This window comes from Flavobacterium sp. (genome assembly GCF_004211145.1).
In the GTDB taxonomy this organism is placed as follows: domain Bacteria; phylum Bacteroidota; class Bacteroidia; order Flavobacteriales; family Flavobacteriaceae; genus Flavobacterium.
On sequence record NZ_SEBS01000002.1, the window covers coordinates 57,672 to 115,342 of the forward strand.

A 57,671-nucleotide genomic window follows, 5' to 3' on the forward strand; every position below is an offset into this window, starting at 1 on the left:
TATCGTCGAATGTCGTTACGATTTCGAAGATTTAAGCAGTAAGATCTTCCAATCCAAAAAACTCCAAATCAACTAACAACCGCAATCCGGACCGCAACCATCCTTTTTCTTCTTCTTGAAAAAGAACTTTCGCGCCAGGAAAAACACGGCGGCGGCAAGCAAGGCGAAAGCGATTATATTCTGTATCATTTCAAGATTTGATAAGCCGCAAGTGCCGACAAATAGGCCACGGCGCTCATGACCACGAATTGGATCGCGGGCCATTTCCACGAATTGGTTTCCTTTTTCACGATGGCGAGCGTACTGGCGCATTGCATGGCGAACGCGTAAAACAACAACAGCGAGATTCCCGTTGGCAAGTCGAACAGTTTGCTGCCGTCGACACGTGTTTCACGAGCCATTTTCTCGCGTACGGGCTCGTCGTTGTCATCAGATTGTCCGACGCTGTAGATCGTAGCCAACGTTCCCACGAAAACTTCTCTCGCGGCAAACGACGTCAGGATCGCAATCCCGATCTTCCAATCGTAACCCAACGGTTTCAGTACGGGCTCGATGGCTTGTCCTAAAATTCCCATGTAGGAATTCTCGAGTTTATAGGAATCGACTTCGGCCGCGAGTTCGTCTGATGTAAAGGTTTTGCCGTTTTTAGTTAGGTTTTGGGAAACGACCTGTTCGGCATTTTCGAAATTTTCGCCAGGACCGAAAGATCCCAGAAACCACAACACGATGGAAACCGCCAGGATGATTTTCCCCGCGCCAAGCACGAATGCTTTCGTTTTTTCGATCACATTGATGCCGACGTTTCTAAGCAAAGGCATTTTATAATTCGGCATTTCGACCACAAAATAACTCTTGCTTTTGAGTTTCAATATTTTGTTCAAGACCCAAGCGCCGATGATTGCCATGCTGAAACCCGCGATGTACAAAAGCATGAGCGTCAAACCTTGTAAGTTCAGGACTCCGAATATGCGTTCGTTCGGAATCACAAGAGAAATCACGATCGCGTAAACAGGCAAACGCGCCGAGCAGGTCGTGAACGGCGTGACCAAAATCGTGATCAATCGCTCCTTCCAATTTTCGATGTTGCGCGTCGACATGATCGCAGGAATCGCACACGCATTTCCTGAAATCAACGGCACGACACTTTTGCCCGACAACCCGAATCGGCGCATGATCTTGTCCATCAGGAACACGACGCGGCTCATGTAACCGCTTTCTTCGAGCAACGAAATAAACAGGAACAAAAACGCGATCGGCGGAATGAAAACCGCGATGCCGCCCAATCCGGGAATAATTCCCTGAGAAAGCAGATCGGTTAGGATTCCCGGGGCGAAATTATCGGCGACGGCGCCCGCGAGCCATCCGAAACCGGCATCGATCCAATCACTCGGAATCGTAGACCAACTGAATATTGACTGGAAAATCGCGAAAAGAATCGCCACGAAAATCACGTATCCCCAAACTTTGTGCGTGAGCACGCGGTCGAGTCGGCTGCCGAAATCCTTGGCCGAAGCCGAATCGATGGTCTGACCCAAACGCAACACATCGTTTATGAATTGGTATCGTTTTATGGTTTCCTTTTGCTGCATGCGTTTCAAATCGGAATTCGATTTGGTGAACGCGGTGACGACCTGTTTTTTCTCGAATTCAAGGAAATTTACGTCCTGCGTGATCACGAGCCAAAGCTTGTACAGCAGTTGTTTCGGGAACATTTTTCGAAGTCCGTCGAAATAGTCGGGATCGATCGCCGACGCGTTCAAACACGGTTCGGTCGACAACGTCTTATACGAAACGATGAGGTTTTTGATCTCGTCGATTCCCGTTTTCTTGCGCGAACTCACGAGCGCGATTTTCGTGTTTAATCGCTCTTCGAGGTATGGGATGTCAAGCGAAATTCCTTTGTAGCTCATTCGGTCGGCCATGTTGATGACCAAAATCGTCGGGATTTCGAGATCTTTTATTTGGGTGAAAAGTAACAGGTTCCGCTTGAGGTTTTCCACGTCGGTGACGACAACGGCCACGTCGGGAAACAATTTGTCGTTCCTATTCAACAGCAATTCGATTACGACATTTTCGTCCATCGAACTCGCATTCAAACTGTACGTTCCGGGCAAATCCAGGATGTTCGCCTTGGCGTTGTTCGGCAGTTTGCAGAACCCGACCTTTTTCTCGACCGTGATTCCCGGGTAATTCCCGACCTGCTGGTTCAAGCCGGTCAGCGCGTTGAATACGGAAGTCTTACCCGTATTTGGGTTACCGATCAGCGCGACATTGATGTTTTCGTTACTCATTATGCGGTAATTTCAATCTGGATGTATTGGGCGGTTTCCTTGCGGATAGCCAGTCGCGAGCCGTTGATGTCCAAATACAACGGGTCGCCCAAAGGCGCGATTTGGATCAACTCGATGCTGTTTCCGGGAAGGCAGCCCATTTCGAGCAACTTTAGCGGGAGCAAATCCGAATCGATTTCAGTGATAATCGCCTTGTCGCCTTTCTTGAGATGGTTTACGGTAGTGTGCAAATCCTTATTTAGATTGAATAAGGCAAAAGTACGGGTTTTGGTTGAATCGTTGATTTGTTTATTCGTTTATTCGAAGCCAAAGTAGCGTTAACGTTTTTGGTTGAATTTGACGATGATTTCTGTTGGGAGCTATTCCGGCTGTCCGCTTTTAGCTTTTGCCCCAACCGCCGTTTTTGCAACTCGCGCCAAGAGCTTCCTTTGGTCGCTTCGGCGCTTCGGCAAAATCAGGCGCTTGCGGTAAAAGGCTAACCGCTTCCATCCGGGCTAGTTGGAGTGCCTGAGTGCCTGAGATCCTGAGTGCCTGAGCGATCCTAAGTCTTAACGGATTATAGTATAATGATGTTCGAGAAACCTGTTCCAACCTTTTTTGCTCTTCGATTCGACGGCAAAGTAGAATCCTTCCTTTTCGTCGGGCCAATAAATCATGCGCGCCAAACCTGCGGGCATTTGGGCTTCGAAACTTATGGCTTGGGCGTGGACGTCGGAACCATCGGAGAGTTTCCCGAATGAATTTTTTCCATCCGAGGTAAACGACCAAAACGAGATTTCCCCGTCTTTCATCCCAAACATTGCGGTTTCCTGATACGTTTTGCTTGCGAATTCCCAGGTCGCGTTCAATTGGATATACGTCGAGCCAAGGACTTTTTGGAACGATCGCGTGCATTTGACTTTTCCCATCGCAGAGTCGGCGGTCGCTTCCCAATTGCCCAACAACGGTTCGAGAATACCTAATTTACCTTTTCCTTTTTTCCAGGTTGTCATCGTTTGTAATTAATCGTTTCCTTGGGTCGATAGCCAATTGATATCGGCGATCAACTTCTTCACGTCTTCAGGATTCGTGCCGTCGTAGAATCCGCGCACGCGGCGTTTGGCGTCGACCAACACGAAATTTTCAGTGTGAACCATATCGTATAGTTCGCTTGGTTTGCCCAATTTTACGGCGAGATAGGATTTTCGCGCCATTTCGTAGATGTCTTTTTTATCGCCGGTCACCAAATTCCATTTCGAATCGACGACGCCTTTTTCGAGGGCATATTTCTTTAGGACCGGAACGCTGTCCACGTCGGGCATGACCGTGTGCGAAAGAATCATGACTTTCGGGTTGTCGAGAATCGCCTTTTGCACATCGACCATGTTCGAGGTCATGATCGGGCAAATGGATTTGCAGGTCGTGAAAAAAAAATCGGCGACGTAAATCTTGCCTTCATAGTCTTTTTGAGTGATGGTTTTTCCGTTTTGGTTCGTGAACGAGAAGTCGGCGATCGTGTGGTATTTCCCAACGTGTTGGACCGTGCTGTCGACGAGTTCGGGATTCACGTCACTCGGATTGTAAACCTTGAGCATTTTTTTAGGCTTGAGCACGACATAAAAAGCCCCAATAGAAATGGCCGAAATAATCGCCATGACGATAAAAAAGATGCGGTATCTTTTGAAGAAGGAAAGCATTTGAAAAATTTGTCGCAAAAGTACGAATTGATTCTCCGATTGCTGAAACAACTTGAACGTTAATGCGACAAACATTTCAAATCCTTACCTTTACTAAAAACCCGAATTTCATGAAATACCGCAAATCGCTGCTCTTGTTGCTCCCGCTTATCGCAACGGTCAAAACGAGCGCCCAAACAACTCCCGCCAATCCGGGAATCAACCTTTCGCTCATGGACAAAAACGTAAAACCCGGAGACGATTTCTTCAGGTTCGTCAACGGAACCTGGTTCGACAATACTGAGATTCCCGCCGACCGCACGCGTTGGGGAAGTTTCGACGAGCTTCGTCAAAACACCGACACCGACGCGATGGCAATCCTAAAAGCCGCCACGACGAACTCGAAATACACCTCGACTACTGATCAGGGCAAAGCCGTAAATTATTATAAAACCATTATGGATACGGTCGCGCGCAACAAGGCCGGCATCAAGCCCATCAAACCATATCTCGATAAGATCGATAAAATAAAAACGGTTGCCGACCTGCAAAAGTTGCTCATCGAGATGGAACCGTACGGCGGGATCGGATTCTTCGGTGTCGGCGTCGGTCCCGATGCGAAGAACAGCAACCGCAACATGGTAAGCGTCGGTCCGGGAAGCGTCGGTTTGCCTGACCGCGATTATTATTTGTCTGACGATAAAGATTCGAAGGAAAAGCGAGAGAAATACGTGGCCCACGTAACGAGAATGTTGCAATATCTGGGTGAAAAGCCTGCCGAAGCCAAAGCCAACGCCGACAAAATCCTCGCACTCGAAATCGCGATGAGCAAACCGCGACTCGACCGCGTGGAACGTCGCGACCGCCGCAAAACCTACAATCCGATGACGGTTGCCGACTTGCAAAAACTTACTCCCGAAATCAATTGGGAAGCCTATCTTTCAGGCGTCGGACTGCCAAAAACCGATACGTTGAGCGTGTCGCAACCGCGCTACATGACCGCGCTTAACGATTTGTTCAAGGAAAATAAAGTCGCCGACTGGAAAGCCTACATGCGTTGGACAGTGTTGAACCGTTATGCGGGCGTTCTTTCAACCGAACTTGAGAACGCGAACTGGGAATTCTTCGGGAAAACGTTGGCGGGCGGCGTCAAACAACGTCCACGTGACGAAAGAGCGTTGCAAAGCATAAACGGTTCCGTGGGAGAAGCGCTCGGAAAGTTATACGTCGAACAAAAATTCCCGCCCGAAGCGAAAGCGAAAGCCGAGAAACTCATCCAATACTTATTCCGAGCCTACGAAAAACGAATCAACGAATTGCCGTGGATGGACGAGCAAACACGCGCCATGGCGATCGCAAAACTCAAAAAATACCGCGTCAAGATCGGTTATCCTGACAAATGGCGCGACTATTCGGCGTTGACGCTGAAAGGTCCGCAAGAAGGCGGAAGTTATTTTTCGAACTCGCAAGCGCTTTCAAAATGGCGTTATGACGAAGGTCTGAAAGATTTGAAAAAGCCCGTCGACAAAGAACGTTGGGGAATGTCGCCACAAACCGTGAACGCGTATTACAATTCGACGAATAACGAAATTGTGTTTCCGGCCGCGATCCTTCAGCCACCATTCTACGATTATCGCGCCGACGATGCCGTGAATTTCGGTGGCATTGGAGCCGTGATCGGGCACGAAATCTCGCACGGTTTCGACGATTCGGGTTCACGTTTCAACGCCGACGGAAACCTCGTGAACTGGTGGTCTGAAAAAGATCTCGCGCAATTCACCGAACTCGGAACGGCTTTGTCGGCCCAATACAGCGCGCTCGAACCGCTGCCCGGGATTTTTGTCGACGGCAAGTTTACGCTTGGCGAAAATATTGGCGACCTTGGCGGAGTCAACGCGGCTTACGACGGCCTTCAACTTTCGTTGCAGGAAAACGGACGCCCGGGACTGATCGACGGTTTCACGCCCGAACAGCGTTTCTTCATTTCCTGGGCGACGGTTTGGCGTACCAAAATCCGGGACGAGGCGATCAAGAATTTGGTCAAGACCGACACGCACACACCGGGAATGTATCGCGCATACGTGCCGTTGCAAAATGTCGAAGCGTTCTATAAAGCGTTCAACATTCAGCCCGGCGAAAAATTATATGTCGCGCCTGAGAAGCGAGTCAAGATATGGTAAACAAAATCCCGGTTCACGCCGGGATTTTTTATTTTAGGAAGTGGCCAAATGATGCGGCTCGACATGGATCAAAACGTCGGCGATTGCTGGAATTTCGCGTTGTAAGGTGTCTTTGAGATCGTGCGCGATTTCGTGTCCTTCGGTTACTGAGATGTCGCCGTTCACCGTTAGGTGCAAATCGACGAGATAGTTCATGCCGGCTTTTCGGACGTGGCATTTTTCTGTATCGATGACGCCGGGAACCGTTTGTGATATCGTGCGGATTTGTTCGACGAGTTCGTGGTGCAGATGTTCGTCGAGGATTTCGCCTAGCGCCGGGCGAAAGATCAAATAGGCATTGTAGATTATGAAACCTGACGCGAGTAAAGCGGCCCAATCGTCGGCGGTTTCATAACCCGGACCCATGAACAAGGCGATTGAAATCCCAATGAACGCCATGGCCGACGTGATCGCGTCGCTGCGATGGTGCCAAGCGTCGGCTTTGAGCGACGAGCTGTTCGTGTCGTCGCTCTTCTTGGAAACGATGCGATAGAAAACCTCCTTGATAATGACGATCGCGCCAAGAATGATAAGCGTGTACGACGCCGGAGTTTTATGTGGCGTCCTGATGTGCTCGATGCTTTCGTAGGCGATGACCGTTGCCGAGATCACCAAAAATCCGACTACCGCGAACGTGACGAGCGCTTCGGCTTTTCCATGTCCGTATGGATGGTTTTCGTCGGCGGGACGAGAGGAATACTTTAGTCCGATGAGCACTAAAAACGACGCGAACACATCGGAAGTCGATTCGATGGCGTCGGCGATCAATGCGTACGAATTCCCGAAATAACCCGCCGCGCCTTTTATAATCGCAAGTGCGAGATTGCCCACAATGCTCAAATAGGTGGTTTTTACGGCTTGTTCTGTGCGAGTGTCCATGTTGCAAAGATAGGTTTTGCGGTCGTGTCGCGGGGAACGGGTATTAAATTTTTATGAAATGCGGTTGCGGGATGAGTTTGCGCGAGGGATAGAAGCGGTTATCCTTTTTGTGGAACCCTTAAAGAGTTTTAAACTCTTTAAGGGTTGGCAAAAAGATAAAAGCGGATAGCCCGACCGCGTTGCCAACCAAACTTGCTATGTAAAAGGATAGTTCCGCAACGGGGTCGCGCCAAAATCTACAATTCGGGATGTAGGAAATTGTAATGCACGATCCTTCCCAGTTTTCCCGAATTGACTTGTTTCCCCTGTGACTGATTCTTGCGCGAAAAAGACGGCAACGGCAATTGCAAAGCGCGCGCTTTTTGCGTGTAATATTCTTCACGCGTCGGGTGAAAAGGCGCGACGGCATTGAAGATTTCGCCCCAGATCTTGTTTTCGATGATCCGGATGATGATGCTCAAACAATCCTCGCGATGGATCAAATTGATCGGCGCGTCAGGGTTTTCGATGTTTTCCCGGCCAGCAAGAAATTTCACGGGATGGCGATCATCGGCCACGAGCCCGCCGAATCTAAGAACGGTTGTCTGGAAATATTCGTTTTCGAGTAAAAGTTTTTCGCTTTCGAGTAATTGTTCACCGTTTTTGGTTTGAGGTTGAGGTTCGGTTTCTTCAGTCGCGACACCGGCGCCGTTCCCGTAAACCGACGTGGAACTAATGAACAATACGTTCTTGACACCCGCCTTTTCAATGTAAGGCATCAATTTCCTGATCTTGTCGCTGTAGTCTTCCGATTCTTCCGATCGCTGTTTCGGCGGCACATCGATGATCAGCGTAGCGGAACTGTGAAGAAAATCCGCTATATCGCCCAAAATTTCTTTCGCCGAAAGCGTCACCAGAAAAGGCTCGATTCCGGCTGCGGCCAACACATCAATCTTTTCGTGTGAAGTCGTCGAACCCTTGATATGAAAGCCGTGAGCGGCAAGCGTCTTGGCAAGCGGAAGCCCGAGCCAGCCGCAACCAAGTATGCTTATATTATTTTTTGTAGCCAATGCGTTCTTTTTCGTTTTTCAATAATCATTTGCACGGAGCGTAACAGTAAAACGCAAGTGTTTGCCGTATCGTATAGACTTTTAGACCGTTTTAACTATTGTTCGGTCGGAGTCGCTTCAATGGTTTCGTCGAGGTCGGGAATCGTATCGTTCATTCTCGCCGACGGCGGTGCATAATAACGTCGCACGGGAATCGGAATAATTGTCTTAGGCGTCGGAGCGATTTTCTTATGCAAAACAATCGCATCGTTAAGCACGAATGGCGTCGGCATCATCCAATCTTCACGTTGTTTCATATTGAATAACGGATTGGTCATCAAGTCGAACGAGGCTTCGAGCATTTCCATGTCGAGCGCCGTATTTTTCGGGATGCTGAACTGTAGCACGAGCGGCTCGTTGTCGACCACATAATAACTCATGATTTTCTTGCCGTTACGCGGATAACGCGAACCTTTTTGCCCGATGAGTTTCGCCCCGTTTCCTTTCAGGTTGTGGAAAACCATGTTCTCATTGGCAAAAATATCGTAACGGTTCACCTTGCGGTTCGGCGTGATTTTTATCGTGAGGTAACGTTGCGTCCCGATGACCGTATCCATTTGGAAATCGACGTAAGGCTCGGGCAGATCACGGTTTATCGCTTCAAAAGTATGCGTAAAGGTCGAACCGTATTTACTGAAAAGCGGTAGTTTGTTCAGCGATTCGGCGCCTTTTGGTTTGTCGGTCAAATAGATTTGGGTCCATTCGTCGAGATTCTTGTCGTAAGTCGCCCAGTTTGCGACGTCGTTGTCGGCATCATAAACATAGAGCAGGCTGTTCGGTTTCGCCTTTCCGGGTTCGTATCCCGAATTTAGATGAGCATAAACAAAACATCCGACGGAACATGCGATGAAAACCGCCGACCACAGTCCTTTTTTAGGGAACGATGCGAATATTGGAAGCAATAATCCGAAGACGAGCACCGTAAGCGCGGCACTTCCGAAAAGGATTTTGAGCCCGAGTCCGATCGGAAACATCGCGATAAAAGGAACGAAAATAAACATCGCAGGAATCGCGAAGATCGAATTGAGTACCGGACTGGAATGTTGCGTCGCGATGAAAACACCGAACATGAGCAAACTGAAAAACACGGGAATTATGAAGAATCCCGCTCCGGGCAAAAACGCGGCAATCCCTATGTTTATGAGTAGCCACAATAAAATCGGCGCGACCGTATAATTTCCGATGGCCGTTTCAGAACCTGTCCGCACATACCATAAGAACCCGATTCCGAAACTTAACAGCACGAACGCCAAGATATACGCGTGGCCGTTATAAGTAAATCCTTGCAAAATATCGGAATATTGCGGATAGATCGACAACAGCAGTTTCCATCCGAAGAAGCCGACGACTCCGGCCGTGACCACCGCGCACAGGAACAAAATGAATCCTTTTCCCATTTCGGCGGGCGACAATAGCCGTTTTCCCATGCCGACAAAAACCAGGAACAAGAAAAGAACGACGCAAATCGTCAACAGTCCAAAGTTCCATGAAAACGGATAGTGGATGAATCCGATCGGCGTGTTGAAATATACTTGGTCCACGTCCGAATCCAGGTTGCGCAGGTCGAGGTTCGCGAAATATCCGAGCAAAGGCACGAGATAACTTCCCTGATGCGACAGGGTTTCAGGACTTAAATGTTCGTAATCGTCCTGTTGCGTATGGTAGTTGTAATGGCCGTCGATGAATGCGAAGTTGAACCCTTGGATTTTGCCCTGTTCGCGAAAAACCGTCAAGTCGGTATCGTTGGGAAGCATTTTGTAAATGCTGTACATGAGCGAGTTCGAGACAGGGTAATCGGGATCGGCTTTTGAAAACGAGTCGACCATTTCAGAATTTCCGTTGTTCACTTCCATAAGCATGTAGCCCGGACCTTGCGAACCTCTCGCTTCGAAATTGAGCGCCAAACCTATTTGTTTTGCCCATTTGCTTTCTGAAACGAACAACGCGGCTCCGTTCAGGCCGAGTTCTTCGGCGTCGGTAAACACGATGAAAATATCGTTTTGGTGAGCGGTCTTGTTGTGCAGATACGCACGGATACCTTCCAAAATAACCGCGACTCCTGACGCATCGTCACTCGCCCCATGCGAATAGGAGTGAGGCGCGCTGTCGTAATGCGAGAGCAATAAAAGCGCCTTACCGCCGGTCGTTCCTTTGATGCGTGCGATGATGTTGCGCGATTTGACGAGATTTCCCCAATCGGTAAAACTCGTGCCTTCCTCGATTTCGGGTTCGAGACCCAATTGTTGTAATTCTTTTACGATGTATGCCTCGACTTTCTTGTGTGCGTCCGAACCAATATAATGCGGTTCTTTCGAGATTTCCTTGACATGAGTTAAGGCGCGGGCCGTCGAAAAGTCGGACAGCGCTTGCGTGTCGCTCGAGACGTACCGCGGCATTTGGTCGAAATACATCCAGCACAAAATCCCGAACAGGAAAAGGATGGATAGAAGTGAGGCATAACTTTTTTTCATCGTGGTAGTTGGTTTGGTGGGACGTGTTCGATTGGCTTCCTCACAATCTTGCACGCGTTGTCATTTGCAATTTTATAACCTTGGTCGTATAGAAAATAGTAATATTTGCCTTTCTTGGAAACATCCATGCTTGTGAAATATCCGAAATCAAAACCTTTTTCAAGTAGTTCGAGGCGTGAAGTTTTTGTTTTGCCCCCGGTGTTGAGTTCAGAAAGGATCCGATAGTTCCGACGCAGCCTGTTGTTGATATTGCGCATGAAGTTGCTGCTATCCTTGTTAATCTTGTTGTTGTAGCTACTGCGGCATTGATCTCCGCAAAACTTTTTGTCGTCGCGGCCCAGAAGGTTTTCTCCGCATTCAAAACAGGTTTTCATGGTCTTTCTTTTTAGAATGGTGTGGATTCGATGTGCGGCATTTCACTGAGGTTCTGCTCATTGAAAAGCCAAAATAATATGGCGTATAGTTTTCTAAAACTCTCTCAAATATAGGAATTTAATCCCATTTGCAAACGGCCGTAAGCGTTTACAAACGTTTACAAACGGAAGTAAACGATTAACAAACGACTATTATCGAAGTGATTTCTGAAGTTTGCGATGTTGTTTGCGGCATTGAGACCGCTTGAATTATAAACCATTTAAATTTTTACACGCCATGAATGCACTACGCAACAGAGTACAATTGATCGGCCATGCAGGCCAGGATCCCGAGATCAAGAATTTCGAAAAAGGAAAGCTCGCAAGCTTCAGCATCGCCACGAATGAAATCTATAAGAACGACAAGGGCGAAAAGGTCGAGGAAACCCAATGGCATCGGGCCGTCGCTTGGGGAAAAAATGCCGAATTCGTCGAGAAATACGTAACCAAAGGCAAAGAGCTCGCCGTAGAAGGGAAGCTCGTACATCGGAACTACGACGATAAAAACGGTGAGAAACGTTATATCACTGAAGTCGTTATCAACGAATTCATGCTGTTAAGCAAGTAGAAACGGTTGCTGTTTCAGCGCACATTATTTGATGATTGGTTCGGCAGGAAAGCCATCGGCGAACTTGCGAAGTTTGATCTCGCGTAATTTCGAATCGTAATAACTGAGCACGAAATAATCGCTGAACGGGCTCAGGTAATACAATGCGACGTTTTGATTTTTGGCTAAAAACTCCGAGAGGAAATCAACGGCCAAAGGCAATTGTTCTTTTGGCAAATGTTTGAAATTCTTGTCGAAAAGCGACTCGAAGAAGAACTGTTGGAAAGGAGCGTCGCCAAACACATCGTCGTAAACGCCGACCGATCCACCGCCAACGGCAATGCCCATCCCTAACGTTGCGCCAAGGATAATCGTTCCAGTGTCATGTCGACGGCGAACTCCGCCTGAAGTAACCAAGAGTTCGCCGTTGACCTGATATACCGAAATCGCCAAATCGCAACCCGAAACGCGATTCAGGAATTTCTTGAATGTCTTGACCGTCGACGGTTTTTGATTGGCGTGCTGGAACAGGAAAGGGGAGTTTTTTTCGACGACGGTATCTTGTTCGGCGAAGCGATATACGATCGCGGCATTGTCGGCATTTGCGCCCAACGCCTTTGATGAAAGCGTCAATTCGTTTTCGCTCGCACGCAGTTGATACAGCATTCCATTTTTGTAGAATGAGTTTGAGGAAGTGCTTTTCTTTACTTCGGGTTGCGGAACGTTGAATTCGGTTACGGAATAGTCCGACAAGGAGATCCTGAAAACCTGCGTGGCGTTTTCCATGTGATCCAACGTCAGCCAAAGCGCATCCTTGTCAGCATACAATTTTGATTTTGCAGCCGTTAAGAACAATGGATTCGTCGCCGATGAATCCATTTTTTCAGGCGGAAACCTAGTCAGGAATTCGGCGAGTTTATATGCTTTTCCCGATTCTGATTTGAACGAGAAACTTGAAAAGTCCATAACGTGAATCCCGGGAATGCCATTCGTAAACGAATATATTTTGAGTTTTTGTTCGTCGTCAAAAACGGTCAGGATGTAAAAGTATCCGTTATAGCTGAACGCGTTCAGGAATGTTTCCTTGTCATAGGAAATGGCGTATTGTTTCTCAATGCCGATATGTTGTCCAAAGTCAAATCCTGTGGCCGCGATCTTCGAAAAGTCATCCGACGCCCAATAGACATAAGGCGAACCTTCAGGGCCGACGCTATAGCCGGAAACATTTGAAAATCCTTCGGGACGTTTCGTCGAAATGCTGTCCCGGACGAACAAAGCCGAATTGTATTTCACGGCGGTCGTTTTTTCCTTGTCTGACGCCACAACGTAAAAATTTCTGTCCGATTCGTCTCCAAACGAAATCAGCTGTTGTCTGTCAAAAGGTTTCTTGAGTTCGAGTTTGCGTGACGACAACAACGTCTGTGAATGTGTCGGTGACGCAATGGCCAACAGGAAAACGAATAGCAATATCTTTTTCATACGGTAATTTACAAAATAAAACCCTCCGAGTTGGAGGGCTAATTTTTACAAGCTAGACGCTTGTCTATCAAATCGAACATCGGGCAGCGGCCGCAGCGTTTGTCCTCGCTCTTTTTATATTTTTCACAACAACTCGATTTGCAATTGTCGGCGACCTTGAGCTTTTTAAGGAGTTTTTTGTACTCCTTTTTCTTCTTGCCCTTTTCTTTCTCCTTCTTGCCCAAAACAATCACAATTTGAAACAAATATAAATTGTTTCGAAACATTCCAGATGAACTTTAACTATTTGGCATTGTAGTTCAAAGCGTTCAGGACCGGAATCTGTTGGATGTCGCGATCGAACAGATATAAGCCGCCGCGATCGTCCCCGATCATGTAGATTTTATCGAGAATAGTTTTAGCCTGGGCTTCTTCCTCGATCTGTTCCGCCACGTACCATTGCAGGAAGTTGTGGGTCGCATAATCTTTTTCGCCAAGGGTTTCATGCACCAGATTATTGATCGATTCCGACACGAAAACCTCATGTTTGTACAATTCTTCAAACATCTCCACGAAGTTCGTGAACATGGTTTTCGGAGCTTTCAATTCGGTGATTTGCGCATGTCCGCCGCGTTCGTTCACATAACGGACCAGCTTCAACATATGTGTGCGTTCCTCGTCTGATTGCGTATACATAAATTGCGCGATTCCATCCAAACCGTGAGTGTCGGCCCAACACGCCATCGAAAGGTAAATTTGCGACGACTCGGCTTCGATTCTTATCTGAAGGTTCAGCTGGGTTTCAATATTTTTTGATAACATGATTTCTTCGTTTTACGTAAAGTTACGCAAACCGAAATAAAGAAAGGATATAAATTGGGCGTGACGCGCGATTGGCGTTGGGTTTTCAAAGATTACTCCGACATCAGTTCGCGAACACGTTCCACGAATACGCCCATGTGATAACCGTCCATAAGCGCGTGATGTACGTGGACCGACATGGGCATCGTGCGCGTCCCGTCGCCGGCGATCGCCATTTTTCCGAACGAGACTTTCGGACAACTATCGGGAAAATCATAGCTGCGCGCGTGCGACAACGAAGTGAAATCCAGCCAAGGAATCGATGAAAAGTGAATTAGATTATCGACGGGAAATTCACGTGTAAACAGTCCGTCGGCGTTCTGGACGCGATGAATTTCGATCTTGGCATCGCGAGTGAAACGTTCCATATCGATCGTAAATTCGATGAGCGAAAACCCGAACGAGCCGTTTTCCCTGGCGATTGTCGCCGATCCGTCGATGCGGTCGTGAATCAAAACTTTGTCGTCGTCGACACGATAACGAAACGGTTCGATCTCGTTTACGGCCGTCAACGTCTTGTGCAAATAGTAAATAAAAAATGGAATTTGCTGTGCTTTCGCGTTCTCGTAAGCTTTCGTGCAATCGACGGTTACGGTCGCGCCGAAAAATGGCTCGGAGAATTTTCGGAAGAAATGAAAATGTTCCTTGCGTGGCCAGCTTTCGAGATCGAGATACGTTTTCATAATCCAAAAATCGGTAGGATTTGCGAAATATTTTCCAACGTCCTGAAGTTTTCGTGCTTGACTTCGTGGTCGATGCGTTCGTGCGCCCAAGTCGTGTGGAACGGGATGTGAACCGCATAACCGCCTATATTGAGCACGGGCAAAACGTCGGACTTCAACGAATTTCCGATCATGAAAAACTCATTCGGATTTACCTCAAGCCGACTCGTCAAATCAAGATAATCCTGATCTTTTTTGTCGCTCATGACCTCGATATGGTGGAAATATTTCCCGAGTCCCGAATTGTGCAACTTGCGTCTTTGGTCGAGCAGATCGCCTTTCGTGGCCACGACGAGTTTGTATTTCCCGTGAAGCGCGGCGAGTGTTTCCTCAACGCCATCAAGCAGTTCGATCGGTTTTTGGAGCAATTCTTTTCCGTAGTCAAGAATCCGCGCGACCGCCTCGATGCTCAATGTGTTGTTCGAAATTTTCAAAGCTGCTTCGATCATCGACAACGTATACGCCTTGATTCCGTAGCCATAAAGACCAAGATTGTCGATCTCGACCTTGAACAATTCCTGCGAAAGCCCTTGATGCGACAGATAATCTTCCATCAAGATGAGGAATTTTTGTTCGATTTCCTGGAAATAAGGCTCGTTGACGAAAAGCGTGTCGTCGGCGTCGAATGCGATTACTTTAATATTCATGCGTATTTTTTTAGCCGCAGACGGCATGAATTAACACAAACCAATTCATGAAATCCGCGTCATTTGTGGCGTAACTTTTTAGTTTATTGTCTCGCCGTTACCAACACCGTCGGCGTCCGGATTCACGAAAACCAATTTGCCTTCGGCGTTCGTCGTCATCAAGATCATGCCTTGGCTTTCCACGCCGCGCAAGTTTCTCGGAGCGAGATTCACCAAAACGGTTACGCGTTTCCCCACGACTTCCTCAGGTGTAAAACTTTCGGCGATTCCCGAAACGATCGTGCGGACGTCGATTCCCGTGTCGATCTTAAGCACTAAAAGTTTGTTCGCTTTGGGCATTTTCTCGGCTTCGATGATCGTTCCTACGCGAAGATCGATTTTCGCGAAATCCTCGTACGTGATGGTTTCCTTCTGTGCTTCCACTTTCTTGTTTTCGGCTTTGTTGGCGGTCTTGGTCGCCTCTAATTTTTCAATTTGTTTCTGGATCGCGTCGTCCTCGATTTTGGAGAACAGCAATTCCGCCTGTCCGATTTGCGTCCCGGGCGACAAAATCGTCTGTGGTTTCGCAACTTCGTCCCAATCGTTCACATCGGCAGGACTCGGATGAACACCGAGCATTTTCTTCAATTTATCCGACGTAAACGGTAAAAACGGTTCACTCAAAACGGCCAGAGCCGTCGCGATCTGCAACGCTACGAACATTTGTGTTTTCACGCGTTCGGGATTTTCCTTGATGAGTTTCCACGGTTCTTCGTCGGCGAGATATTTGTTTCCGAGTCGCGCCACGTTCATGAGTTCGCCCAACGCCTCGCGGAAACGATAGCGCTCGATCGAACTCGAAATCACGGCCGGATACGCGCGCATTTCAGTCAATGTCTGGTTGTCGATGTCGTTGAATTCGCCTGGTTCCGGAACAATTCCTTCGTAATATTTGTTAGTCAAAACCACCACGCGGTTGATGAAATTCCCAAGAACCGCAACCAATTCGTTGTTGTTTCTCGCCTGGAAATCCTTCCAAGTAAAATCGTTGTCCTTCGTTTCGGGCGCGTTCGACGTCAATGCATAACGCAAAACATCCTGTTGGTTCGGGAAGTCTTCCAAATATTCGTGGAGCCAAACCGCCCAGTTTTTCGACGTAGACAATTTGTTGCCTTCGAGGTTCAGGAATTCGTTCGCGGGAACGTTGTCGGGCATGATGAAACTGCCTTCGGCCTTGAGCATCGCCGGGAAAATCACGCAATGGAATACGATGTTATCCTTTCCGATGAAGTGCACCAACTTGGTTTCCGAATCTTTCCAATACGGTTCCCAATCCTTGCCTTCGCGCTCGGCCCATTCCTTCGTTGACGAAATATATCCGATAGGCGCGTCGAACCAAACGTACAGCACTTTTCCTTCGGCGCCTTCAACGGGAACGGGAATTCCCCAATCCAGATCGCGCGTCACGGCACGTGGTTTCAAACCGTCGTCAAGCCACGATTTTACTTGTCCGAGAACATTCGTTTTCCAGTCTTTCGCATGGTCTTTCAAGATCCAGTTGTTCAGGAACGCGTCGTATTGATCGAGCGGCAAAAACCAGTGCGTCGTTTTTTTCATCACGGGCGTTTCACCGGTAATCGTCGATTTCGGATTGATCAGGTCGGTGGCGTTCAACGACGAGCCGCAACGTTCGCATTGGTCTCCGTACGCTTCTTCGTTTCCGCATTTCGGACAGGTTCCTGTTACGAATCGGTCGGCCAAAAACTGGTTGGCTTTCGCGTCGAACAACTGCTCGGTTTCTTCTTCGATAAATTTTCCTTCGTCATACAATTTCCTGAAAAACGCCGAAGCGGTCTCGAAATGAATTTTACGCGACGTCCGCGAATAATTGTCGAACGAAATCCCGAAATCATCGAACGACTTTCGGATAATCCCGTCGTATTTGTCAATGACTTCCTGAGGCGTCAAACCTTCTTTGCGCGCCTTCATCGGGATCGCGACCCCGTGTTCGTCGCTGCCGCAAATGAATGCGACATCTTTGCCTTGGATGCGTTGGTAGCGCGCGTAAATGTCGCTGGGCACGTAAACGCCCGCCAAATGGCCGATGTGGATCGGGCCGTTCGTGTACGGAAGCGCCGCGGTAATCGTATATCGTTTTGGATTTTGGATCATAGTAAAATAAATGTGTGCAAAAATAAGCATTTCGAACGGGAGTTTTACCTTTAAGCAATTGAGAGATTTTTGAACCGTTAAGTTCATTAAGGGCATTAAGAAAAGCGCAGTGAAAATCACGTCTTAATGTTCTTAATGGTTTAAAATAGTTAATGTCCTAAAAGCATTTTGCTTCGCGAGTTTGCTCTTTTTGGAGCTTGGTCTCGCTGTCCGCTACTAGCTTTGTCAAAAAATCCAAGTTTTTGTGGGGCGCGGCGGCGACCGAAGGAAGCCAGCCGCGCCTCTTACAAAAACAGGATTTTTCTTCAAAAGGCTAACCGCTCACATCGGGGCTAGGTTTTCGTCCGACGTGAAAATTCGCGGTTTTTTCAAGGGTTGTAAGACCTAACAGGTTTTCAAAACCTGTTAGGTCTACAAAAGTCTTCAAATCGAAAAAGCAGCAACTACATTTTTTCCGCCTATTTTCTTAAAGTTTTTCCCTTTTTGATTTTGTCGGTTATCTTTGGAATATGAGCAGACATTTCCTTTTTATCACACTGTTAATTTCGGCAGCGCTTCAAGCCCAAACCAGAAAAACGATCGCGCCTCCATATCTCAAAAAAGGCGACACGATCGGGATCATTGCCACGGCGCGTAAAATCGATGAAGTAAATTTACAAGCCGGGAAAGCCTTGGCCGAGAGTTGGGGATTGCACGTCGTCATGGGAAAAACCATCGGAAAAAGTGAAAATCAGCTCTCAGGTCCTGATTGGCAACGCGCCACGGATCTGCAAGAAATGCTCGACAACCCGAAGATCAAGATGATTTGGGGAGCGAAAGGCGGTTACGGAACGGTTCGCATCATCGACCGCGTGAATTTCGAGAAGTTCAAGAAAAAACCAAAATGGATCGTCGGGTTCAGCGACATGACGGTTTTGCATTCGCATTTGAATACATTGGGCTATCAAACGATTCACGGCATCGTCGCTTTGAGTGCGAAAAGCGCCACCGAAGACGCGAAGAGTTCCCTCAAACAGACGCTTTTCGGACAAAAACCCGAATACAAATTGCAGCCCCATGAATTTAACCGCGTCGGCAAAGCGAAAGGCGAGATCGTCGGCGGGAATTTGTCGGTGTTGTACAGCATTCTCGGGTCGAAATCAGAGGCCAACGTCAAAGACAAAATCCTTTTCATCGAAGATCTGGATGAATATCTGTACCACATCGACCGCATGCTGTTCAACCTCAAACGCAACGGGTATTTCGATAATGTCAAGGCGGTCGTGATCGGCGCGATGACCGAGATGAACGACAACGACATCCCGTGGGGCAAAAATGCGCTCCAGATCGCCCAGGACATTTTCAAGGAGTATGATTTTCCGGTCATTTACAACTTCCCGGCCGGACACATCAAAGATAACCGCGCGTTGATCTTGGGTTCAACTGTTTCGATCGAGGTCACATCGTCCGGCTCGACCGTCAAATTCGAATAACTTTCACATTAAGTACATGTTTCATGTACAATCGGCGAAGAACATATTCGTAACTTTTCTTTGCACTTTGAACCATGCACTTTGCACTAGAAAATGGCTACCCACAACGAACTCGGCAAAACCGGCGAACAACTTGCCGTCGATTTTCTGCGAGCGGCCGGATACGAAATCCTCGAACGGAACTGGACGTATTTAAAAGCTGAGATCGACATCATCGCACGCAAGGAAAACACCTTGGCGGTCGTCGAAGTCAAGACGCGATCGTCCATCGATTTCGGCCTTCCGCAAGACTTCGTAAATCCCAAAAAAATCCGTTTGTTGCTCGTTGCCGTAAATGCGTATGTCGAAATGCACGACATTGATACTGAGATACGTTTCGATATTATTGCGATCCACAAAACCGAAAACGATTGTATCATTGAACATTTGTGCGACGCGTTCTATTATTTCTGAAAAATTAACAGAAACCACGAGCTTAAAATGATTAAAAATAAATTAATTAGCTACATTTGCGCCTTTCCCAACTACAACTATTAAGAATATGAAAAAAATCTTTACCCTACTGGCTTTCGTTATGGCTTTGGGGGCTTTCGCGCAAGGAAAAGTTGCCGAGAAAGTTGCCGAATACAAGCGAGCGAAGTCAGAATTTACGCACTTCAATGTTTTGGATGCGACATCTGAAGCGTTGGACGCAGATGTTTCGTCGGTCGTAAACAAAGCGACAATGGCGAAAATCAGGACTGCCGACGTGAACGAAATAGTGTCGAAAGGCCTCGAAACCATCGAAGTCGACATTCCCTACATGGGCAGCAACGTCACGGTCGAACTTTATAAAGTGAACATTTTGCACGAAGGCTTCCACATCGATACCGATAAGGCCAAGAATATTCCATACCAACAAGGTGTTTATTACCGCGGAATCGTGAAGAACGATGCGAATTCGGTCGTGGCTTTGAGCTTTTTCAACAACGAGCTTACGGGAATCGTCTCGAGCCAGGAATTGAATAATCTGGTTATCGGGAAGCAACAAAAAGCAGGCAATACGTCAGATTACATCATTTACTCTGATGCCGAAATGAAAGTCCTGAGCGACTTCAACTGCGGTATGAAACAAGACGTGCTCGAACAAGCTGGTCACGACCACGAAAGCGGAGAAACCAATCGCGATGTTAACAGCGCGCGTTGTGTGACCATCTATTTTGAGATCGACAACAATATTTATGTCGCGAACGGTAGCAGCACGACGACAACTGCAAACTGGATGACGTCGGTGTTCAATAATGTGCAGACATTGTACACCAATGACGGGATCACGACTTCCCTAAAAAGCACTTTCATCTGGACGACGCCTGACCCTTACACAGGAGACGGATCTTCAGATTATCTCTATCAATTCAACTCTGTTCGTCCTGTTTTCGACGGAGATGTCGGGCAACTCGTAGGCATCGATCCGGGAGGACTTGGAGGCGTCGCCGTTACGATCAACGGTTTGTGTTCGGCCAATAATTTCTGTTATTCCGATGTGAACTTCCAATTTTCAACGGTCCCGACGTATTCGTGGACAATTGAAGTGATCACGCACGAATTAGGTCACCTGCTCGGTTCGCCTCACACGCACAACTGTAGCTGGAACAGCAATAACACGGCCATCGACAATTGCGGGCCGTATGCGAACAGCAGCAATCCGAACTTCGAAGGCGCATCGTGTATGACGACGCCACCGACGATTCCTTCGACTACCGTTAAAGGAACTATCATGAGTTATTGCCACTTGGTTGGCGGTGTCGGGATCAGTTTTTCGAACGGATTCGGCCTTCAACCGGCAACCCGCATCATAAATGCAGTAAACGCCGCAACTTGTTTGAGTACTGACTGTGTCAACACATGTATCAACACCGTGATGAATATGGCCGCGACTACCGTGACGCCTAACTCTATCACGGTTACTTGGGAAGATACCGGAGGCGGTCCATGGCAAGTTGGAATTTCTCCTTTTGCGAGCTCTCTTGTAAACTGGCAAAATACCACCGTTCCGACATATACATTCAGTGGCTTGAACGCCAACACGTATTACAGGATTCGCGTACGCCCAACCTGTACGGCAGGTTTGGTTCCGGGCGTGAGATCGAACGCTTTCGCGACGTCGGCCAACTGGTGTAACGGCATCACGATTACCGATACCGGCGGAACCGCAGGCGATTACACGAATGATCAGGATTACACCCGAGTATTGATTCCGACGGTAGCGAACAAGAAAATCGTACTTACGTTTACGGTTCTCGACCTCGAAAATGAATACGATTACCTGTATGTTCACGACGGACCGAGCACGGCTTCAACCGAATTGACGAACGGCGGAATCACGGGGGAAAATCTTCAAGGACCTTTTACCCCATTCGTTTCATCGTCGCCTGACGGAGCGCTTACGTTGCGCTTCTTTTCTGACCAAGGCGTAGTCGAAGGCGGTTATGTTGCGACGGTTTCCTGCGATGATTTGCTTGGAGTCGGCGATTTCTCTCCGAACATCGATTTCACATACTATCCGAACCCTGCGAACGAATTCGTGAACATCGTTTCGAAAACTGAGATCACGAGCATCGAAGTCTACAATGTGACAGGTCAATTGTTGTATTCGAACAAGACAAATACGCTCGACACGAAAGTCGATATCTCATCGTTCTCGACTGGAACATATTTCTTCAAGCTCAAGTTTGGCGAGATCGGAGCGAACTTCAAGATCATGAAATTCTAAACTTCCAAAATAGAATATTTAAAAGCCCTTTCCAACGAAAGGGCTTTTTTTATACTTTGTGGTTTCAAAACCAAAACGAAAAACATGAAAAAAATCACATTCTTATCGTTGCTGTTGGCGTTTCTGCTAGCAGCCTGCGCCGGTTCCGATTCGTATCGAGGCAAATGGAAAGCCACGAACGCCGATGGAGAAAAAGCTGAATTGAACTTTAAAGAAAAGTTGTTCTCAATTACCGAAGCCTCGGGCAAGAAGTCCGATTACGAGTACACGCAAAACTCCGTGAAGTACGAGAACGGCAAGCAATCTTACGGGATTACATTGTCAGACGGTCGCGGTTACCAAATCGTTTTCCCGAATTCCGACGACGAGACGGTCGGGATTATCACCGACGAAAACGGAGCGCCGATGTTCACGATCAGCCGCAAAGAGTATTTGACGTATGAAGACGTGTATAAGTTATAAGAAAAATCTTGGGGAATTTGTTTAGACCTTTGAGATTCTCTAAACCTCAAAGGTCTGGCGAAAAATCCAAATCCAACGACACGATTTCCGCCGAAAATCCTAAGAAACGATTTTCTGCATCAAGTTCAACGCGCCGCTAACCGACTTCACATTCTCAAAAGTCAACAGCAATTTCAGGCCGTTCGGCGTTTGTTTTTCCTTCATTCTCGCAAGCTCGGGATGTTTCTGCACGAACAGCAACACCTTGTCGAACTGCGCACTCTGATAAAACGCCGACTCGTGATCCGATATGAAATACGCGATCATCTTGCCCTGTTTCATCACCAATTTCTCGATGCCGAGTTTCGTCGCGATCCATTTGATACGAAGGCTGTTCATTAAAGCCTGCGCCTGTTTCGGCAAAGGCCCGAATCGGTCGACGAGACGTTTCTCAAACAGGAATAATGCTTCGTCGTCCTTGATCAAACTGAGTTCGTTGTACAGATTCAATCGCTCCGACACATTGTTGATGTATTCATCGGGGAACAATAACTCGAAGTCCGAATCGATCTGGATGTCCTTCACGTATTCCTTCTCGACATTGCCCTCGATTTCCTGGTACAGATCCTTGAACTCGTTTTCTTTGAGTTCCTCGATCGCCTCGTTCATGATTTTCTGGTACGTCTCGAACCCGATATCGTTGATGAAACCGCTTTGTTCGCCACCGAGCAAATCGCCCGCGCCGCGAATCTCCAAATCCTTCATCGCGATGTTGAAGCCGCTGCCCAGATCCGAGAACTGAGCGAGCGCGTGAATGCGTTTTCGCGCGTCCTCGGTCATCACCGAATACGGAGGCGTGATGAAATAACAAAACGCTTTCTTGTTCGATCGGCCCACGCGACCGCGCATTTGGTGCAGGTCCGAAAGCCCGAAATTATTCGCGTTGTTGATGAAGATCGTATTCGCGTTCGGCACGTCAAGCCCGCTTTCGATGATTGTCGTCGCGACCAACACATCGAATTCCCCGTTCATGAAACCGAGCATCAGTTCCTCTAGTTTCTTGCCTTCCATTTGTCCATGTCCGACCCCGACGCGTGCATTCGGGACCAGACGCTGGATCATTCCCGCGACTTCGCGAATGTTTTCGATGCGGTTGTTGATGAAGAAAACCTGGCCGTTTCGTTGAATTTCGTATGAGATCGCGTCTCGTATCGTTTCCTCGCTGAACCCGACGATATGCGTTTCGATCGGATATCTATTGGGCGGCGGCGTATTGATCACCGACAAATCGCGCGCGGCCATCAATGAAAATTGCAGTGTTCTCGGGATCGGCGTCGCGGTCAAAGTAAGCGTGTCGATGTTCGCGCCCAAGGTCTTGAGTTTATCTTTCACGTTCACGCCGAACTTTTGTTCCTCATCGACGATAAGCAATCCCAAATTCTTGAACTGCACATTTTTGTTGACCAACTGGTGCGTCCCGATTACGATGTCGAGTTTTCCATCGGACAATTCCTTTAGCGTCAGCGATTTTTCTTTCGCTGTTCGGAACCTGTTCAGATAGCCGACCGACACCGGCATTTCCTTGAGTCGTTCTGAAAAAGTCCTGAAATGCTGGTATGCGAGAATCGTCGTCGGAACCAAAATCGCGACTTGTTTCCCGTTATCGACCGCTTTGAAAGCCGCGCGGATCGCCACTTCGGTCTTTCCGAAACCGACGTCGCCGCAAACCAATCGGTCCATCGGGCGTTCGCTTTCCATGTCGGCTTTCACGTCTTGGGTCGCCTTGAGCTGATCGGGCGTATCTTCGTACAGGAACGACGATTCGAGCTCGAGTTGCAGATAACTGTCGGGCCCATACTGGAAACCTTTCTCCAACCGGCGTTTCGCATACAATTGGATGAGGTTGAACGCGATATGCTTGACGCGCGCTTTGGTCTTGTTCTTGAGCGTTTTCCAAGCCGCCGACCCGAGTTTATAAATCTTGGGAGGTGCGCCGTCCTTGCCGTTGTATTTTGAAATCTTGTGAAGCGAATGGATGCTCACGTATACGATGTCGTTGTCGGCGTACACCAATTTTATCGCTTCCTGCGTCTTGCCTTCGACCTGGATCTTCTGCAGTCCGCCGAACTTGCCGATGCCGTGATCGATGTGCGTCACGTAATCCCCGACCGACAACGTATTGAGTTCCTTCAGCGTCAGCGTCTGCTTCTTCGAATACCCGTTCTTAATGCTGAACTTGTGGTAACGCTCGAAAATTTGGTGGTCGGTATAACACGCGACCTGCAATTCGTCGTCGATGAAACCCTGAAAAAGCGGCATCGTGATCGTTTCGTATTGCTTGCGCACGTCTTCGTGGCTTTCCTCGTCCATCGACTCGAAAATGTCATGGAAACGCTTGGCTTGCGTGTCGTTCGAACAGAATAGGTAATTTCGAATGCCGTTCGATCTATTCTCGCCCAAATTGTTGAGCAACAGATCGAACTGCTTGTTGAAAGCGGGTTGCGCCTGTGTATGGAATTCGAATTTTTGCTTGACGTCGAACACGGGAATCGATGTGAATTCGAGTAACGAAAACAATTCCGCCTTGTGCAGGAACGCTTTCTTGTTCACGAACAATTGCTCGGGTTCGATATGTTTTACGGTCGACTCAAGCGCGTTGAAAACCTCGCTTGCCTTGTCGTACAACTTGTCGAGTTTGGTCAGCACCATTTCCGTATCCTGGACGAGCAGCACCGTTTTTTCGTTTATGTAATCCAGGAAACTCTCGCGGTTCTCGGCGAAGAATTTGTTTTCGACGTTCGGGATGATCGTGATTTTCTTTTTCTTCTCGATCGACAGTTGCGTCTCGACATCGAAGCTTCGGATCGAATCGACCTCATTGCCGAAGAATTCGATTCGGTATGGATTGTCGTTCGAAAACGAGAACACGTCTATGATTCCGCCTCGCACTGAAAATTCTCCGGGTTCAGTGATGAAATCCACGCGTCGGAACTCGTATTCGTGCAAGACTTCGTTTATGAAATCGATCGAAATCTTATCACCGACCGAAACCTTGAGCGTGTTTTTGTCAAGCTGGGCACGCGTCACGACTTTTTCCGACAACGCTTCAGGATACGTCACGATCAATGCCGGACGTTTCCTCGAATTGAGTCGGTTTAACACTTCGGCGCGTAAAAGCACGTTGGCATTGTCGGTGTCTTCGATTTGATATGGCCTGCGATACGATCCGGGATAGAAAAGCACGTCTTCCTCGCCGACCAATTGTTCGAGGTCGTTGAGGTAATAGGCCGCTTCTTCCTTGTCACTCAAAACCAACAGAAAAGGCAGTTCGCTTTGCTTGAAAAGTGAGCGTACGACGAACGAAAGCGACGAACCGAACAGCCCGCGCAATTGTATTTTCTCGCCTTTTTGCTGCACGCTTTGCGCGATGCGGATCAATTTTGGCGACGAATCGTATTTATGTAAAAGTGCCGATATACTCAATTTACGGTAACTTGTGTTCTCTAGAAAGTAGTCCGCCGTTGCGTCTTGGAACTTCGCGTGGCGGCATCATTGGTTTGTTTTCAGCCGATGGATTCGTCGGGACGGCGCGCGATGTGTCGAGCATCCTGATCATGTCGGCCTCGCCTTGTTCTTTCGGGATCGCCGATTTGCGCACGATTTCGCCGAGCTGGTTTTGAAAACCCTGCATTTCCAAGTTGATGTCGGTCACTAAAGTGTTTACTTTTTCAGCGGGAATATCGTCGAGGTTGATGTACAGATTCAGCGAATTGATTTTCGTCGTAAGCACCGCGATGCGCGCTTTGACCTCAGGCTTGTTGTATTGGAACGGGATGCGTTTGGGCAAGTCGGCGACGCGCTGCGACAGGATTTTCGCCTTTTTTTGGAACGCGCTGATGCTGCTTTGCGGTTTCTGCGACATCTCGTGCAACAGGTTGCGCCAATCGGCCCAATTCTTCACCAAATCCTGGGACGTCGCGTTGGTAGGCGCAGTGTTGAATTTCCAATGGCTGTTGATGCTCTCGAAAACCTTCTCTTTCTTTTTGGCGTCTTTGGCTTGTGCGATCGCGCGACCCTTTTCGTCGGTACACGAAATCAGCACGATAGCCGCGAAAAATAAAGTCAAAAGGCGTGTGGTCATCTAAGCGAAATTAAGGAGTACAAATGTAAACTTCGCGCGCGAATTTGTCGCAATCCATTAGGAATTATTAACGAATCGATAACCGAAAGCGATTCAAATGTATATTTGTGCAATAAACAACACCAACTATGCCTAAAATTCTAATAATCGGAGCCTGCGGACAAATCGGGACCGAGCTTACGCACAAACTTCGCGAGATGTTCGGCGTTGAAAACGTGGTCGCGTCCGACATCCGTAAACTCAACAACGACGTCGTCAACAACGGAATTTTCGAAGTCCTGAACGCGCTTGACTTCAACCAGATCCAGCACATCGTCGAGGAATATGAAATCGAGGAAGTCTATCTCATGGCGGCTTTATTGTCGGCGACCGCTGAAAAAAACCCGGCGTTCGCGTGGGATCTGAACATGAATTCGCTGTTCCACGTGTTGAATCTCGCGAAGGCAAAAAAAATCAAAAAAATATTCTGGCCGTCGAGCATCGCCGTTTTCGGACCGACAACCCCAAAGAACAACACGCCTCAATATACCGTGATGGAACCTTCGACCGTGTACGGGATTTCAAAACAATGCGGCGAACGCTGGTGCGAATATTACCACAACATTTACGGCGTCGATGTGCGCAGTATCCGATATCCGGGACTGATTTCGTGGTCGACTCCTCCGGGCGGCGGCACGACCGATTACGCCGTCGACATTTACCACAAAGCCTTGCAGGACGGCAACTATGAGTGTTTTTTGAAAGAAGACACGCGAATGCCGATGATGTACATGGACGACGCCATCCGCGCGACGATCGACATCATGCAGGCGCCTCAGGAAAACATAAAGATCCATTCGTCGTACAACCTGAGCGCGATGGATTTTACCCCGATTGAAATCGCCGACGAGATCAAGAAACACATTCCCGATTTCGAAATCACCTACAAACCTGATTTCCGACAAAAGATCGCCGACAGTTGGCCTGCGAGCATTGACGATTCATCGGCTCGCGAAGATTGGGGCTGGAAGCATGAAATCGGGCTTGAGAATATGACCGAGGACATGTTCGAACACTTGAAGGACGAGTATAAAAAGTAATTTTTGGGCGTGCCGGCGTCGTGGACTTATGGGTTGAGAAAACTTTTTTTCGCGACGCCGTCGGGCTGCCCGCTCCAATCTTTATCATACTGTTCGACAAGCTCACAGTACAATAAAGGATTTTCGCTCGCATCCCTCACGCGAACTTGGTTCCAAATCGCGCGTCGGTTAAAAATCGCGTATATCCATCAACAAGAATCGTGGCTACTTTTTGCGTTTCCTAAGTTCTTCGGTGTACGCGTCTTCGATTTTGGCTTTGATGGCGATCGCGTCATCGACCTTGTCATTCGGGACTGTCATTGAAAGCACGTAATGCACGATTTTCCATTGTCCGTTTTTCTCTTTTCGCAACACGCCTGAGCCTCGGCAGATCTTCATGTGCGTGTCGAGCAATTCGTCGAACCAGGCGATCGTTGCGTCGGGGCTGAAATAAATATTGCGTTCGAGCGCTTTGAAATTCCAGGCTTTTCCTTTGTCGAAATAGGGTTTTGAGAACGCTTTGAACGCATCGAGATGCCAGTTTTCGGTCGCGTCGGTGCCGATGTAGATCGCGTCGTCGCTCATTGCGCCGAAATAGTTTTTGAAGTTTGCCTCGGCTGCAGCTTTGTGCCAATCGTCGAGTATTTTGTTTATTTCGGGTTTTTGGGCTGATGCGGAGATGAACGCGAGCAGTAGGAAAAAGTAGAGGTTTTTCATCGGATTAAATTTCGTGAAAGTTACTCAAAATAAGATTTCGGTTTTTCAACAATGACTATTTGATTTGAACAATTAAGGTAGTTAAGAGCAGTTAAGATTTTGTCGTGGGAGAGGCAAATCTTGGTTCGGTGCTCAGCCTTAACTACTCTTAACTATCTTAATTGTTCGAAAAAACAAAAAAACTCCCGCCGAGATCGCAGCGAGAGTTCACAGTTGAGTTGAAATATAGAAAATATCGAACTATAAGTTTAGCGCATTTCTTAATGGACTTGATAGTTCAAAAAAACTACCTGTTGAATCAAGGAACCAAATTCAAAATCCCCAAAGGCTGTTCGGGTTTCGACGGATCGATCGTCTCATCGTGCTGCGACAAATCCAATCCCAAATGCTCCGAATCCTCGGAAACGCGCAATGGAATAAAGTAGTTCGTTACCTTAAACAAAATCCAAGAGCCGACGAACGTGAATACCGAAACCAATACCAAAGCCATCATGTGATGCGCGAAAACATTCCATCCGCCGTGCATCAAACTCGCGTTCTCACCCTGGGCGAAAATCGCGGTCAGGATCATTCCCATGATACCGCCGACGCCGTGACACGCGAAAACGTCAAGCGTATCGTCGATTTTCTGCATCGCCTTCGACGTCAAAACCAAGTTGGAAATAATCGCCGTTATGAATCCGAAGAAAATACTTTGCGGAACCGTCACGTAACCCGCGGCAGGCGTGATGGCGACCAATCCCACGACAGCTCCGACGCACGCGCCCAAAGCTGAGACCTTGCGTCCGTTAAGCCTTTCGAAGAAAATCCAAGTCAACATCGCGGCGGCTGAAGCGGTCGTCGTCGTCGCGAATGCCATCGCGGCCGTTCCGTTTGCAGCCAATGCCGAACCCGCGTTGAATCCGAACCATCCAAACCATAACATTCCCGTACCTAAAAGCACGAATGGAATATTCGTCGGGATATGTCGGCTGTTGCGGCGTTTGCCCAAGACCAAAGCGCCTGCGAGTGCCGCGAATCCTGCGCTCATGTGAACGACGGTTCCGCCCGCGAAATCCTTGACGCCGAAGTAGGTCGCCAAAATTCCCGTCGGATGCCAAACCGAGTGGCAAAGCGGCGTATAAATGAATATCGTGAACAAGCAAATGAACAGCATGAACGAGATGAAGCGCACGCGCTCGGCGAACGAACCCGTGATGATGGCCGGCGTGATTACGGCAAATTTCATCTGGAACAATGCGAAAAGCATGAATGGTACTGAAGACGCCATTATTTTGTGTGGCAGACTTCCTACGTTGTCCATGAATGCGAACGTCGTCGGATCGCCCAAGAAGCTGTAGAATTTCCCGCCGATGTAAATGCCCATTGGTTCACCGAAAGCCAGACTGAATCCGACCACGACCCAAAGCAATGTCACGACGCCAAGGCAAATGAAACTCTGCAACATCGTTGAAATCACGTTCTTCTTACCGACCATTCCGCCGTAAAAAAACGAAAGTCCGGGCGTCATGAACAACACCATGCTCGATGCGGCAAGCAGCCACGCGACATCGGCACCCACGATTTGTTCCGAAGTCCCGAACTGCGAAAGCGTGTCGGCATCCGGAATCGATTCGGGCCAAAATAAACCCGCAACGGCCACAATCGAAATAATCGCAAACGAAATGATCCAGCGCTTCTCTAACTTTTTCATTTTATAGTATTTTAAAATTAACCTGTAATTTGGACGGGGGTAAAATTAGGAAAAATACTTATATGGGATTTTAAACCCTAAAAAATTTGTGGGTAAAACGATGAAATGTGATTTTTTGTCTGTGAAAGGGAAATGTGGAGATTTGATTTTCAAACTTTCACTTCTTAATTATGTTTTTGACTTTAGCTTTCGTCCGCTTGAAATCTTGGCGAAATACAGCCCTGGGCGAAATCCGAGATAAGGCGGTACCTTGGAAACGAGGACATTGTTTTTTGACAATTAAGATAGTTGAGGCTTTGCGCTGCGAAACGAGCGTTGATTTTTAAACCATTAAGAGCATTAAGAGCATTAAGTTTTGCGAAGTTTGGTTTGTGACAAAAGTTTTGAAAAGAAATATTTGTCACCGATTCTGTGACAACTTTTTTTTAAAATAAAATTTGTCACAAGTTTTGTTGGGAAGTTTTTTCGGTGAAAAATCCAAACAGCATTTTCATGCTGATGAAATAGCAGCGGTTGATTTTGAGGGTCGTTTGTGGGAATAAAAAAAATCCTCGTGATGAGGATTATTTGGATTTGTAGAGGTTTTTGTAGAGGGTGGCTTTTCGCGTTCTGATTGTAGGAGGCGTTCGTAGAGGGATCGAATTCGATTTCAAAAATATAATATTATCTTGAAGGCGGGATTAAATCTTATCCGACAGATAATTTGGCGGATTGTTTCCATAAATAATTCGGCATTGGCTCAGACAATTTCCAATTTATACTCATTGGTTTTGAGCCGTAGTGGGTTTCAAACGTCCCATCACCTAAGAATACATAGCCTATCGTATTTCCATATTCGTCTTTCGATTGCTCGCGCACAAATAGCAGAATGATTTTATTGTTTTCTTCTTGGTTGATGTAAGTTAGCCCTTTGCCTCTGTCTGCACGAGTTTGGTTTTGTGACTGCCAATGGAAAATCGTTTCGCTTATGGCATAATCGTTATACATAGTTGTTGGCGAGTAATCTTCTTCTGATTTGAACAAGTCGATAAATAGCAATTCTGTATTCAACGATTTGTTTTCGTAAACGCCTTCGCGATTTGAAGATTTTTTTTCGAAAGTAGAATCTTCAAAAGCTACTAAAATTTGATCACGGGTATAACGAGCATGTACTTTTAGCGGTTGTTCGTAAGGTAAACGTATGTCCTTTTCGATGAAACCAATACCGTCTAGCAAATACTCGAGAACTGCAATAATCTCGTTTACCATTATTTTATTTTCTCCAATTGCCCTGATACTTTCTTGAATGGTTGAGAAAACTCCAGCGTTTTGCCAAACGTCATAGTGCAACATCAGAAGCATTTTTTTCTCGTTAGCATCTAGTTCATCTAAATGAACTTTGAAATCATTTTTTGCAAGGTTCAAAATGAAATTAAAATAAGTCGAAGAAACAGTTGAAATCCATTTGTTTTTAATCGCCCCAGCAATCTCTTTCTCATTTTTACTCGAAAAATTCGGTAGCCGATTTGCCTCAACACATAGTCGACTCCAACTATCTTTTTTATAAATCGTATTTATCTTAATGTTGCTAAAAGTTAGGAAGTTTGATAAAGTTAAAGGCGACAGAAATTGGTGTTCAAAGTTCTGAATTCGTAGCACCAACTGTTTCCGATTCGATGAAGTGGCGCGACGAATATTTTCCAAAATATGCTCTTTTGCCTTTTTCTCTAAAATAATAGAACACCCAAGCGGTAAATGCGGAAATTCATCTTCCACTTCTTTTTGAACTGACGAGTTTGTTTTACCAATAAGCGCCCTAAACTTCATTTCAAAATCGTATTCAGGACGTGCGTTCCCTACGAAATCCAAAACAGTTAGCGCATCCTTTCCCTCAAAAAGGCGAAGACCTCTCCCTAACTGTTGTAGAAAGACAGTCAAGCTTTCTGTTGGGCGTAAGAACAGTAATGTATCGATTTGCGGAATGTCTACGCCTTCGTTGAAAATGTCAACTACAAATAGATAATTTAATTCTTTGGATTTGAATTGCTTTAAAATTAAATCTCGTTCGGCTGAATTTTTACTTGTTAAAACACCAGCTTTGAATCCTGCTAGCACAAATTTTTCGGCCATGTAAGTGGCGTGTTCGATGGTTATACAAAATCCTAAACAAGCAACATTTGAAGGATCATTGGTGTATTTGTTAAGACTTGAAATTACATCACCAACGCGTCGATCATTTGAGGTATATAAGTCTGTGAGTTCACTCGCTAGATATCTTCCGTTTACCCATTTTACACTAGACAGGTCAACACTATCTGAGATTCCGAAATATTGAAATGGGCACAGGAGTTTTTTATTTAAGGCTTCAGGCAAACGAATTTCTGCGGCTATTCTGTTGCAGAAATCAGATAAAATATCTTCTCCGTCCATTCGTTCCGGCGTTGCAGTCAAGCCAAGCAAAATTTTAGGTTGAAAGAACTCCAAAATTGGGCGGTATGATTTAGCAGCAATGTGATGTACCTCGTCAATTATAACAAAATCGTAGTAATCTTTATCGAGTGTTAGGTCCGATAAAGAATTATTTAGAGATTGAACCGATGCAAATACTTGTTTGAAGTTTAATGGACGATAACCGTCGACCCAAATTTCACCGAAATTATTATCCTTCAAAATTCCTTGAAAAGTTGAACGCGCTTGAAGTAAAATTTCTTTGCGATGTGCCACGAACAATAGAGAGGCGTTTGGATTATCTTGTTGAAATTGTTTGTAGTCAAAGGCTGAAATTACTGTTTTTCCAGTTCCGGTTGCTGCGACGAGTAGATTTTTGAACCTCCCGTGAAGTACTCTTTCAGCATTTAGTTTTTCGAGAATCTCTAGCTGATAATGATACGGTTTTACATCAAAAAATGAGGTTTGAAGAGAAATTTCTTTGGTAAAACGTGCTTGATGTAAAGCAGTTTGTAGTTTTTCGATATGCTTTTCATTGTCATAAAGTTCGAATTCAGGATTTTGCCAATACGCCTCGAAGGTATTTTGGAACTTTTCGATTATGTGACCAACCTCGTTTGTAGTTACTTTTAAATTCCATTCTAAGCCATCGGTTAAAGCAGAACGAGAGAAATTTGAAGAACCAATATATCCCGTATGAAACCCTGTATTTCTCAAGAAAAGGTAAGCTTTAGCATGAAGTCTTTCATTTCCAGAATTGTATGAAATTTTGACCTGTGTGTTTTTCAACGATGCCAAAAGCTGAATTGCTTTTTGGTCAGATGCGCCCATATAAGTGGTCGAAATAACGCGTAACTTTCCGCCTTTCTCCGTAAATTCTCGAAGCTCTTTTTCGAGAATGATAATTCCCTTCCATTTAATGAATGAAACAAGTAGATTGATCTTGTCAGAAGAAAGAATTTCTTTTCGAAGTTCACTTTCAAGTGTTATTTCCGAATTCCCACCAACAAAAAGTTCGCTGTGAAGTAATCTAGATGACGGAATAATTTGTTTTAATCGAAGGTCGAAGTCAGAAAAGTCACTATTTAATTTCGTCAGAATAGCTTTCAAAATTCTCCCATCTTCTAAAATTAAGTCGTCTTCAAATTCTTCTTTTCCTAACTCGGATTTTAATAAAAGGATAATTTCGTTTGCAATTTCTATCTGTCGTCCGACATCGCTTTTTATAAGTGATAATGCATACTTCAAAATCTTTGAGATATGGCCAGCTAATATAGCGGCTGCTTCTTCCTTATCAACTTTTACCTCGTTTATGTAATAAGACGATTTATCAACCTCTTCTAATTTTGTAGCTATAAGTTTAGTTACTAAACTTTCGTAGATGCCTTCGGTCATGAATATAATTCTAGAAATTCTTTGAGAATAGGAATATCAGCGTCTGCCCAATCTAAATTTGATAGTTCGTTCAAATGTAAAGTTTTGAACTGTATGTGTTCGGATAATTTTATTTTTCCACAGGCGAAATTAACAATAAAAGGAATTAGGCGAATTGTAACTGTCGGGTAATGATGAACATTGGGAGATAAACGTGAGATAATATCGATTTCAATATTCAATTCTTCGAGAATTTCACGTTTTAAGCAGTCTTCTTCTCTTTCAGAAGTTTCTACTTTCCCGCCGGGGAATTCCCATTTGAAAGGCATCGACATAGTCGAGCTCCGTTGCGTAACGAGAATTTTTTTTTCGTAAAAGATTATTGCGCAAGTTACGTCGAGCATTTATGAATAGTTAAAAGGGATTTTTTAAAGAAAAATGGGCAAGTAATGAACTCGAGATTTCCTTTTTTAAATTGAAATTAGTGATAGTTGGTTAATCAAAACACTTGTAACAAGTATTTTTCTTTAATAATTTTTGTCACAACCTTGAACTGCCCCACGAAAAATTAACACAAAAAAAGCCCAAGTAAAAACTCAGGCCACATATCAAATAATCTAAATCCCTACATCTCCAATTCCTTCCCTCTCTCAAAAAAGTTCACCCAAAAAAAAGAATTAGGATCCAACCCCAATTCCAAAAAAGTCACATTCAAAACCTCCACGCGTTTCTCACTCTCCGCATCACTGCGTTTCAAAAATTCCACAAAGTGATCCAGATTTTCAAACCGGAAGCTCAATTTCGTATTCAAAGAGTAGGGCGTGATCTTAAAATCGAATTCCTTTCCCGTGTCCGGATTCTCATCGGGAATCTGGTGAAAACCTTCCTTCACCAGTGCGTCTAATATTTCCTTGTAATTATCTGTCATAAAAATTGATTTTTTTTCTACCGTTTCAGACCCTGAACACTGTGCCTTATACCAAATTAAAAAAAATCCGAACCCCATTCTCCCAAATCTATCCCAAAACAAATTTCCCACACCTGACAAATGTCATAAAACGCCTGACAGCCAAGCGGTAATTTTACCTCATAATCAAAACAGATGAGTTATGAGCACTTATGAAAAATACTTCGGACAATTTGAAAAAGGACTTTTTGCAAGCGTCAGCCTGGGCATTTTGGTGTCGAGTTGCGTGGGCGGAATCGCCGCAATGGCTATCCTCATGAACGGAAACAGCCTCGGCCAGATGCTTCAACTGTTCGTCGTCGTCGTGGGCGCAGTCGGGTTCAACGGCACGATCTTGTCACAGCAACCGCCGCGCGTCATCTACAATTTCCTCATCGGGAGCCTGATTGTGAACACCATAATCGCGGTCATTAATTTCGCTTTGCATTAGGAGCTTTTTCCGGCTGTCCGTTCCAAGCTTTCCCCAAAAAGTCTGGTTTTAGATGTGGCGCGGCGAGCTTCTTTCAGTCGCTGCCGCGCCCCAACAAAACCAAGCCTTTTTCAGTGAAAGGCTTTCCACTGCCATCCGGGCTAGTATGACGAATGACGAAAGACGAAAGACGAAAGACAAATGACGAAGGACTTGTTTCGATCTTCGATTCACGTTGAAAGACGAACGACGAACGACGAATGACAAAGGACTTTCCTCTTTCTTTGATTCACGTTGAAAGACGAAAGACGAAAGACGAAAGACGAACGACAAAGGACTCGCTTCACTCTTCGATTCACGTCACCGTCAATAGTCACTTATAAATCCAAACAAAAATCCCGATTACGTTCTCGTAACCGGGATTCTTTATTTTATGACGAACGACGAAAGACGAATGACGAAAGACGAATGACGAAGGACTGGTCTCAATCTTCGATTCATGTCTTGAGGTTCCGATATAATTGTGTGTTCCCAACTATGAATCATCGTTCGTCGTTGATTTTTTTCCAAACAAAAATCCCGATTACGTTCAGTAACGGGAATTCTTAATTTTTTGTATGAGGAATGACGAAAGACGAACGACGAAAGACAAAGGACTTGCCTCTTTCTCCAATTCACGTTGAAGACGAACGACGAATGCCTGGTCTCAATCTTCGATTCATGCCTTGAGGTTCCAATATAAGGTGTGTTCCCAACTACGAATCATCGTTGATCTTTTTCCAAACAAAAATCCCGATTACGTTCAGTAACGGTGATTCTTAATTTTTTGTATGACAAATGACGAAAGACGAAAGACGAAAGACGAATGACAAAGGACTTTCCTCTATCTTCGATTCACGTCAACGTCTATCGATTATAAATCCAAACAAAAATCCCGATTACGTTCAGTAACCGGGATTTTTTAATATGTCGAAAGTCGAAGGGCACCATTCCGATTTCAAATCACTTGCCGTTTCGTAATGACTACTAAGTCACAAGACTTCGTTTTTTTTTAATTAGCATTACTCGTTTTAGTTTCCGATCATTTGTCTTTCGTTAAGTCAACTCAATTCGTCCAACGCAAGAGATCAACTCAAATGAACAAATGAACAAATGAACAAATGAACAACCAATCGTCTAACGCCAGAGACCGACTCAAATAAACAAATCAACGCATCAACGCATCAACCAAAAACTACCAAATCTTCACTCTCTTCTCCGGCGCCAAATACAAACTATCGCCTGCCTTAACCCCAAAAGCCTCATAAAACTCCGGAATGTTCCTCACGATTCCATTCACGCGGAAATGTCCCGGTGAGTGCGGATCCGATGCAACTTGGTTACGCAACGACTCTTCTCTCTGCTTGCCCAACCACGATTGCGCATACCCGATAAAGAAACGCTGTTCGCCCGTGAATCCATCGATTTTGGGTGACGGTTTTCCCTTAAGGCTGATTTTATAAGCGCGCATCGCAATTGTCACGCCTCCAAGATCTCCGATATTTTCGCCCAACGTATATTCCCCGTTCACGTTCAGATCAGGAAACACTTTGAATGCGCTGTACTGCGCGACCAAAGCGCCTGTTCTTTCCTTGAATGCCTTGTTGTCGGCGTCGGTCCACCAGTTGCGCAACACGCCGTCTCCGTCGAATGAACTTCCCTGGTCGTCGAATCCGTGTCCGATCTCATGCCCGATAACGGCTCCGATCGATCCGTAATTCACCGCGTCGTCGACCGTCAAATCAAAGAAAGGCGGTTGCAGGATCGCAGCTGGGAACACGATTTCATTAAGCGAAGGATTGTAATAAGCATTTACGGTTTGAGGTGTCATTCCCCATTCGGTCTTGTCGACTTTTTTGCCGAGTTTCGCCAGTTGTCGGTTGTATTCGAATTCGGTCGAGCGCTCCATATTTCCATACAGATCACCTTTCACGACCTTGAGCTTCGAATAGTCGCGCCATTTGTCAGGATACCCGATTTTAGGATTGAATTTCGAAAGCTTCTCGAGTGCTTGTTTCTTGGTTTCGGGCGTCATCCAAGTCAACTCCTTGATGCTTTCCTCATAAGCTTTGAGCAGGTTCTGGACGAGTTCTTCCATGCGTTTTTTGGCTTCAGGTGAGAAGTGTTTCTTCACGTAAACCTCGCCCACGATCTCACCAAGATTGCTGTTCACGGCTGAGACGCCACGACGCCATTGCTCGCGCTGTTTCGGCGTTCCGTATAACGTTTTTCCATAGAAATTGAAGTTTTCATTGTCGATGTCCTGAGACAAATGCGTCCCTGAATCGTGGATCGTATTCCATTTCAACCATATTTTCCAAGTATCGAGAGGCGTCGATGCGATGACGCCGTCGATGGATTTCATGAACTCCAATTGAGGGAAAACGATTGACGTTTCTCCTTTGATTCCGGCGTTTTCAAGCATCAGTTTCCAGTTGAAATTCGGCATGACTTTGCCCAAATCGGCGATCTGCTGCGGATTGTACATTTTTGTCACGTCGCGCGTCAACTCCTTGCTCATGTGTTTCGAGGCGATCGCGGTCTCAAGCGCAAGCACTTTCTTGGCATTCGCTTCGGCATCGGCGACACCCACGAATTTCAACATGGCCGCGATATGCGCTTCATATTTCACGCGAATGTCCCGTGATTTCGCGTCGTTCAAAAAGTAATATTCGCGTTCGGGAAGCCCGAGCCCGCCTTGCCACGTGAGCAATGAATATTTCGTCGGATCTTTTAGATCTTCGGTCACGAAAACCGCGAATGGCGTCGTTCCGCCCGTGCGGTTCAATTTCCCGAAGAATCCCGCAAGATCATCGTAATTCTTAAGTGCGTCGATTTGAGCCAACTCAGGCTTCAAAGGTGAAATCCCTTTGGCGTCGCGCGTTTTCTGGTCCATGTACGAACTGTAGAAATCACCAATTTTCTGCTCGTTCGACCCGTCGGCGAAATCACCCTTAGCCGATTCCTCGATGATTTTCTTCACGTTTTCCTGAGCTTCGTCGTCGAGGATTTGTCCGACACCGATTGAAGATTTGTCGGCAGGAATTTCGTTTTTCTTCATCCAGCCGCCGTTCACGTACGCGTCGAAATCGTTGCCCGGCTTCACTAACGTATCCATGTTCTTAAGCAAGATGCCCGAAGCCAGTTCCTCGTTTTTGTCGGATTTACAAGAAGCGAGCGTCAAAAGCACGGCTCCCGCGATCATCGGAATTCTAATCAATGTTTTGTTGGTCATATATATCAAGATTAATGATTGTAGTCGAAGCATAAGTATGTCAAGATGCAACTTTGTTACGCATCCCAAAAATCGCAATGTTCAAATGTGTATCGCGAAAATAAAATTTTGTAAATGAACCACTTATATTTTAGTTATATTTATAAAAACTTAAAAGCAACCATTATGAGAAAAGCATCAAAAATCGCAAGTTTCCTATTGTTGGGCGCCATGCTGACGGCAACGGTAATTTCTTGCAAAAGCAAAGAAGGCGCTGCCGATGGCACAGCCGACAGTACGATGGTAGACACGACAATGCCGCCGCCACCGCCACCGGCTCAAGATGTTCCGGCCGATACTACGACAACACCGGCCGATTCGACTGCAATGCCTGCAAAATAATACGATTTACGGGTCAGCCTATAGGCATCGCCCTTTGTCCCCGTTGTGATATATTGCGACGGGGATTTTTTTATTTTAGCAGGGCGGCGAGTTTTTCGTATTCTCCGTTTTGTCCGAAGTTCATCGGATTGTAGCGAATTCCCACCATTTGCTGTTTCTTGCAATCGAAACTCAATTTCGCAACGCCCGTAACTTTTCCTTCGAGCGTGAAGACGAGCACGTCGTTGAAAATTTGTTTGCAGTCGCTTTCCGTCGGATTCCCGGTCGATGGTTTTACCGAGAAGATTTCGGATATCTTTTCATTTTTCGACGTCGGAACTTCATGTTTTGAAAACCCAAGAATACTCATGTTTTCAATGAATCCCGTATCTCTCGCGCTCGTCGGCACGGTTCCTTTCACGATTTGTATCATTCCTAATTCCTTGCGCGACTTTTCAGGTTTGGCGTAGATTTCCTCGATTTGCGCTTCGGTCACGTCGGTGTGGTAATGTTCGACCTTATCGAATAGGAAAAAAGGTTGGTCGCCGGGTTTTGCAGTCGAGTCGTTCTTGCAGGATACGATAAGCAACGCGGCGGCGGCAATAAAAAATGCTTTCATGGGAATTGGTTTTCTACGAAGTTACTAAACAAATTCCATAAAAAAAGGCAGCCATTACAGCCGCCTTGATTTACTAACAATCTCCCTTTTTATTCTTTGATGACTTTGATGGTCTTCGAATTTTTGTCGGACGTCAATTTCACGAGATAAATTCCTTTCGAAAGTCCGTCGAATGAAATGGAATTCGCGCCCGATGCATGTCTCACGCGTTGTCCGATGACATCAAAAACCTCAATCGTTTCAGCTTCGGTCGACAAATGCAACACGTTTTTCACGGGATTCGGCCAAACCGAGAACGTCTTGCCTGACTGTTGTGCGACGCCGAGATAGTTCGAACCATCGACCGTATTCGTACTTTGCGCGAGGTTCGTAAAAATGGCGCTTCCCGTTTGCGTTCCGTCAAGCGGTGCATACAATTCGAGACTCGACTTGAGCATCAGGTTCGATTGCAAAGCCGTCATTTCATCGGCGTTCATTCCCGAGCGATATACGAACCAATTGCGGTACGAAACGTTCGCGGGCGCTGACGTCGGATTCACGGTCAAGGTCGTCGTGACAAGGCTTTCGGCCACGGTTCCGCTCAACGCCGCATCGACATACAAGAAACTTGCGCCGCGTGCACGATAGTGTGTCAAGGCGATCTTGTGCCAGTTTCCGTCGTTAACTACGGCGGTCGACGTGATGTTTCCAGCCGCCGACGTATACGTCAAATGACCTTGCGCATCAATCGAAACCGTAGCCGTTCCGCCGTCGGTGTTCAAAACCATCAAGCTTCCCGAGGCCGTCGTTTTCACGTCGAGCACGGTCGTGAACGAATGCACGGTGTTGTCGGGCGTGAATGCGAAACTTCCGGCGCCGCCCGCATTGTCGATCTCAAGCATCGTCGTCGTGCTTAGGATAGGCTGAGGTTTCTGGTCTTCGAGCGCATCGAACAACGACGGCACGATCGCATAGAAAAGTTCGGTATGTCCGGCCGTATTCGGATGCAGGTAATCGTCCTGGTAACCCGTGGCCCAATTTCCGGTTCCGTTGTCGGTCGCGCCCAAAAGGTTCGTCGTCGGCACGTTCCATTGCGCCATTTCGATGTTCATTTGTTTGATGAACGCGTAATCGGTCAGGTTGTAATCGCCGCGGCCGTAATTGTTCGACAACACGGGCGTCTTGCCCGCGTCCTGGCTTTTCTGGATCAACAACTGCATGTTCGCCTGATACGAATTATAGGCGACTTGGCCCGTTTCATGTACGCCTTCGTTGCCCAGGACGAGCCCGAAGATCACATACTTTCCACAATCGCCGAGCAAATCCTTTTCGAATCGGTTCAACACATTCGTCGTATTGTTTCCATTGACCGCGTGGTTCGACGTATGGAAAGGCGAACTTCCGGCCGTAGCGCGATCTGCGAGCAATTCGTTGTATTGGTAAGCGTAACCTTGCATGTTCGTCGCGCCTTGTCCGTTCAATCCTGACGAACCCATTAACGTGATCTGATAATCATCGACCGCGACACATTGGATGCCGTAGGTGTAATTGCTCAAATTCAGCGTGATGATGAAATTCCCGTACGTCAAATCGATGTCGCTCATTTGAATCGCGAATTCGTTCGCGACGCTTTCCATTACGAGCGAATTTTGGGAACCCGTGATTTTCTTGAACACATAACTCCATGAATTATTTCCGCGGAATACGAAACGCGGATTAGTGTCTGAAGTCACCGACGTCAAGTCAAGCGTTGCCTGCCAAACCCCGTTGCCTTGATAATTCAAAGGCAAACCCGTTCCTGACCAACCGTTCGGCGTCGAGCTTCCGATCGCATTCCACGTAATCGGTGTGATCGTGTATGTATTCGTGTTGAGATTCACCGTAATGTAAACCGGACCCGATTGCGCCGGATCGATCGCAGGTCCGTTCAGGGCAAGGGAATTGGCCGAACTTCCCGCGCCGAAGATTTGTCCACCGTTTTGCGAGGTGTAAAAATTGAACGTGCCATCGGTCAGCGATGTGAAGATTTCAAACTCGTTGGTAATCGCGTTGTTCAATCCCGTGACGCGTCGCATTGGTATCGCCGAGGCTACGTTGTCACCGTTCTCGGTAGCCGTTCCTGAAAAGTACAGGTTCGAGATTTGGTTCGAAATATTGATCGTTTTCGTGCCTGAAATTTCAGGATTCGACGAACTCGTCGCCGTAACCGTAACCGTTCCGTTGTTCACGGGCGTGAGCAAACCGCTGTTGCTGATCACTGCGATCGCCGTATTGTCGACGCTCCAACTAACTGATGTGAATGTCGCATTCGCCGGGCTCACGGTCGCCGTCATTTGAGACGATTGCGCACTCGTCGTGATATCGTTTCCGGCCACGGTCACTGCCGTAACGTCGACGGTTGTGAGGTTTCCGTATTCTTCGATGCGCATTACGTTCATGTATCCAAACGTTCCTTCGACGATGCTCACGTCGAGCGTCAAATCGCCTGCCGATGTCGGCGAAAGCAATGTCGTCGCGAGAATGTTCGTCAAGTTTCCCGTCGTGCCGTCGCTCGTCTGCAATTGCCCGCTGAATGAATTCAAGCCTGAAAACGCGAACGCCGTCTTGCGGACGGTATTCGTCGGACGAGATGCGAAAATGTAGAATTTGTAAGCCTTCGCCGGATTCAAATTGTGGAAAACCACTTGACCCGAATTGTTGCCCGAACCCGCGGTTTCCAAATACCAGTAATCCATCGTCGCCGTAGCAATCGAGAGGTCGCCCAAAGCTGCGGTCGTCGTGGTCGTCGGCCCGTAATTGACCGACGTATTGACGATGAAATTGTTTGTGACTTCCATCGAAAATCCACTCGGCGCGTTTGTCGAATTCATTAAAGCGGTTGTCGCACCAACGACGCCGCTTATTGGGTTATTCCAGTAGTTTCCGTTCGCGTCGGGATTTGGCGTGATTTGCCCTTGTGTTCCGGCATTCGACCCGAAATCGATGAGCATTTTTTGTTCAAGTGTTTGGGCTTGCGAAACCGTTAGGAAAAGCAGTCCGAAAAAGAGTAAAAGTTTCTTCATAATAATAATTTAGTGCGACGAGCGTGAAATCTACATCGTTTGCGAAGAAACATCTTAAAAATACCTACAACGTTTTCAGGTAGTAAAAAAGTAGATTCGGAAATCGGATCTGAAGATCTAAATAATTTGAATACAGAAGTTTAAAAACTTGTCGGCCCGCAAAAAAAGTGGATTTCAAAAACATTGAAAAGGACTCGATTTTACGAAAACGACCCGATTTTCGAAACGCGCTGCTCGAAATCCTCTCTCGAAACCGCCTTGTTTTTCATCTTGACGCGATAGTTGTAAATCGTATTGACCGAATAACGCAAGAGTCGCGCGATCGTCGCACTGTCGGAAATGCCCAATCGGATAAGCGCGAAAATCCGGAGTTCCGTGTTCAATAATTCGCCTTTCTTTGGAAAAACCTGTTCGCCCGACGAAAGCAACGCATTGAGTTCCGCCACGAAATCGGGATAAATGTGGAGGAACGCCGAATCGAATGAATGGTAGAATGCCTCGAGTTCAGACTGGATGAAATCGTCGGAATTTGTCTTTTGGAACAACTCCGATGTCTGTTTGGCGAGCAACATCTTTTTGACCGTTTTTCGGTAATTGTCGAGCTTGTCGATATAGTCCGAACAAATGTTCAAAAAGTTCCCGATGTAATGTTCCTTGACCTGGTTGCTCTCGCGCAGCTCGCCGTGCAATTGGCTCATCTGCGTGTTCGCGCGCTGCAGGTTTTCATTGAGCACGCGCAGTTTTTCATTCGCGTGCTGCAGTTCGTTTCGCGCCTTCGAGACCTTTCGTATCTCGCGATAGATCATCACGATCGCGACCAGCAAGATAAGTCCGAGCGCGCTGATGAGCCACAAATAATTGCGCAGTTCCAACCGTTGCTGTTCATTTTTCTGCTCGTATGTCTTGTTGATGATCGGCAGAATGTTCGAGATCGCGATCAGTCGCAGGCGTGAGTTGTAGAAATCGGCGTCGGCGAATGAAAAGTCGATGAACCGGTGCGCGCGTTCGATATCGTCTTCCTCAAACAAGATCATCGCGAGGTCGGCCATCGCGGCATTGTCTTTTACCGATCCGCGAATGTCTGAAATCGCCGATAAAATCAAATATCTCTTGCGGTTTTCGAGATCGTTCTGCTTCTGGTAAATCAACGATCGCCCGAAAGTTGCGCGCGAATAATCCCTTGTCCCGATTCTCGCCATGTTGAGCCTCAGGTCGTTTGATTTCAAACTCGTTTCGATGTCGCCATTTTCACGTGCGCGCCTTTCGTTTATGAACAGGTAACGCTCGGACGTCTTGGGCAGAATCGACAAAAGCGTGTCGGCGTAACCGTTGAAAAGTTGGTTGTAGCGCGATTTGTTTTGTTCGACGGGCGAATAGAATCCGAGGCGCGCGTAGACTTCCATCATGAAATTGTAATACTCCAAAAGCGATGCGCGTTCGAGTTTTTTCGCGTTGACTGACCGAAGCATTTCGACGGCTTCGACGTAATTCCCCGACGACGAAAGCAAGCCGCCCAGACGCGTTTTCGTCTCGTTGACTTTGAATTCGTTCTGGAGTTTTGTCGCGATTTCGAGATTCTCGTTGAGGTATTTCACGGCCGAATCGAATTGGTACGGAACGAATTCGGTGATGAGTTTATCGTTGATCTCGTAAACCTGTTCGCTCGAAATCCTTGGCGTCGAAAGCAGTTGTTTGAGAGACGCGATGCGTTTTTGCCTTGCGTCGTCGTAGGTTTTGCGCGACTTCATGGTTGTTTCGAGCACGAGGAGCAATGAATCGGTTTGGGTTTGGGAAACGGCCAACCCCGAAATGAAAAACGCAAAAACAACTACCCAAAATCGCATGCCGCAAATGTATGATTTTCGAATGTACCGACATACAAAAAGACGCCGAAGCGCCTTGATGTCCTATCCGATGTTGTACTAACTTTTTAAATCAAATACGTTTTTTGATTGAGTTCGGACAGTGTATTATTGAAGTGTGAATTTCACTTTCGACTTGATGTTTTCGCTCGACGCGCCAATGATCGCCTCGAAATCACCGGGTTCCGCGACCCATTCGTGTTTCTTGTCGTCGAAATAACTCAACGCTGTCTTGTCGACCGTAATGCTCACGGTTTTTTCCTCGCCCGCTTTCAAATTGACTTTTTCGAAACCTTTGAGTTCCTTGATCGGACGCGGCAACGATGATTTCAAATCTGAAATGTACAATTGCACGATTTCAGAACCGTCGCGTTTGCCGGTGTTTTTAACCGTTACCGAGAACGTAATTTTGTCTGAAGCCGCCATCGTCTTTTTGTCCGACGAAACTTTTCCGTATTGGAAAGTCGTGTAACTCAAACCATGTCCGAACGCGAACAACGGCTTGATTTTTTGTTTTTCATGCCAACGATATCCGACGAAAAGCCCTTCGTGGTACGTGACTTCGTCTTTCGTTCCGGGGAATTCGCCTTTCGCGTGAGCCGCGTTGTCGGTCAATTTCACAGGGAATGAGAACGTCAATTTCCCGGACGGATTCACGTCGCCCACCAAGACTTCGGCCAAGGCAGTTCCGGCTTCGGATCCCAGGAACCAACCTTGCACGATCCCGGGAATTTCGTTTACCCACGGCATCGCCACGGCATTTCCTGAAATGTTCACGAACACGACATTCTTGTTGACCTTCGCTATTTCACGAACCAGATTGTCTTGGTTGTACGGCAATTCGAGGCCTTTACGGTCGTTTCCTTCGGCGTCCTGGAAGTCGCTTTTGTTGAGTCCGCCGAAAATGAGTACGACGTCGGCACCTTGTGCTGCTGATTTCGCCTCGGCCAACAATTCGGCCGCGGAACGTTTCTCGCTCAAATCCTGACCCGTAACGACTCCGTTGTAATCACCGCTCGCGTCGCCCACGTAACCGCGGACATAGGTGATTTGCGCTTCGGTCCCGACGCGTTTCTTCAAGCCGTCGAGCGGAGAGATTTCGTATTTTGCTTTGAGCGACGAGCTTCCGCCGCCGACGGTCATCATCTTCAACGCGTTTTCCCCGATCACGACGATTTTCTTGGTTTTCTTCAAGTCGATCGGAAGCACGTTGTTTTGATTTTTGAGCAGGACGATGCCTTCTTCGGCGATCTTGCGGCCGGCCATCGTATGTTCTGGAGAATTGAACGAGCCCGTCGGACGGTTCGAATCCATCGTCGTCAGGAATGACAAACGCAGGATTCGGCGCACTTTTTCATCGAGTTCTTTGGTCGTGACTTCGCCTTTCTTAATCATTTCAAGGTACGGACGCGCGAGATAATAACCGTCGTATGCGTTGCTTTTTCCCCAACTCAAGCCGTTCGTCCAGCTTCCGAATTCCATGTCGAGACCGTTGAAGATCGCCTGTTTGGTATCGTGGACACCGCCCCAATCAGAGATCACGACGCCTTCGAATCCCCATTCCTTGCGCAAAATGTCGTTGAGCAAATATTCGTTGTGGCAGCAATGTTGGCCTTTGTATTTGTTATATGCGCCCATGATCGCCCACGCGCCGCCTTCCTGGATCGCCGCTTTGAACGCAGGCAGATAGATTTCGTAAAGCGCTCTGTCGTCGACATTCACGTTGACTTCGTTTCGGTACGTTTCCTGGTTATTCAAAGCGAAATGTTTGACGCAAGCCGCGACGCCATTGGATTGCACGCCTTTTACGTAAGGGACGACCATCTGCCCTGAAAGGAACGGATCTTCGCCCATGTATTCGAAATTGCGTCCGTTGAGCGGCGTACGGTAAATGTTCACGCCGGGTCCGAGCAATACGTTCTTGTTCCTGAAACGCGCTTCTTCACCTATGGATTTTCCATACAACGACGCCAGGTCCCGGTTCCAGGTCGCGGCCAAAGCAGTCAACGCCGGAAACGCCGTGCACGAGTCGCTCGTCCAACCGGCTTGATCCCATTCGTCCCATTTCACCTCGGCGCGAATGCCGTGCGGCCCATCGGTCATCCAGTTTTCAGGAATTCCGAGACGCGGTACGCCAGGTGAGCTGAATTTGGATTGGGCGTGCAGCATGGCAATTTTTTCCTCGGTCGTCATGCGCGAAAGTGCGTCCTCGACTCGTTCCTTTACCGGTTTCGAATTGTCGAGATACACGGGTTTCTTCTGCTGTGCCTGAGTGCTGAAAACGCCCGAAATAAGCAGTGCTCCAATGGCAATAAAATGTTTCATATGTAAATGATAAATAATCGCAGGCGGTTTTGCCTTTCGTTTGTTGATTCGGTGTAAAGCTATAACGATATAGTTGAAGTAAGTTGTCTGTAATAACAAAAAGTAGTACTGTCTGAATATTAAATAACTGACTATTAATTATTTATGTCTTTTTTTCGACAACAGAAAGTAGTGCGTTTTTTCCCGATGTTAAGCTCTCGTTGTACTATTTCCGATTTTCATCACGAGCTCTTCGAACCCATCACGCGACCCGATCGCCTTGTTTCGGGCGCGCGTCCGGTAGTTGTAGATCGTACTCAACGAATAACGAAGAAATGCGGCGATTTTGACGCTGTCGGTGATTCCTAATCGGATCAATGCGAAAACGCGGAGCTCGGTGTTTAACAATTCGCCGGGTTTCAACTGGACGTGTTCGTCATCTACGAGAAGCGTATTGAAATCATCAACGAACGTCGGATACAAATTCAGGAAAATCGTATCGAAGTTGTGGTACAATTCCTCGAGTTCGCTTTCGACGAGCGTAGTAGATTTGAGCATCGTGAACAATTCGTCTAGCTGTTTCGAATGGGCCTTTTTGTTGAGTGTTTTGCGATAGCTTTCGAGTTTGTTGATGTAGCTCGAACACATGTCGAAAAAATGCGCGATGTATTCTTCCTTGACGTGGTTGGCTTCATGCAATCGGGAATTGGTTTCCTGGAGTTCGGCGTTGGTTTGTGAGATTCCGATGTTGAGTTCGGACAATTTTTCACTCGAAATTGATAATTTGCGTCGGATGCGCGACACTTTTTTCATCTGAAGATAAACATAAGCGACGGCGATAAATAACAAAAGCGACAACACGCTGATCGAGATTAAATACGTCTTTAACTGCCCGCTGCGTTTGGCTTCCTTTTCCTGATACGTTTTGTTGATCATCGTGTAGAACGACGTGATCTGTATCGTCCGGAACTTGGCGTTGCAGAAAATCGCGTCCTCGATCGCCGATTTCGTGAATCGGTTCGCCTTGTCCAGGTCGCCTTTCCTGTAGAAGATCGTGGCTAAGGTTTGCAACGACGCATTGTCCTTGGTAGCGCTTTTGATGTCGGCGATGGCCGAAAGTGCGTAGAAATCCAAACTCCTATCGGAATCACCGTTTAGCATCGCGATGTCGCCGAGCAGATACGAAACCATCGCGTAGGTCTGGGAATCCGAATCGGCTTCGGCCAATAACTCGGTCAGGTTTTTTTGGGCCGACGCGTATTGCTTCAGATAGATGTCGCGTTGGGCGCTGTTGATTCGGAACTTGAGTGTATTCGGTTCAAGCACCGACAAAAGCGAATCGCGGTATTTTTCGATCGGCACGAGATAGGAAATCTCATAACTGTGGGACGCGTAATGCTCGTAGAATTGGCTGTAGGCTTCAAAATAATCGGGTAGGAGTTCGGGCGTCAATTTCTTTCGGTCGAGACTTTGCAGCAATGCTTCCGATTCGAGATACATGCCCGATGACGAATACAGGTTCGCCAGCTGTATCTGAGCCGCTTCCTGAAATTCCTTGTTGTTCTTTCGTTTGGCGATGGCCAGATTGCGCTTGATGTAGAAGATCGCCGAATCGAGTCTGAACTTTCGGTATTCGTCGTACATCGCCTTGTTGAAGTAATATTCCTCGAGATACCCGATGTTTTTGCGGATGTCGGCGATGCGCTGTTTTTTCTTGTTGTCGTAGATCGGCTTGTCGGCTATGGCTTTGTCGAGACTCGCGAAAATGGAGTCGTGGTCGTGAGAGGCGAGAGCGTTCCGTCCGAACAAAAGCAAAAAGAAAGAAAGCAGCCAAGGTTTCATTTCGGACGAATAAAAGATTACGACTTAAAAATTGAAAGATTAGTAGAGAGAATTAACGAAAGCGATCTCTTAAATCATTGAATCTTTTAATTTTTCAATCTAAAAAATGTGACCCCGCCAAGAATCGAACTTGGATCTAAAGTTTAGGAAACTTCTATTCTATCCGTTGAACTACGGGGCCTAAAATAAAAAAAGCCACTCTGTTCGAATGGCTTTTCATTTGCTCCCCCTCTTGGGCTCGAACCAAGGACCCTCTGATTAACAGTCAGATGCTCTAACCAACTGAGCTAAGGAGGAAGATTATTATCTTTTAAGCGGTTGCAAATATAAGCCGAAAATTGTTTCTTCCAAATAATTTTTGAGGAAATTTTCGCAAAATTTACTTGCTCACTATCGCCTTGTAAATATCATTTCCGTTTGCGAACAAAATCAAACCTATAAGTAGAATAAAACCAGCCATTTGGGCGTATTCCATGAATTTGTCGCTCGGTTTGCGTCTCGTGATCATTTCGTAAAGCAAGAACATAACGTGACCGCCATCGAGCGCAGGAATTGGCAAAAGGTTCATCACACCGAGCATGATCGACAGAATTGCCGTGATGTTCCAAAAGTTCTCCCAAACCCATTCGCTCGGGAAAATATTGAAGATCGCGTAGAAGCCGCCGACTGATTTTATCGCGCCCGTCTCCGGATTCACGATCGCCTTCAATTGGTTCCAATAACTCGCCAAACGGTCTTTCCCACGTGCGATCCCAACCGGGAACGACTCAAAAAACCCATACGTTTCACGATTGAATTTGTAATAACCCAAACGCTCCATATTGCGTTCCTCGATGGCTCCGGGGCCTACACCGATCTTTCCTTCCTTGTTCACGACAAGGTTTACCGCCGTTTCTTTCTCCTTGCGGATAACCGTAGCGGGAACGGTCTTGTTCTTGTAGTTGGCCAGCATCGGCGTGAGCTGATCGTAATAGCGGATAGGTTTTCCGTCGACCGAAGTCAGGATATCGCCCGCTTCAAGAATCGTCTTGTTCTTCGAATCTTCAGCGAATCCGCCAACCACGAACGGCATGCGCAATCTAACCGTTTCCCTCGAACCTGAATTCTGCATCTGGTCGATGAGGTTCACGGGCATTTTTACGGTTTGTTGCTGTCCGTCGCGCTCGATTGTAATGCTTTTCGACATCACGACCGATTCGCTTAAACCGCCGTCGACGCGATCAAAAGGCTTCCCGTCGATCGATACGATTTTATCCCCGGTTTTCAATCCGGCTTTTTCGAGAACCGGATTCATCACCCAGAGTCCGTCTTTGATATTTTCATTCTTCACGTAGAAATCGCCGTACACGAAAGCCATCCCGATATAAATCAAAAAAGCCAAGACGAAATTTACCGTCACGCCACCAAGCATGATGATGAGTCGTTGCCAGGCCGGTTTGGAACGGAATTCCCACGGTTGCGGCGGCAGCGCCATTTGTTCCTTGTCCATGCTTTCGTCGATCATGCCCGAAATCTTCACGTATCCGCCGAGCGGCAACCATCCGATACCGTAAACAGTCTCGCCGATTTTCTTCTTGACGAGCGAAAATTTCACATCGAAAAACAAATAAAATTTCTCGACGCGCGTCTTAAAAAGTTTTGCAGGTATGAAGTGCCCGAGTTCGTGCAAAATAATGAGCAACGAAAGGCTCAACAGGAACTGGGAAAGCTTGACAACAATATCCATTAGGTAAATTTCAATGATTGGACGCAAAAATAGCGTTTTCTATTTAACAGCCTATCAACACGCAATCTTTCGACTTGTAAATGTTTGTTAATAATTACGATGGCGGTTTTTACTTTCGCGAAGCGACGGTTAAATTTACGAGACTAAACAATCGCTAAATGCAGCAAATCGCCACCGCCTTGCTTTCGTACGGAATGTCGGGCAAAATATTCCACGCGCCTTTCCTCGAATTACACCCCGGTTTTGAACTCAAAGGAGCTTGGGAACGTTCGAAAAAATTGATACAGGAAGATTTTCCGACAGTAAAAAGCTACAGTTCCATCGACGAACTTTTGTCGGACGACATCGATCTGGTCATCGTCAACACGCCTACCGAAACCCATTTCGAATACGCGAAAGCCGCATTATTGGCAGGAAAACACGTGCTTGTGGAGAAAGCATTTACGTCGACAGTAGCTGAAGCCGAAGAACTCGACGAACTTGCCAACGAGCAAAACCTGACGCTCGCCGTTTTCCAGAACAGGCGTTGGGACAGCGATTTCAAAACCGTAAAAGACATTTTTGACAAAGACATTCTGGGCGATATCGTCGAGGCCGAGCTGCATTACGACCGATACAATCCGAACCTAAGCCCGAAAACGCACAAGGAAACCCGAAACGCAGGGTCAGGAGTTTTAAAGGATTTGGGTCCGCACATCATCGATCAGGCGCTCGTATTATTCGGATTTCCCGACGCTTTGTTCGCCGATTTACGTCCGACGCGCGAGAATTCCCTGGTCGACGACTGGTTCGACATCACGCTTTTCTACAAGGATTTCCGGGTCCGATTGAAATCGAGTTATTTCGTGCGCGAACCGCTGCCATCGTACATTCTGCACGGAAAAAAGGGCTCGTTCCTAAAAAGTCGCGGCGATGTCCAGGAAGATGATTTGAAACTTGGCAAAAAACCGATGGTCACCGATTGGGGCAAGGAACCCGAATTCCGTTCGGGCGTTTTGCACACTGAAATCGAAGGCGTCGAATTGCGCGAACACGTCCCGACGATTCCCGGAAATTACTACGGCTTTTTCGACGAATTGTACCACGCGATCAAGAAACACAAACCGTCGCCCGTTTCAGCTTCAGACGGCATCAAGACCATGCGCATCATCGAAGCCGCGATCCAGAGTTCGCTTGAGAAAAAAATCTACACTTTCTAAACCATACAGATCATGGAAAAACGACAATTAGGCCAATCAGATTTGCACATTTATCCGATCGTTTTCGGAGGGAACGTTTTTGGTTGGACGATCGACGAAAAGAAATCATTCGAACTTTTGGACGGTTTTACCGGCGCGGGTTTCAACTGTATCGATACTGCCGACGTATATTCACGCTGGGCGCCCGGAAACAAAGGAGGCGAATCAGAAACCGTCATCGGGAACTGGCTTTCAAAACGCGGCAACCGTGATTCAATAATCCTCGCAACCAAAGTCGGATCGGACATGGGCGAAGGAAAATCACTCAAAAAAGACTACATCCTAAAAGCGGTCGAAGCGTCGCTCAAACGCCTCAAAACCGATTATATCGACTTGTACCAAACGCATTTCGACGACGAATCGACTCCGGTCGAGGAAACGTTGTCGGCTTACGACCAATTGGTGAAAGACGGGAAAGTGCGCGTCATCGGGGCATCGAATATTTCGCCCGAACGCCTAAAAGAATCGTTCGCGACGAGCCTCGAAAAAGGATATCCCGAATACCAAACCTTGCAACCGCATTACAATTTGTATGCGCGCGAACAGTTCGAAAGTCAATACGAACCCTTGTGTTTGGGACATTCATTGGGCGTGATCACATATTTTTCACTTGAAAGCGGCTTCCTGACCGGGAAATATCGCACGAAAGACGACCTGAAGAAAAGTCCTCGAGGCGGCGACATGGACAAATATTTCGACGAACGCGGGTTGAAAATCCTTGCGGCGCTCGACGAAGTTTCCGCCCGACATAAAACCACTCCGGCCGCTGTGGCATTGGCGTGGCTGATCCATCGTCCATCGGTTACGGCGCCCATAGTCAGCGCGACAAGTCTGGAACAACTCAAAAGCATCATCGCCGCGCCGGGCATCAATTTGGTGGCCGACGACATCGGACAATTAACAGCGGCAAGCGCCTGGTAACATGAAAATCTTCATCACACGACAATTCCCTGAAAACGGACTGCGACTTTTTGAAGACGCGGGAATCGATGTCATTCAATGGCAGGAAAAACGCGATCTGACGCAAGAAGAATTGATAGAAAATTGCCGAAATGCCGATGGATTGCTAGCCGTCGGACGCACGAAATTGGACGCGGAATTTCTCGAATCGTGCCAGCATTTGAAAGTCATTTCATTGTTTTCGGTCGGATATGACAATGTCGACATCGAAAAGGCGAACGAACTTAAAATACCAGTCGGCAATACGCCTGAAGTCTTGAGCAAAGCCACGGCCGATGTCGCGTTTCTATTGATGCAGGCCACAGCACGAAAGGCGTTTTTCCATCACAAACGGATCGCGCGCGGCGATTGGGGATTTTTTGAACCGATGGCCAATATCGGAACGGATTTGCAGGGCAAGACGCTCGGTATTTTCGGTCTCGGCAGCATCGGATTTGAAATGGCGAAATCGGCAAAAGGCGCATTCGAGATGGACATCATTTACCACAACCGCAGCCGCAACGGAATCGCTGAAACCAAACTCGGCGCGCGCAAAGTCACGTTCGATGAACTGCTCGCCCAAAGCGACGTGATTTCGGTCCACGCGAACCTGTCAGATGAAACCACGGGAATTTTCAATGCCGCGACATTCGCAAAAATGAAACGCAACGCGATCTTCGTAAACACTGCGAGAGGCGCGATCCACAACGAATTCGATTTGCGCGACGCCCTGACCGACGGCATCATTTGGGGTGCCGGCCTCGACGTGACGCATCCCGAACCCATGGAAAAGGACAATCCGTTGCTCGATATGCCGAATGTTTGTGTTTTGCCGCACATCGGTTCATCGACCAGGGAAACGCGCGAGGCGATGGCCGAACTGTCGGCAAGAAACGCAATCGCAGGCTTGCATGGTGAGCGGCTTCCAAAGATCGTCAATCCTGAAATTTACACATAACTACAACTACAAACTAAAACACAACTACCACATGGAACCGATTCAATTAACCTTCAAAGACGACGGGAATATCCCGAACAGCAAGCTGCCGCTATTGATTTACAAAGGCGTTTTCCTTGAAGACAAGACCGACGCCGACGCGATGATCGCGCATTTCCGCAACCACGGATGGAAGAACGCATGGAAAAACGGCGTGTACGATTACCATCATTACCACAGCATCACGCACGAAGTCATCGGGATTTATCAAGGTCACGCCGAGCTCATGTTCGGTGGCCAGAATGGATTAAAAGTCTCGGTCGAAGAAGGCGACGTGATCGTGATTCCGGCCGGAGTCGGGCACAAACGCGTGACGCAATCGGAGGATTTTGCGGTCGTCGGCGCGTATCCGAACGGTTGCGATTACGACATCATGAAAGGCGAACCCGGCGAACGACCGACAGCCGATGAGAATATCGCGAAGGTCGAAATGCCTGAAAACGATCCGATTTACGGGAAAATGGAAGGCTTGCTTTCAATTTGGAACGTGGAGTTCGCACATTAATTCTATCAAAACCGACATGGACCTACAACTCAAAAATAAAACCGCGCTCGTCACAGGATCGACCGCCGGAATCGGATTCGCAACCGCAAAATTACTGCTCAAAGAAGGCGCGAAAGTTTTTATCAACGGGCGCAAGCAGCAAGGAATCGACGACGCGATCGCAAAACTCAAAGCCGAGATTCCAAACGCTGAAGTGTACGGAATCGCCGCCGATTTCTCAAACGTGAAAGACATCGACAACTTACTTGGCGCGTTGCCTGAAGTCGATATTTTGGTCAACAACGTCGGGATTTTCAAGATCGAGGATTTTGCCGACATCACCGACGACGACTGGTTCCATTTCTTCGAAGTCAATGTCATGAGCGGCGTGCGTTTGTCGCGCAACTATTTTCCGAAAATGCTCGAGAAGAATTGGGGCCGAATCATTTTCGTGTCGAGTGAAAGCGCATTGAATATTCCGTCCGAGATGATTCACTACGGCATGACGAAAACTGCGCAGCTGGCCGTGTCGCGAGGCTTGGCGCAATTGACCAAGGATTCGAACGTAACGGTAAATTCGGTGCTTCCGGGTCCGACGGCATCGGAAGGTTTGACGGATTTCATCGATCTTGATGACGACAACAAATCGCAAAAAGAAAAAGAATTTTTTGAAAACGCACGCCCGTCGTCGCTGATTCGCCGATTCCTGGAACCCGACGAGATTGCGAGCACGATCGTGTATTTGGCGAGTCCGTTGGCGTCAGGTACGAACGGAACGTCGGTGAGAGTTGATGGCGGTTTGGTTACGACGATTGCCTAACTAATATTACCAATTAGGCGAAATTTTTAGGCGCTCATGTGATTGACAGTTAAGTGCGGTCGAACGCATTACAAACGCGACCTTAAGCCAGATGTTTAAAACCATTAAGCTCATTAAGCCCGTTAAGGTTTGATCTTAATGATCTTAATGCGCTTAATGGTTTAAAAAATCAGTAAGCGAATCGGTTGCAAATAAACTAACGTTTTTAAACTTCGATAAAAGCCAGCTATGAAAAATCTAATTCTTTTCCTACTAATCAGTTTGTCTGTTTCATCACAAGAAACAAACCTCGAAGTCTCGGGCCTAAAACTCGAAAACATAAAATACCCGTTTCCTGTAAAAGAAATCACGCTGCCCATCCAAGGCCAAAATCTGAAAATGGCCTACATGGACGCGCCGTCGAAAACGCCGAACGGGAAAACCGTCGTGCTGCTTCACGGAAAAAATTTCGCCGGATATTATTGGGAACAGACCGCAAAAGACTTGAACAAAAAAGGTTATCGTGTGATCATCCCGGACCAGATCGGTTTTGGGAAATCGGATAAACCCACGAATATTCAATACAGTTTTCAATTGCTTGCGCAAAACACGAAAGCGATCCTCGACGAGTTGAAAATCGGGAAAGTCTGCGTGCTCGGTCATTCGATGGGCGGCATGCTGGCCACGAGATTCGCGCTCATGTTTCCCGAACGAACCGAGAAACTCATCCTCGAAAACCCGATCGGCCTTGAAGACTGGAAAACCGTCGTGCCCTATCAGTCGGTCGATGATTGGTACCAGTCGGAACTGAAACAGGATTACAAGTCGATCAAAGAATACCAGCTCAAGTTTTATTTCGACAACAAATGGAAACCCGAATACGACAAAGGCGTGAATATTCTTGCGGGTTGGACGTTAAACAAGGATTATCCGATAATCGCAAAAAATTCGGCGCTCACCTACGACATGATTTTCACGCAGCCTGTCGTGTACGAATTTGAAAATATAAAAGTGCCGACGTTGCTTATCATCGGGCAACGCGACCGAACGGCTTTGGGCAAAGGAAAAGCTCCAAAAGATGTGCAGGAAAAATTGGGCAATTATCCCAAACTCGGGAAAGAAACCGCAGCGAAGATAAAAGGTTCGAAGTTGGTTGAAATCGACAATGTCGGGCACGCGCCCCACGTAGAAGCGTATGAAAAATTCATCGGGCCGTTGTCGGATTTTTTAAACGAAAATTAAAATCGCGTTAGACCTAACAGGTTTTTAAAACCTGTTAGGTCTAAGTTACAAACAATCCCGACCAAAAAGTACACTTTTCACGCATCATTTCATAAAAAAAGCCACTCGAATCAAGTGGCTTTTTTTAATAGTTAGAAGTGATTATTCCTTCACGAATTTAAACGTCCGCGTCCCGCCATCGGCGAAAATCGTGATGAAATGCACGCCGCTTGCCAAGTTCGAAACGTCGATGATTGGTGTTTTTGCGTTGAGCACGACTTGACCCAAAATGTTCGATACTTGCGCCTTTTCGAGTTGCACGCCATCGGGTAAATTGATGTTTACGACATCTTTTGCGGGGTTCGGATAAATAGTCGCCGCAGCCAAAGTCGCAACCGATGAAACGCCCAGACTCGCCGTGCTGTTCGCCGATACGATATGTCGGTTCGGATCGAATTCAACCGACGTCACCGCAAACGGAACTGCCATGTCGAAAGTCTGTCCGTCGAATGTGTTGTCAAGAACCAAATCCATTTGCTGTCCGCCGCTGCCAAAAACGCGAACGGGAACCGGCATTTCGAAGAATGGAACCGATATGTGCGACTGCGTCTGGTTCACCGTAAAATGAACGATGCCGCCGCTCCAATTCGAAGCCGTTACGTCGTATGTCGGATAACCTTGCATATAAAGCCAATCGTTGAAAAAACCATCGAGATCCATGCCCGAAGCCGCTTCCATGTGTTCTTGGAAATCGGTCGAAACCGCGTAACCGTATGCGTGAGCAGGATCGGCAAGGTAATTTTGGACGCCTTGGAAGAAGTCTTCATCGCCGATTTTCCAACGCAACATTTCAAGAACCATCGCGCCTTTGTTGTAGCTCAATCGGCTTGAGAAAATACGGTTGATGTTCGTGGCTTCCGATTCGGTCAAATACACGGCTCCGCTCGGAGATGAGGTGATGAAGTCGATCGCGTCGGCTTTCCAGTTGACGAACGCGTCGGCTCCATCGAAATTCTCGACGACCAATCCGGCCAAATACGTTGCAAAACCTTCGTTGAGCCAAATGTCTCTCCAAGATCCGCAAGTGACTTTGTCGCCAAACCATTGGTGTCCGAGTTCGTGAGCGATGAGTTCGCGGTTCCAGCCCGACATGAACGAAACGGTCGTGTGTTCCATTCCGCCGCCGTAACCGAATTGCGCGTGTCCGTATTTTTCGTTCGAGAACGGATACGTCTCGAAAAGACTTTCAAACAAAGTCATGATCGCAGGCGTTTGCCCGAAACCGGTTTGAGCCGCGATAAGGTTTTCAGGGTAGACGTAATTTACGATCGGGAAGGTGTTCGGAGCGGTTCCGGCGTTGATCGTAAACACGCTGTAATTCGTACATGCGATCGCGATCAGATATGCAGGAATCGGATAACCGTGATGGAAATGCGTCGTTTTGTTCGTGCCCGAAGTCGTCGTCCCGACCTGCAAGCCATTCGAAACACTCGTGTATTGCGAAGGCGCCGTAATATAAACGTCGATGCTGTTGATCTTGTCGTTCAAATCCTGTTTGCACGGCCACCAGTCGCGGGCGCCGAAAGGTTCCGACAACGTCCAGATAATCGGAGCGCCATTGTGCGTTTCCCTTTCAAAAGAACCGTCCTGTTGAGGCGGATTTCCCGAATACGTAATCACGACCGTACCCGCAGTTCCGGCGGTTTGGACGCTAGGCAACGTGATGATGAGCTCGTCGTTGGCATTCTGCGTGAAAACAAGATTCGCCGAATTTTTTGTCACCGACGTCACGACCAGCTCACTCGCCAAGTCAAAAGTGATCGTCGACATGTTCGACAAAGCGGTATAAGTCGTGGTCACGACGCCCGAAATGAAAGGCGTTACCGTGAGCGGATTTATCGATAATTGGAGTTGGTGATACGTAACGTCGTAGTTGAGCGTATTGGGATTCACTTGAACCGAAAGCAGCGATTCCGATGATTTCATTTCAGCCTCGGCGATGCGCGACGTTTCATGGACATGATTCTGGGCAACCGCGGAAACCGCAAATAACAGGGCAAGAAAGTAGTAGTTTTTCATTGAATCGGGAAAATTTGTGCGAAAGTAGATAAT

45 protein-coding genes and 2 tRNA genes (1 of these 47 only partly in view) are annotated in these 57,671 nt (G+C 47.1%); 16 read left to right on the top strand and 31 right to left on the bottom strand.

The window, feature by feature from the left end; all coding sequences use genetic code 11:
* Positions 1–35, top strand: partial view of a DUF6263 family protein gene (locus EOO50_RS01290; RefSeq protein ID WP_290837116.1) — the 3' portion only. 814 nt of this gene lie to the left of the window's left edge; only the last 35 of its 849 coding nucleotides appear in the window; the start codon falls outside the window, past its left edge; the stop codon is at positions 33–35.
* Positions 36–72: 37 nt separating this feature from the next.
* On the opposite strand, the gene EOO50_RS01295 is transcribed toward EOO50_RS01290, so the two are convergent.
* The 5 genes from EOO50_RS01295 to EOO50_RS01315 form a co-directional block, all read right to left on the bottom strand.
* On the bottom strand, positions 73–189 hold the full coding sequence (locus tag EOO50_RS01295) for a FeoB-associated Cys-rich membrane protein (RefSeq protein ID WP_290837118.1): 117 nt from the start codon (positions 187–189) through the stop codon (positions 73–75).
* On the bottom strand, positions 186–2,291 hold the full coding sequence (feoB, locus tag EOO50_RS01300; protein WP_290837120.1) for a ferrous iron transport protein B: 2,106 nt from the start codon (positions 2,289–2,291) through the stop codon (positions 186–188). The genes EOO50_RS01295 and feoB overlap by 4 nt, the downstream gene beginning before the upstream one ends.
* Positions 2,291–2,521: a FeoA family protein gene (locus EOO50_RS01305; protein WP_290837122.1), complete on the bottom strand. Its 231-nt coding sequence runs from the start codon at positions 2,519–2,521 to the stop codon at positions 2,291–2,293. Before EOO50_RS01305 ends, feoB begins: the two co-directional genes overlap by 1 nt.
* A gap of 318 nt (positions 2,522–2,839) precedes the next feature.
* On the bottom strand, positions 2,840–3,283 hold the full coding sequence (locus tag EOO50_RS01310; protein ID WP_290837124.1) for a hypothetical protein: 444 nt from the start codon (positions 3,281–3,283) through the stop codon (positions 2,840–2,842).
* A gap of 9 nt (positions 3,284–3,292) precedes the next feature.
* Entirely contained in the window at positions 3,293–3,967 is a 675-nt protein-coding gene (locus EOO50_RS01315; RefSeq protein WP_290837126.1) for an SCO family protein, read from the bottom strand.
* Positions 3,968–4,077: 110 nt separating this feature from the next.
* Here EOO50_RS01315 and EOO50_RS01320 point away from each other — a divergent pair, with 110 nt between their 5' ends.
* On the top strand, positions 4,078–6,126 hold the full coding sequence (locus EOO50_RS01320) for a M13 family metallopeptidase (protein WP_290837128.1): 2,049 nt from the start codon (positions 4,078–4,080) through the stop codon (positions 6,124–6,126).
* 33 nt (positions 6,127–6,159) lie between these two features.
* On the opposite strand, the gene EOO50_RS01325 is transcribed toward EOO50_RS01320, so the two are convergent.
* From EOO50_RS01325 to EOO50_RS01340, 4 genes are all read right to left on the bottom strand, one after another.
* Entirely contained in the window at positions 6,160–7,044 is an 885-nt protein-coding gene (locus EOO50_RS01325) for a cation diffusion facilitator family transporter (RefSeq protein WP_290837130.1), read from the bottom strand.
* A 236-nt stretch (positions 7,045–7,280) separates the two neighbouring features.
* Positions 7,281–8,093: an NAD(P)H-binding protein gene (locus EOO50_RS01330; protein ID WP_290837132.1), complete on the bottom strand. Its 813-nt coding sequence runs from the start codon at positions 8,091–8,093 to the stop codon at positions 7,281–7,283.
* Positions 8,094–8,188: 95 nt separating this feature from the next.
* Positions 8,189–10,603 (bottom strand): M28 family peptidase, encoded by a 2,415-nt coding sequence (locus EOO50_RS01335; RefSeq protein ID WP_290837135.1) that lies wholly within the window; start codon positions 10,601–10,603, stop codon positions 8,189–8,191.
* Positions 10,600–10,977, bottom strand: a complete 378-nt coding sequence (locus tag EOO50_RS01340; protein ID WP_290837137.1) for a hypothetical protein — start codon at positions 10,975–10,977, stop codon at positions 10,600–10,602. The genes EOO50_RS01335 and EOO50_RS01340 overlap by 4 nt, the downstream gene beginning before the upstream one ends.
* Before the next feature lie 277 nt (positions 10,978–11,254).
* Between EOO50_RS01340 and ssb the strand changes: the two genes are divergently transcribed.
* Positions 11,255–11,584, top strand: coding sequence for a single-stranded DNA-binding protein (ssb, locus tag EOO50_RS01345; protein ID WP_290837139.1), 330 nt, complete (start codon positions 11,255–11,257; stop codon positions 11,582–11,584).
* A 24-nt stretch (positions 11,585–11,608) separates the two neighbouring features.
* Here ssb and EOO50_RS01350 read toward each other — a convergent pair whose 3' ends face one another.
* The 5 genes from EOO50_RS01350 to metG all read right to left on the bottom strand — a co-directional run bounded on the left by EOO50_RS01350 (position 11,609) and on the right by metG (position 17,402).
* Positions 11,609–13,042, bottom strand: coding sequence for a hypothetical protein (locus tag EOO50_RS01350; RefSeq protein ID WP_290837141.1), 1,434 nt, complete (start codon positions 13,040–13,042; stop codon positions 11,609–11,611).
* Between the two features lie 282 nt (positions 13,043–13,324).
* Positions 13,325–13,843 (bottom strand): ferritin, encoded by a 519-nt coding sequence (locus tag EOO50_RS01360; RefSeq protein WP_290837145.1) that lies wholly within the window; start codon positions 13,841–13,843, stop codon positions 13,325–13,327.
* 92 nt (positions 13,844–13,935) lie between these two features.
* Complete coding sequence (locus EOO50_RS01365) at positions 13,936–14,565, bottom strand: chloramphenicol acetyltransferase (RefSeq protein WP_290837147.1); 630 nt, start codon at positions 14,563–14,565, stop codon at positions 13,936–13,938.
* Complete coding sequence (locus EOO50_RS01370) at positions 14,562–15,251, bottom strand: HAD family hydrolase (protein WP_290837149.1); 690 nt, start codon at positions 15,249–15,251, stop codon at positions 14,562–14,564. The genes EOO50_RS01365 and EOO50_RS01370 overlap by 4 nt, the downstream gene beginning before the upstream one ends.
* 78 nt (positions 15,252–15,329) lie before the next feature.
* Positions 15,330–17,402 carry a methionine--tRNA ligase gene (metG, locus tag EOO50_RS01375; RefSeq protein ID WP_290837302.1) on the bottom strand — a complete coding sequence of 691 codons (2,073 nt, stop codon included), beginning with the start codon at positions 17,400–17,402 and terminating at the stop codon, positions 15,330–15,332.
* A 509-nt stretch (positions 17,403–17,911) separates the two neighbouring features.
* Here metG and EOO50_RS01380 point away from each other — a divergent pair.
* The 4 genes from EOO50_RS01380 to EOO50_RS01395 all read left to right on the top strand — a co-directional run bounded on the left by EOO50_RS01380 (position 17,912) and on the right by EOO50_RS01395 (position 22,088).
* A complete protein-coding gene (locus tag EOO50_RS01380; protein WP_290837151.1) occupies positions 17,912–18,874 on the top strand; it encodes an LD-carboxypeptidase in 963 nt (320 codons plus the stop codon).
* 93 nt (positions 18,875–18,967) lie between these two features.
* Positions 18,968–19,327, top strand: a complete 360-nt coding sequence (locus EOO50_RS01385; RefSeq protein WP_290837154.1) for a YraN family protein — start codon at positions 18,968–18,970, stop codon at positions 19,325–19,327.
* 88 nt (positions 19,328–19,415) lie between these two features.
* Positions 19,416–21,626 carry a M12 family metallo-peptidase gene (locus EOO50_RS01390; protein WP_290837156.1) on the top strand — a complete coding sequence of 737 codons (2,211 nt, stop codon included), beginning with the start codon at positions 19,416–19,418 and terminating at the stop codon, positions 21,624–21,626.
* Positions 21,627–21,710: 84 nt separating this feature from the next.
* Positions 21,711–22,088: a hypothetical protein gene (locus EOO50_RS01395; protein ID WP_290837158.1), complete on the top strand. Its 378-nt coding sequence runs from the start codon at positions 21,711–21,713 to the stop codon at positions 22,086–22,088.
* Between the two features lie 99 nt (positions 22,089–22,187).
* Here the strand turns inward: EOO50_RS01395 and mfd are convergent, their stop codons facing one another.
* Together mfd and EOO50_RS01405 are read right to left on the bottom strand one after the other, a co-directional pair.
* Positions 22,188–25,550, bottom strand: coding sequence for a transcription-repair coupling factor (gene mfd, locus EOO50_RS01400; RefSeq protein WP_290837160.1), 3,363 nt, complete (start codon positions 25,548–25,550; stop codon positions 22,188–22,190).
* Between the two features lies 1 nt (position 25,551).
* Positions 25,552–26,208 (bottom strand): hypothetical protein, encoded by a 657-nt coding sequence (locus EOO50_RS01405; protein ID WP_290837162.1) that lies wholly within the window; start codon positions 26,206–26,208, stop codon positions 25,552–25,554.
* A 128-nt stretch (positions 26,209–26,336) separates the two neighbouring features.
* Here EOO50_RS01405 and EOO50_RS01410 point away from each other — a divergent pair, with 128 nt between their 5' ends.
* Complete coding sequence (locus tag EOO50_RS01410) at positions 26,337–27,287, top strand: NAD-dependent epimerase/dehydratase family protein (protein WP_290837164.1); 951 nt, start codon at positions 26,337–26,339, stop codon at positions 27,285–27,287.
* A gap of 204 nt (positions 27,288–27,491) precedes the next feature.
* On the opposite strand, the gene EOO50_RS01415 is transcribed toward EOO50_RS01410, so the two are convergent.
* The 5 genes from EOO50_RS01415 to EOO50_RS01435 form a co-directional block, all read right to left on the bottom strand.
* Complete coding sequence (locus tag EOO50_RS01415; protein ID WP_290837166.1) at positions 27,492–27,983, bottom strand: nuclear transport factor 2 family protein; 492 nt, start codon at positions 27,981–27,983, stop codon at positions 27,492–27,494.
* A 298-nt stretch (positions 27,984–28,281) separates the two neighbouring features.
* Positions 28,282–29,676 (bottom strand): ammonium transporter, encoded by a 1,395-nt coding sequence (locus tag EOO50_RS01420; RefSeq protein ID WP_290837168.1) that lies wholly within the window; start codon positions 29,674–29,676, stop codon positions 28,282–28,284.
* A gap of 687 nt (positions 29,677–30,363) precedes the next feature.
* A complete protein-coding gene (locus EOO50_RS01425) occupies positions 30,364–33,498 on the bottom strand; it encodes a DEAD/DEAH box helicase (RefSeq protein ID WP_290837170.1) in 3,135 nt (1,044 codons plus the stop codon).
* Entirely contained in the window at positions 33,495–33,881 is a 387-nt protein-coding gene (locus tag EOO50_RS01430) for a (deoxy)nucleoside triphosphate pyrophosphohydrolase (RefSeq protein ID WP_290837172.1), read from the bottom strand. Before EOO50_RS01430 ends, EOO50_RS01425 begins: the two co-directional genes overlap by 4 nt.
* 221 nt (positions 33,882–34,102) lie before the next feature.
* Positions 34,103–34,405 carry a hypothetical protein gene (locus tag EOO50_RS01435; RefSeq protein ID WP_290837174.1) on the bottom strand — a complete coding sequence of 101 codons (303 nt, stop codon included), beginning with the start codon at positions 34,403–34,405 and terminating at the stop codon, positions 34,103–34,105.
* A 181-nt stretch (positions 34,406–34,586) separates the two neighbouring features.
* Here EOO50_RS01435 and EOO50_RS01440 point away from each other — a divergent pair, with 181 nt between their 5' ends.
* Positions 34,587–34,874 carry a hypothetical protein gene (locus EOO50_RS01440; protein ID WP_290837176.1) on the top strand — a complete coding sequence of 96 codons (288 nt, stop codon included), beginning with the start codon at positions 34,587–34,589 and terminating at the stop codon, positions 34,872–34,874.
* Positions 34,875–36,087: 1,213 nt separating this feature from the next.
* On the opposite strand, the gene EOO50_RS01445 is transcribed toward EOO50_RS01440, so the two are convergent.
* Complete coding sequence (locus tag EOO50_RS01445) at positions 36,088–38,127, bottom strand: M13 family metallopeptidase (protein ID WP_290837178.1); 2,040 nt, start codon at positions 38,125–38,127, stop codon at positions 36,088–36,090.
* Positions 38,128–38,292: 165 nt separating this feature from the next.
* On the opposite strand from EOO50_RS01445, the gene EOO50_RS01450 reads away from it, so the two are divergent.
* Complete coding sequence (locus EOO50_RS01450; protein ID WP_290837180.1) at positions 38,293–38,508, top strand: hypothetical protein; 216 nt, start codon at positions 38,293–38,295, stop codon at positions 38,506–38,508.
* 70 nt (positions 38,509–38,578) lie between these two features.
* Here the strand turns inward: EOO50_RS01450 and EOO50_RS01455 are convergent, their stop codons facing one another.
* From EOO50_RS01455 to rseP, 8 genes are all read right to left on the bottom strand, one after another.
* Positions 38,579–39,106 carry a hypothetical protein gene (locus EOO50_RS01455; protein ID WP_290837182.1) on the bottom strand — a complete coding sequence of 176 codons (528 nt, stop codon included), beginning with the start codon at positions 39,104–39,106 and terminating at the stop codon, positions 38,579–38,581.
* An 89-nt stretch (positions 39,107–39,195) separates the two neighbouring features.
* Positions 39,196–42,147 carry a T9SS type A sorting domain-containing protein gene (locus tag EOO50_RS01460; protein WP_290837184.1) on the bottom strand — a complete coding sequence of 984 codons (2,952 nt, stop codon included), beginning with the start codon at positions 42,145–42,147 and terminating at the stop codon, positions 39,196–39,198.
* Between the two features lie 200 nt (positions 42,148–42,347).
* Complete coding sequence (locus EOO50_RS01465) at positions 42,348–43,991, bottom strand: DUF6377 domain-containing protein (RefSeq protein WP_290837186.1); 1,644 nt, start codon at positions 43,989–43,991, stop codon at positions 42,348–42,350.
* Between the two features lie 126 nt (positions 43,992–44,117).
* Positions 44,118–46,334, bottom strand: a complete 2,217-nt coding sequence (locus EOO50_RS01470; RefSeq protein ID WP_290837188.1) for a glycoside hydrolase family 3 C-terminal domain-containing protein — start codon at positions 46,332–46,334, stop codon at positions 44,118–44,120.
* A gap of 189 nt (positions 46,335–46,523) precedes the next feature.
* Positions 46,524–48,155 (bottom strand): DUF6377 domain-containing protein, encoded by a 1,632-nt coding sequence (locus tag EOO50_RS01475; RefSeq protein ID WP_290837190.1) that lies wholly within the window; start codon positions 48,153–48,155, stop codon positions 46,524–46,526.
* 109 nt (positions 48,156–48,264) lie between these two features.
* Positions 48,265–48,336: transfer RNA gene (locus EOO50_RS01480), tRNA-Arg, on the bottom strand.
* Between the two features lie 42 nt (positions 48,337–48,378).
* A tRNA-Asn gene (locus tag EOO50_RS01485) sits at positions 48,379–48,452 on the bottom strand.
* 82 nt (positions 48,453–48,534) lie between these two features.
* Positions 48,535–49,881 (bottom strand): RIP metalloprotease RseP, encoded by a 1,347-nt coding sequence (rseP, locus tag EOO50_RS01490; RefSeq protein WP_290837192.1) that lies wholly within the window; start codon positions 49,879–49,881, stop codon positions 48,535–48,537.
* A 158-nt stretch (positions 49,882–50,039) separates the two neighbouring features.
* Between rseP and EOO50_RS01495 the strand changes: the two genes are divergently transcribed.
* The 6 genes from EOO50_RS01495 (at position 50,040) to EOO50_RS01520 (ending at position 55,580) form a co-directional block, all read left to right on the top strand.
* Entirely contained in the window at positions 50,040–51,080 is a 1,041-nt protein-coding gene (locus EOO50_RS01495; RefSeq protein WP_290837194.1) for a Gfo/Idh/MocA family oxidoreductase, read from the top strand.
* Between the two features lie 12 nt (positions 51,081–51,092).
* Positions 51,093–52,040: an aldo/keto reductase gene (locus EOO50_RS01500; protein ID WP_290837196.1), complete on the top strand. Its 948-nt coding sequence runs from the start codon at positions 51,093–51,095 to the stop codon at positions 52,038–52,040.
* 1 nt (position 52,041) lies between these two features.
* Complete coding sequence (locus EOO50_RS01505) at positions 52,042–53,016, top strand: D-glycerate dehydrogenase (RefSeq protein WP_290837197.1); 975 nt, start codon at positions 52,042–52,044, stop codon at positions 53,014–53,016.
* 31 nt (positions 53,017–53,047) lie between these two features.
* Positions 53,048–53,560, top strand: coding sequence for a cupin domain-containing protein (locus EOO50_RS01510; protein ID WP_290837198.1), 513 nt, complete (start codon positions 53,048–53,050; stop codon positions 53,558–53,560).
* A gap of 16 nt (positions 53,561–53,576) precedes the next feature.
* Complete coding sequence (locus EOO50_RS01515; RefSeq protein WP_290837199.1) at positions 53,577–54,359, top strand: SDR family oxidoreductase; 783 nt, start codon at positions 53,577–53,579, stop codon at positions 54,357–54,359.
* A gap of 228 nt (positions 54,360–54,587) precedes the next feature.
* Positions 54,588–55,580 (top strand): alpha/beta hydrolase, encoded by a 993-nt coding sequence (locus EOO50_RS01520; RefSeq protein ID WP_290837200.1) that lies wholly within the window; start codon positions 54,588–54,590, stop codon positions 55,578–55,580.
* Positions 55,581–55,721: 141 nt separating this feature from the next.
* Here EOO50_RS01520 and EOO50_RS01525 read toward each other — a convergent pair whose 3' ends face one another.
* The gene (locus tag EOO50_RS01525) at positions 55,722–57,638 is read right to left on the bottom strand and encodes a M1 family aminopeptidase (RefSeq protein WP_290837201.1); all 1,917 of its coding nucleotides are present in this window, start codon (positions 57,636–57,638) and stop codon (positions 55,722–55,724) included.
* Positions 57,639–57,671 lie beyond the last annotated feature (33 nt).

Bases quoted from the DNA above. Each gene is read 5' to 3' on its own strand.
- EOO50_RS01295 (WP_290837118.1), bottom strand. From the start codon at position 189: ATGATACAGAATATAATCGCTTTCGCCTTGCTTGCCGCCGCCGTGTTT.
- feoB (WP_290837120.1), bottom strand. From the start codon at position 2,291: ATGAGTAACGAAAACATCAATGTCGCGCTGATCGGTAACCCAAATACG.
- EOO50_RS01310 (WP_290837124.1), bottom strand. From the start codon at position 3,283: ATGACAACCTGGAAAAAAGGAAAAGGTAAATTAGGTATTCTCGAACCG.
- EOO50_RS01315 (WP_290837126.1), bottom strand. From the start codon at position 3,967: ATGCTTTCCTTCTTCAAAAGATACCGCATCTTTTTTATCGTCATGGCG.
- EOO50_RS01320 (WP_290837128.1), top strand. From the start codon at position 4,078: ATGAAATACCGCAAATCGCTGCTCTTGTTGCTCCCGCTTATCGCAACG.
- EOO50_RS01325 (WP_290837130.1), bottom strand. From the start codon at position 7,044: ATGGACACTCGCACAGAACAAGCCGTAAAAACCACCTATTTGAGCATT.
- EOO50_RS01335 (WP_290837135.1), bottom strand. From the start codon at position 10,603: ATGAAAAAAAGTTATGCCTCACTTCTATCCATCCTTTTCCTGTTCGGG.
- EOO50_RS01340 (WP_290837137.1), bottom strand. From the start codon at position 10,977: ATGAAAACCTGTTTTGAATGCGGAGAAAACCTTCTGGGCCGCGACGAC.
- ssb (WP_290837139.1), top strand. From the start codon at position 11,255: ATGAATGCACTACGCAACAGAGTACAATTGATCGGCCATGCAGGCCAG.
- EOO50_RS01350 (WP_290837141.1), bottom strand. From the start codon at position 13,042: ATGAAAAAGATATTGCTATTCGTTTTCCTGTTGGCCATTGCGTCACCG.
- EOO50_RS01360 (WP_290837145.1), bottom strand. From the start codon at position 13,843: ATGTTATCAAAAAATATTGAAACCCAGCTGAACCTTCAGATAAGAATC.
- EOO50_RS01365 (WP_290837147.1), bottom strand. From the start codon at position 14,565: ATGAAAACGTATCTCGATCTCGAAAGCTGGCCACGCAAGGAACATTTT.
- EOO50_RS01370 (WP_290837149.1), bottom strand. From the start codon at position 15,251: ATGAATATTAAAGTAATCGCATTCGACGCCGACGACACGCTTTTCGTC.
- metG (WP_290837302.1), bottom strand. From the start codon at position 17,402: ATGATCCAAAATCCAAAACGATATACGATTACCGCGGCGCTTCCGTAC.
- EOO50_RS01380 (WP_290837151.1), top strand. From the start codon at position 17,912: ATGAGCAGACATTTCCTTTTTATCACACTGTTAATTTCGGCAGCGCTT.
- EOO50_RS01385 (WP_290837154.1), top strand. From the start codon at position 18,968: ATGGCTACCCACAACGAACTCGGCAAAACCGGCGAACAACTTGCCGTC.
- EOO50_RS01390 (WP_290837156.1), top strand. From the start codon at position 19,416: ATGAAAAAAATCTTTACCCTACTGGCTTTCGTTATGGCTTTGGGGGCT.
- EOO50_RS01395 (WP_290837158.1), top strand. From the start codon at position 21,711: ATGAAAAAAATCACATTCTTATCGTTGCTGTTGGCGTTTCTGCTAGCA.
- EOO50_RS01405 (WP_290837162.1), bottom strand. From the start codon at position 26,208: ATGACCACACGCCTTTTGACTTTATTTTTCGCGGCTATCGTGCTGATT.
- EOO50_RS01410 (WP_290837164.1), top strand. From the start codon at position 26,337: ATGCCTAAAATTCTAATAATCGGAGCCTGCGGACAAATCGGGACCGAG.
- EOO50_RS01415 (WP_290837166.1), bottom strand. From the start codon at position 27,983: ATGAAAAACCTCTACTTTTTCCTACTGCTCGCGTTCATCTCCGCATCA.
- EOO50_RS01420 (WP_290837168.1), bottom strand. From the start codon at position 29,676: ATGAAAAAGTTAGAGAAGCGCTGGATCATTTCGTTTGCGATTATTTCG.
- EOO50_RS01425 (WP_290837170.1), bottom strand. From the start codon at position 33,498: ATGACCGAAGGCATCTACGAAAGTTTAGTAACTAAACTTATAGCTACA.
- EOO50_RS01430 (WP_290837172.1), bottom strand. From the start codon at position 33,881: ATGCTCGACGTAACTTGCGCAATAATCTTTTACGAAAAAAAAATTCTC.
- EOO50_RS01435 (WP_290837174.1), bottom strand. From the start codon at position 34,405: ATGACAGATAATTACAAGGAAATATTAGACGCACTGGTGAAGGAAGGT.
- EOO50_RS01440 (WP_290837176.1), top strand. From the start codon at position 34,587: ATGAGCACTTATGAAAAATACTTCGGACAATTTGAAAAAGGACTTTTT.
- EOO50_RS01445 (WP_290837178.1), bottom strand. From the start codon at position 38,127: ATGACCAACAAAACATTGATTAGAATTCCGATGATCGCGGGAGCCGTG.
- EOO50_RS01450 (WP_290837180.1), top strand. From the start codon at position 38,293: ATGAGAAAAGCATCAAAAATCGCAAGTTTCCTATTGTTGGGCGCCATG.
- EOO50_RS01455 (WP_290837182.1), bottom strand. From the start codon at position 39,106: ATGAAAGCATTTTTTATTGCCGCCGCCGCGTTGCTTATCGTATCCTGC.
- EOO50_RS01460 (WP_290837184.1), bottom strand. From the start codon at position 42,147: ATGAAGAAACTTTTACTCTTTTTCGGACTGCTTTTCCTAACGGTTTCG.
- EOO50_RS01465 (WP_290837186.1), bottom strand. From the start codon at position 43,991: ATGCGATTTTGGGTAGTTGTTTTTGCGTTTTTCATTTCGGGGTTGGCC.
- EOO50_RS01470 (WP_290837188.1), bottom strand. From the start codon at position 46,334: ATGAAACATTTTATTGCCATTGGAGCACTGCTTATTTCGGGCGTTTTC.
- EOO50_RS01475 (WP_290837190.1), bottom strand. From the start codon at position 48,155: ATGAAACCTTGGCTGCTTTCTTTCTTTTTGCTTTTGTTCGGACGGAAC.
- rseP (WP_290837192.1), bottom strand. From the start codon at position 49,881: ATGGATATTGTTGTCAAGCTTTCCCAGTTCCTGTTGAGCCTTTCGTTG.
- EOO50_RS01495 (WP_290837194.1), top strand. From the start codon at position 50,040: ATGCAGCAAATCGCCACCGCCTTGCTTTCGTACGGAATGTCGGGCAAA.
- EOO50_RS01500 (WP_290837196.1), top strand. From the start codon at position 51,093: ATGGAAAAACGACAATTAGGCCAATCAGATTTGCACATTTATCCGATC.
- EOO50_RS01505 (WP_290837197.1), top strand. From the start codon at position 52,042: ATGAAAATCTTCATCACACGACAATTCCCTGAAAACGGACTGCGACTT.
- EOO50_RS01510 (WP_290837198.1), top strand. From the start codon at position 53,048: ATGGAACCGATTCAATTAACCTTCAAAGACGACGGGAATATCCCGAAC.
- EOO50_RS01515 (WP_290837199.1), top strand. From the start codon at position 53,577: ATGGACCTACAACTCAAAAATAAAACCGCGCTCGTCACAGGATCGACC.
- EOO50_RS01520 (WP_290837200.1), top strand. From the start codon at position 54,588: ATGAAAAATCTAATTCTTTTCCTACTAATCAGTTTGTCTGTTTCATCA.
- EOO50_RS01525 (WP_290837201.1), bottom strand. From the start codon at position 57,638: ATGAAAAACTACTACTTTCTTGCCCTGTTATTTGCGGTTTCCGCGGTT.